Origin of the sequence: Kribbella sp. NPDC050470 (genome assembly GCF_044458365.1) — a bacterium.
Classification (GTDB): domain Bacteria; phylum Actinomycetota; class Actinomycetes; order Propionibacteriales; family Kribbellaceae; genus Kribbella.
Genome location: NZ_JBITHV010000008.1, coordinates 275384 through 331411, shown reverse-complemented (window position 1 = coordinate 331411; position 56028 = coordinate 275384). Strand labels below are relative to the sequence as shown.

Annotated in this window: 56 protein-coding genes and 2 pseudogenes (2 of these 58 only partly in view); 31 read left to right on the top strand and 27 right to left on the bottom strand. The window is 68.5% G+C overall.

Annotated elements, in window-relative coordinates; genetic code table 11:
• Positions 1 to 329, bottom strand: the 5' portion of a protein-coding gene (locus tag ACIBGM_RS25745; RefSeq protein WP_360523479.1) for a DNA/RNA non-specific endonuclease. The gene continues 313 nt to the left of window position 1, outside the view; only the first 329 of its 642 coding nucleotides appear in the window; the start codon lies at positions 327 to 329; its stop codon lies off the left edge, out of view.
• A 111-nt stretch (positions 330 to 440) separates the two neighbouring features.
• On the opposite strand from ACIBGM_RS25745, the gene ACIBGM_RS25740 reads away from it, so the two are divergent.
• Complete coding sequence (locus ACIBGM_RS25740; RefSeq protein WP_360523476.1) at positions 441 to 1460, top strand: GNAT family N-acetyltransferase; 1020 nt, start codon at positions 441 to 443, stop codon at positions 1458 to 1460.
• Between the two features lie 30 nt (positions 1461 to 1490).
• Here ACIBGM_RS25740 and ACIBGM_RS25735 read toward each other — a convergent pair whose 3' ends face one another.
• Positions 1491 to 2021, bottom strand: a complete 531-nt coding sequence (locus tag ACIBGM_RS25735) for a DUF6458 family protein (protein ID WP_360523473.1) — start codon at positions 2019 to 2021, stop codon at positions 1491 to 1493.
• Between the two features lie 131 nt (positions 2022 to 2152).
• Here ACIBGM_RS25735 and ACIBGM_RS25730 point away from each other — a divergent pair, with 131 nt between their 5' ends.
• Positions 2153 to 2773, top strand: a complete 621-nt coding sequence (locus tag ACIBGM_RS25730; protein ID WP_396386962.1) for a hypothetical protein — start codon at positions 2153 to 2155, stop codon at positions 2771 to 2773.
• Here ACIBGM_RS25730 and ACIBGM_RS25725 read toward each other — a convergent pair.
• On the bottom strand, positions 2739 to 3326 hold the full coding sequence (locus ACIBGM_RS25725; RefSeq protein WP_396386961.1) for a dihydrofolate reductase family protein: 588 nt from the start codon (positions 3324 to 3326) through the stop codon (positions 2739 to 2741). The genes ACIBGM_RS25730 and ACIBGM_RS25725 overlap by 35 nt on opposite strands.
• Before the next feature lie 160 nt (positions 3327 to 3486).
• On the opposite strand from ACIBGM_RS25725, the gene ACIBGM_RS25720 reads away from it, so the two are divergent.
• The gene (locus ACIBGM_RS25720; RefSeq protein WP_360523465.1) at positions 3487 to 4083 is read left to right on the top strand and encodes a class I SAM-dependent methyltransferase; all 597 of its coding nucleotides are present in this window, start codon (positions 3487 to 3489) and stop codon (positions 4081 to 4083) included.
• Here the strand turns inward: ACIBGM_RS25720 and ACIBGM_RS25715 are convergent.
• On the bottom strand, positions 4080 to 4742 hold the full coding sequence (locus tag ACIBGM_RS25715; protein WP_360523462.1) for an aminoglycoside phosphotransferase family protein: 663 nt from the start codon (positions 4740 to 4742) through the stop codon (positions 4080 to 4082). The genes ACIBGM_RS25720 and ACIBGM_RS25715 overlap by 4 nt on opposite strands.
• 139 nt (positions 4743 to 4881) lie before the next feature.
• On the opposite strand from ACIBGM_RS25715, the gene ACIBGM_RS25710 reads away from it, so the two are divergent.
• Positions 4882 to 6165, top strand: a complete 1284-nt coding sequence (locus ACIBGM_RS25710) for an MFS transporter (protein WP_360523460.1) — start codon at positions 4882 to 4884, stop codon at positions 6163 to 6165.
• Between the two features lie 47 nt (positions 6166 to 6212).
• The gene (locus tag ACIBGM_RS25705; RefSeq protein ID WP_360523457.1) at positions 6213 to 6809 is read left to right on the top strand and encodes an HAD-IA family hydrolase; all 597 of its coding nucleotides are present in this window, start codon (positions 6213 to 6215) and stop codon (positions 6807 to 6809) included.
• A gap of 286 nt (positions 6810 to 7095) precedes the next feature.
• Here ACIBGM_RS25705 and ACIBGM_RS25700 read toward each other — a convergent pair whose 3' ends face one another.
• Positions 7096 to 8292 (bottom strand): acetate/propionate family kinase, encoded by a 1197-nt coding sequence (locus ACIBGM_RS25700; protein WP_396386960.1) that lies wholly within the window; start codon positions 8290 to 8292, stop codon positions 7096 to 7098.
• A complete protein-coding gene (pta, locus tag ACIBGM_RS25695) occupies positions 8293 to 10371 on the bottom strand; it encodes a phosphate acetyltransferase (RefSeq protein WP_396386959.1) in 2079 nt (692 codons plus the stop codon).
• Between the two features lie 71 nt (positions 10372 to 10442).
• Between pta and ACIBGM_RS25690 the strand changes: the two genes are divergently transcribed.
• Positions 10443 to 11198, top strand: a complete 756-nt coding sequence (locus tag ACIBGM_RS25690) for a DUF4118 domain-containing protein (protein WP_360523447.1) — start codon at positions 10443 to 10445, stop codon at positions 11196 to 11198.
• A gap of 12 nt (positions 11199 to 11210) precedes the next feature.
• Here ACIBGM_RS25690 and ACIBGM_RS25685 read toward each other — a convergent pair whose 3' ends face one another.
• From ACIBGM_RS25685 to ACIBGM_RS25675, 3 genes are all read right to left on the bottom strand, one after another.
• Entirely contained in the window at positions 11211 to 11837 is a 627-nt protein-coding gene (locus ACIBGM_RS25685; protein ID WP_360523444.1) for an alpha/beta hydrolase, read from the bottom strand.
• Complete coding sequence (locus ACIBGM_RS25680) at positions 11834 to 12802, bottom strand: ring-cleaving dioxygenase (protein WP_360523441.1); 969 nt, start codon at positions 12800 to 12802, stop codon at positions 11834 to 11836. The genes ACIBGM_RS25685 and ACIBGM_RS25680 overlap by 4 nt, the downstream gene beginning before the upstream one ends.
• Positions 12803 to 12901: 99 nt before the next feature.
• A complete protein-coding gene (locus tag ACIBGM_RS25675) occupies positions 12902 to 14203 on the bottom strand; it encodes an amidohydrolase family protein (RefSeq protein WP_360523437.1) in 1302 nt (433 codons plus the stop codon).
• A gap of 113 nt (positions 14204 to 14316) precedes the next feature.
• Here ACIBGM_RS25675 and ACIBGM_RS25670 point away from each other — a divergent pair, with 113 nt between their 5' ends.
• A complete protein-coding gene (locus ACIBGM_RS25670; RefSeq protein ID WP_396386958.1) occupies positions 14317 to 15537 on the top strand; it encodes an MFS transporter in 1221 nt (406 codons plus the stop codon).
• 3 nt (positions 15538 to 15540) lie between these two features.
• Here ACIBGM_RS25670 and ACIBGM_RS25665 read toward each other — a convergent pair whose 3' ends face one another.
• From ACIBGM_RS25665 to ACIBGM_RS25645, 5 genes are all read right to left on the bottom strand, one after another.
• Positions 15541 to 15849 carry a hypothetical protein gene (locus ACIBGM_RS25665; protein WP_396386957.1) on the bottom strand — a complete coding sequence of 103 codons (309 nt, stop codon included), beginning with the start codon at positions 15847 to 15849 and terminating at the stop codon, positions 15541 to 15543.
• Positions 15850 to 15889: 40 nt separating this feature from the next.
• Positions 15890 to 16018, bottom strand: coding sequence for a hypothetical protein (locus ACIBGM_RS25660; RefSeq protein WP_396386956.1), 129 nt, complete (start codon positions 16016 to 16018; stop codon positions 15890 to 15892).
• 48 nt (positions 16019 to 16066) lie between these two features.
• A complete protein-coding gene (locus ACIBGM_RS25655; protein ID WP_396386955.1) occupies positions 16067 to 16930 on the bottom strand; it encodes a DUF1028 domain-containing protein in 864 nt (287 codons plus the stop codon).
• Between the two features lie 74 nt (positions 16931 to 17004).
• Positions 17005 to 18246, bottom strand: a complete 1242-nt coding sequence (locus ACIBGM_RS25650) for an MFS transporter (protein WP_360523425.1) — start codon at positions 18244 to 18246, stop codon at positions 17005 to 17007.
• On the bottom strand, positions 18243 to 18770 hold the full coding sequence (locus ACIBGM_RS25645) for a helix-turn-helix domain-containing protein (RefSeq protein WP_360523422.1): 528 nt from the start codon (positions 18768 to 18770) through the stop codon (positions 18243 to 18245). Before ACIBGM_RS25645 ends, ACIBGM_RS25650 begins: the two co-directional genes overlap by 4 nt.
• 213 nt (positions 18771 to 18983) lie before the next feature.
• Here ACIBGM_RS25645 and ACIBGM_RS25640 point away from each other — a divergent pair, with 213 nt between their 5' ends.
• The gene (locus ACIBGM_RS25640) at positions 18984 to 19604 is read left to right on the top strand and encodes a dihydrofolate reductase family protein (RefSeq protein ID WP_360523419.1); all 621 of its coding nucleotides are present in this window, start codon (positions 18984 to 18986) and stop codon (positions 19602 to 19604) included.
• Here the strand turns inward: ACIBGM_RS25640 and ACIBGM_RS25635 are convergent.
• Positions 19586 to 20476, bottom strand: a complete 891-nt coding sequence (locus ACIBGM_RS25635) for a LysR family transcriptional regulator (protein WP_360523416.1) — start codon at positions 20474 to 20476, stop codon at positions 19586 to 19588. The two genes, ACIBGM_RS25640 and ACIBGM_RS25635, sit on opposite strands and share 19 nt — an antisense overlap.
• 87 nt (positions 20477 to 20563) lie before the next feature.
• On the opposite strand from ACIBGM_RS25635, the gene rarD reads away from it, so the two are divergent.
• Positions 20564 to 21505: an EamA family transporter RarD gene (rarD, locus tag ACIBGM_RS25630; protein ID WP_396386954.1), complete on the top strand. Its 942-nt coding sequence runs from the start codon at positions 20564 to 20566 to the stop codon at positions 21503 to 21505.
• On the opposite strand, the gene ACIBGM_RS25625 is transcribed toward rarD, so the two are convergent.
• A complete protein-coding gene (locus tag ACIBGM_RS25625) occupies positions 21502 to 22392 on the bottom strand; it encodes a phosphotransferase family protein (protein ID WP_396386953.1) in 891 nt (296 codons plus the stop codon). The genes rarD and ACIBGM_RS25625 overlap by 4 nt on opposite strands.
• A gap of 219 nt (positions 22393 to 22611) precedes the next feature.
• Entirely contained in the window at positions 22612 to 23088 is a 477-nt protein-coding gene (locus ACIBGM_RS25620; protein ID WP_396386952.1) for a DUF6326 family protein, read from the bottom strand.
• Between the two features lie 339 nt (positions 23089 to 23427).
• Here ACIBGM_RS25620 and cutA point away from each other — a divergent pair, with 339 nt between their 5' ends.
• Complete coding sequence (gene cutA / locus ACIBGM_RS25615) at positions 23428 to 23679, top strand: divalent-cation tolerance protein CutA (RefSeq protein ID WP_396386951.1); 252 nt, start codon at positions 23428 to 23430, stop codon at positions 23677 to 23679.
• 201 nt (positions 23680 to 23880) lie between these two features.
• Here the strand turns inward: cutA and ACIBGM_RS25610 are convergent, their stop codons facing one another.
• Complete coding sequence (locus ACIBGM_RS25610; protein ID WP_396386950.1) at positions 23881 to 26274, bottom strand: immune inhibitor A domain-containing protein; 2394 nt, start codon at positions 26272 to 26274, stop codon at positions 23881 to 23883.
• Between the two features lie 163 nt (positions 26275 to 26437).
• Positions 26438 to 26788: a hypothetical protein gene (locus tag ACIBGM_RS25605; RefSeq protein ID WP_360539046.1), complete on the bottom strand. Its 351-nt coding sequence runs from the start codon at positions 26786 to 26788 to the stop codon at positions 26438 to 26440.
• Positions 26789 to 27018: 230 nt separating this feature from the next.
• Here ACIBGM_RS25605 and ACIBGM_RS25600 point away from each other — a divergent pair.
• Positions 27019 to 27408: pseudogene (locus ACIBGM_RS25600) on the top strand (peptidoglycan-binding protein); the annotation flags it as partial.
• Here the strand turns inward: ACIBGM_RS25600 and ACIBGM_RS25595 are convergent.
• Both ACIBGM_RS25595 and ACIBGM_RS25590 read right to left on the bottom strand, forming a co-directional pair.
• Entirely contained in the window at positions 27307 to 28116 is an 810-nt protein-coding gene (locus ACIBGM_RS25595; protein WP_396387070.1) for a sensor histidine kinase, read from the bottom strand. The pseudogene ACIBGM_RS25600 and the gene ACIBGM_RS25595 overlap by 102 nt on opposite strands.
• 755 nt (positions 28117 to 28871) lie before the next feature.
• On the bottom strand, positions 28872 to 29483 hold the full coding sequence (locus tag ACIBGM_RS25590) for a response regulator transcription factor (protein ID WP_360534470.1): 612 nt from the start codon (positions 29481 to 29483) through the stop codon (positions 28872 to 28874).
• Positions 29484 to 29714: 231 nt separating this feature from the next.
• On the opposite strand from ACIBGM_RS25590, the gene ACIBGM_RS25585 reads away from it, so the two are divergent.
• The 12 genes from ACIBGM_RS25585 to ACIBGM_RS25530 all read left to right on the top strand — a co-directional run bounded on the left by ACIBGM_RS25585 (position 29715) and on the right by ACIBGM_RS25530 (position 42632).
• A complete protein-coding gene (locus ACIBGM_RS25585) occupies positions 29715 to 29873 on the top strand; it encodes a hypothetical protein (RefSeq protein WP_360534468.1) in 159 nt (52 codons plus the stop codon).
• 86 nt (positions 29874 to 29959) lie between these two features.
• On the top strand, positions 29960 to 30700 hold the full coding sequence (locus ACIBGM_RS25580; protein WP_396386949.1) for an ABC transporter ATP-binding protein: 741 nt from the start codon (positions 29960 to 29962) through the stop codon (positions 30698 to 30700).
• Positions 30701 to 30709: 9 nt separating this feature from the next.
• Complete coding sequence (locus ACIBGM_RS25575; protein ID WP_396386948.1) at positions 30710 to 31471, top strand: ABC transporter permease; 762 nt, start codon at positions 30710 to 30712, stop codon at positions 31469 to 31471.
• Between the two features lie 15 nt (positions 31472 to 31486).
• Complete coding sequence (locus ACIBGM_RS25570; protein WP_360534462.1) at positions 31487 to 32275, top strand: MerR family transcriptional regulator; 789 nt, start codon at positions 31487 to 31489, stop codon at positions 32273 to 32275.
• Positions 32276 to 32376: 101 nt separating this feature from the next.
• Positions 32377 to 33279 carry an NADP-dependent oxidoreductase gene (locus ACIBGM_RS25565; protein ID WP_360534460.1) on the top strand — a complete coding sequence of 301 codons (903 nt, stop codon included), beginning with the start codon at positions 32377 to 32379 and terminating at the stop codon, positions 33277 to 33279.
• 37 nt (positions 33280 to 33316) lie between these two features.
• A complete protein-coding gene (gene ligA, locus ACIBGM_RS25560) occupies positions 33317 to 35314 on the top strand; it encodes an NAD-dependent DNA ligase LigA (protein ID WP_396386947.1) in 1998 nt (665 codons plus the stop codon).
• 16 nt (positions 35315 to 35330) lie between these two features.
• Positions 35331 to 37442: a hypothetical protein gene (locus ACIBGM_RS25555; protein WP_396386946.1), complete on the top strand. Its 2112-nt coding sequence runs from the start codon at positions 35331 to 35333 to the stop codon at positions 37440 to 37442.
• A gap of 50 nt (positions 37443 to 37492) precedes the next feature.
• Positions 37493 to 39088, top strand: a complete 1596-nt coding sequence (locus ACIBGM_RS25550; protein WP_396386945.1) for a DHA2 family efflux MFS transporter permease subunit — start codon at positions 37493 to 37495, stop codon at positions 39086 to 39088.
• Between the two features lie 97 nt (positions 39089 to 39185).
• Positions 39186 to 39644 (top strand): hypothetical protein, encoded by a 459-nt coding sequence (locus tag ACIBGM_RS25545; RefSeq protein WP_360534452.1) that lies wholly within the window; start codon positions 39186 to 39188, stop codon positions 39642 to 39644.
• A complete protein-coding gene (locus ACIBGM_RS25540; RefSeq protein WP_396386944.1) occupies positions 39641 to 40006 on the top strand; it encodes a YciI family protein in 366 nt (121 codons plus the stop codon). Before ACIBGM_RS25545 ends, ACIBGM_RS25540 begins: the two co-directional genes overlap by 4 nt.
• A 1-nt stretch (position 40007) precedes the next feature.
• Positions 40008 to 41225, top strand: coding sequence for an RNA polymerase sigma factor (locus ACIBGM_RS25535; protein ID WP_396386943.1), 1218 nt, complete (start codon positions 40008 to 40010; stop codon positions 41223 to 41225).
• Between the two features lie 57 nt (positions 41226 to 41282).
• The gene (locus tag ACIBGM_RS25530) at positions 41283 to 42632 is read left to right on the top strand and encodes a rhodanese-like domain-containing protein (RefSeq protein WP_396386942.1); all 1350 of its coding nucleotides are present in this window, start codon (positions 41283 to 41285) and stop codon (positions 42630 to 42632) included.
• Positions 42633 to 42698: 66 nt separating this feature from the next.
• Here ACIBGM_RS25530 and ACIBGM_RS25525 read toward each other — a convergent pair whose 3' ends face one another.
• On the bottom strand, positions 42699 to 42992 hold the full coding sequence (locus ACIBGM_RS25525; RefSeq protein ID WP_396386941.1) for a DUF1330 domain-containing protein: 294 nt from the start codon (positions 42990 to 42992) through the stop codon (positions 42699 to 42701).
• A 132-nt stretch (positions 42993 to 43124) separates the two neighbouring features.
• Positions 43125 to 44105 carry a quinolinate synthase NadA gene (nadA, locus tag ACIBGM_RS25520; protein WP_396386940.1) on the bottom strand — a complete coding sequence of 327 codons (981 nt, stop codon included), beginning with the start codon at positions 44103 to 44105 and terminating at the stop codon, positions 43125 to 43127.
• Positions 44106 to 44175: 70 nt separating this feature from the next.
• Between nadA and ACIBGM_RS25515 the strand changes: the two genes are divergently transcribed.
• Positions 44176 to 44880, top strand: coding sequence for an NrtR DNA-binding winged helix domain-containing protein (locus ACIBGM_RS25515; protein WP_396386939.1), 705 nt, complete (start codon positions 44176 to 44178; stop codon positions 44878 to 44880).
• Positions 44881 to 44886: 6 nt separating this feature from the next.
• Here the strand turns inward: ACIBGM_RS25515 and ACIBGM_RS25510 are convergent.
• Positions 44887 to 45304 (bottom strand): annotated as a pseudogene (locus ACIBGM_RS25510) (nicotinate-nucleotide diphosphorylase).
• 175 nt (positions 45305 to 45479) lie between these two features.
• Here ACIBGM_RS25510 and ACIBGM_RS25505 point away from each other — a divergent pair.
• From ACIBGM_RS25505 to ACIBGM_RS25495, 3 genes are read left to right on the top strand one after another with little or no spacing between them, the layout of a single operon-like run.
• Entirely contained in the window at positions 45480 to 45878 is a 399-nt protein-coding gene (locus ACIBGM_RS25505; protein WP_396386938.1) for a VOC family protein, read from the top strand.
• Positions 45879 to 45915: 37 nt separating this feature from the next.
• Complete coding sequence (locus ACIBGM_RS25500; protein WP_360534436.1) at positions 45916 to 46260, top strand: YciI family protein; 345 nt, start codon at positions 45916 to 45918, stop codon at positions 46258 to 46260.
• Between the two features lie 25 nt (positions 46261 to 46285).
• Positions 46286 to 47485, top strand: coding sequence for a sigma-70 family RNA polymerase sigma factor (locus ACIBGM_RS25495; RefSeq protein WP_360534434.1), 1200 nt, complete (start codon positions 46286 to 46288; stop codon positions 47483 to 47485).
• Between the two features lie 7 nt (positions 47486 to 47492).
• On the opposite strand, the gene ACIBGM_RS25490 is transcribed toward ACIBGM_RS25495, so the two are convergent.
• Entirely contained in the window at positions 47493 to 49166 is a 1674-nt protein-coding gene (locus ACIBGM_RS25490) for a sulfate permease (protein ID WP_360534432.1), read from the bottom strand.
• A 149-nt stretch (positions 49167 to 49315) separates the two neighbouring features.
• On the opposite strand from ACIBGM_RS25490, the gene ACIBGM_RS25485 reads away from it, so the two are divergent.
• Together ACIBGM_RS25485 and ACIBGM_RS25480 are read left to right on the top strand one after the other, a co-directional pair.
• Entirely contained in the window at positions 49316 to 49762 is a 447-nt protein-coding gene (locus ACIBGM_RS25485) for a pyridoxamine 5'-phosphate oxidase family protein (protein WP_360534430.1), read from the top strand.
• Between the two features lie 250 nt (positions 49763 to 50012).
• Complete coding sequence (locus ACIBGM_RS25480; RefSeq protein WP_396386936.1) at positions 50013 to 50579, top strand: hypothetical protein; 567 nt, start codon at positions 50013 to 50015, stop codon at positions 50577 to 50579.
• Here ACIBGM_RS25480 and ACIBGM_RS25475 read toward each other — a convergent pair.
• Positions 50545 to 51036: a hypothetical protein gene (locus ACIBGM_RS25475; RefSeq protein ID WP_396386935.1), complete on the bottom strand. Its 492-nt coding sequence runs from the start codon at positions 51034 to 51036 to the stop codon at positions 50545 to 50547. The two genes, ACIBGM_RS25480 and ACIBGM_RS25475, sit on opposite strands and share 35 nt — an antisense overlap.
• 116 nt (positions 51037 to 51152) lie before the next feature.
• On the opposite strand from ACIBGM_RS25475, the gene ACIBGM_RS25470 reads away from it, so the two are divergent.
• Positions 51153 to 54698 (top strand): PQQ-dependent sugar dehydrogenase, encoded by a 3546-nt coding sequence (locus ACIBGM_RS25470; RefSeq protein WP_396386934.1) that lies wholly within the window; start codon positions 51153 to 51155, stop codon positions 54696 to 54698.
• Positions 54699 to 54757: 59 nt separating this feature from the next.
• Here the strand turns inward: ACIBGM_RS25470 and ACIBGM_RS25465 are convergent, their stop codons facing one another.
• Positions 54758 to 55561: an SAM-dependent methyltransferase gene (locus ACIBGM_RS25465; RefSeq protein WP_396386933.1), complete on the bottom strand. Its 804-nt coding sequence runs from the start codon at positions 55559 to 55561 to the stop codon at positions 54758 to 54760.
• Positions 55562 to 55701: 140 nt separating this feature from the next.
• Between ACIBGM_RS25465 and ACIBGM_RS25460 the strand changes: the two genes are divergently transcribed.
• Positions 55702 to 56028, top strand: the 5' end (the start) of a protein-coding gene (locus ACIBGM_RS25460; RefSeq protein WP_360534420.1) for an alpha/beta hydrolase-fold protein. The gene runs 330 nt beyond the window's last position; the window shows 327 of its 657 coding nt (coding positions 1-327); it begins with the start codon at positions 55702 to 55704; its stop codon lies beyond the right edge, outside the window.

Genomic DNA, 56028 nt, shown 5'->3' with positions numbered 1-56028 from the left:
CGGTCGGGCTCACCGGCCGCACGTTGCGCGCTCAGGTTCCGCCGCTCGTCGTTCTCCTTCGAGGGCAACCAGCCGAGCCATCCCTCTGCGTGCGTGACGCGACCTGCTTTGTCGGTGGCGTAGAGGTATCTGTCGTCGACGACGTACACCGCCGAGGGCTCCGGCGCCATCAGCCGATCGTTCCACCGGTCCACGCGGCCCGACTGCTCTTTGTGCACGACAAGGCCGGCATACCGCTCCGGCACCTGGACGACATCTCCTGGCCCATACCCGACCGCGCGCACATCCGACTCATCAGCGGGCAACTCGACACGGTCCCGATCGGCCACGCCCGCAACCCTAAGGCCCGCAACTCCCCCACGCCACCGTGCTGTCCGACCTTGGTCGGTGGTCGGGCAATTCGATTGCAGGCCGGTTGTGCCCGCCGGAAAGATGCGGGGATGACCATCAGCGAGCTCTCGCCGGCCGACTCGGTGGCGATGGACCTGTGGTACGACCTGAGAGTCGTGGTCACCCGCTACGACCTGCCTGACTTCCCGATGCCGAGCCGATTGGAACACTCGGCGCGGTTCGAGCACCCGTCGCCGGGAGTCACCGAAGCGGCGTTGCTGGCCCGGGACGGCGATCGGGTGGTCGGGGCCGCGTCGTACCAACTGCCTCAGACGGAGAACCTGGGGATGGTCTATCTGGATTTGATCGTCCACCCGCAGCACCGGTGTCGCGGCATCGGGACCCGGCTGTTGGACGCGGTCTACGCGGTCGCCCGACGGCATGACCGGCGGCTGATCGAGATCCAGACGGTTCGGGAGTTGGCCGGCGGTGTCGCCCGCGACGAGGCCGGCTACCGGTATCTCACCCGCCGCGCTCACCGGCCGGGCGGAGCCAGCATCAGGTCGCGGTGCCGGCTCTCCGATCGTTCGGAGGGCGACGAGGCGATGCTCGCTGAAGCATGGACGCACGCGGACGGGTACTCGCTGGTGCAGTGGCGCGACGCGGTAGCCGACGAGATCGTCGAGGACATCGCCGCGCTGCAGAGCCGGCTGATGCTTGACGCTCCCTCCGGCGACCTGGCGGTCGAGCAGCAGAAGTACGACACCGCCCGGGTACGGCGCCAGGAGGCTTCCGAACTGGGCCGCGGCTACCGCTCCTACTCCACCGCAGCGCGACACGACGCGACCGGTCAGATCGTCGCCCGCACCAAGCTGTCGTTCGAGTCGGACGACGACACACACGCCCGCCAGCGGACCACCATTGTCGAACCAGCCCACCGAGGCCACCGCCTCGGCCTACTCATAAAGTCGGCCAACCACGCCTACACCCAAACCCACGAACCAGCCCTACGCGTAATCGACGCCTACAACTCCGAAAACAACACCCACATGCGAGCAGTCAACACCCTCCTCGGCTTCCACCCAGCCGACACCTGGTCAGTCTTCCAACTCCCGGTCCCGCCCGCCTGAGCTCCCCCGCTGCTCACGCCCGGCGTCGTGTCAACGGTTGCCGTGCCGACCGGGAAGATGCGGCACTTTGAGGCGCCCACGAAGCTGCTTACGCAAGGACTCACTGCGAGAGTGATCAGTCTCAGACACTCCGAGCGGCTCCGGGGCGGCCGCAGCCGGCGGCGCACTGCGGTACGGCGTAGGCGTGTGAAGATCACTCGCCGCCGGATCCAGGTCAATTCGCCGCTCGGTGCGCGAGGTGCGGTCGAGGCGGCGGTCGGTGGGTGGGGCGGTGGGGCGGGCGGCGTGGGGTGGGGTTTCGCGGGTGCTGGGGGTGGGGTGTTGTTCGGTCATGGTGTTCTGGACCGTGCGGTACTCCTCCTCCACGACCGGGTCGATCGCGTTGGTCTCGACCCGGGCGCGCCGGTTGGTGATGTAGTACGAGAGCCAGATCCCGGCGGCCCCGGCGAGCATGATGACCACGCCGACGACGTTCAGATCCACCGTCCCACTGTCGTCACGAATGCCAAACGCAAGGATCGCGCCCGCCGTCATCAAGAAGATCCCGGCCCCGATACTCATCACGCCTCCATCCCTAGCCTGCCGTCTCCCCCCAGTACCCCACTCCCACACCCCGAGTCGCCGTACCCCTCCACGACACCGGCGCGATCCGTCCCCTCCACGGCACCGGCGCGATCCGCGATTCTGGGGTGGTGAAGCCAGTCGAGTCTGGACCCCGGCGACAGTGGTACGTCGGGATGGCAGTCATCGGCTCGATCTGGGCGGCGTTCCTGCTCCCGCCGCAACTGGTCGCCTGGGACGGCATCGCCGCGCCCATCTGGGCACAGCGGCTCGCAGACACCACGCCGTACGACGCGATCCGCCACCTAGCGGCCGCCCTGTCGATCTCCGACGACTACACCCTGTTCGGCACGCTCGTGGCTCCGTCATTCTTGCTCATCGGTACGGCGCTCCTCCCCGCCGCAAGGATCGCAGGACGCTGGACAGTCACATTCGCGGTGCTGACGATGCTCGGCGCCCCAGTGACGGTCATCAGCTACGTCAGCCCTCACCTAGAGGCGCCCTGGCAATACCTCTGGGGAGCCGAGATCCCGCTGTTGCTGGCAATCTGCCTCTGCTCGATCCCGACAGGCGTCCTCGCCTACCGGCCGCACCGCCTCCCCGGTTGGTGGGCGACCCTGCTCGGGTCGACCACCGTGGTCTTCATTGCGAGCACCGCACTCTTCGAGTACTTCCCCCACGGCACCCTCGTTGGCTACGGCGCTGAAGTCGCCGTACTCACCCTTGGGTGTGGAGGGTTGGGCGGTAGATGAGTTCCTGGGTGTTGGTGTCGAGTACGCGGCTCTCGATCAGCTCGAGGTCGAAGTCGGCGGCGTTCTGGAAGACCGGGTCTACGCCGGTTCGACCGGTGATCACGGGGAAGATCGTCACCTGGATGCGGTCGACGAGGCCGGCGGCCATCAGGGCGCGGTTCAGGGACAGGCTGCCGTGAGAGCGCAGCGGCACGTCGGACTCCGCCTTGAGCCGGGCGACGACCTCGGCGGCGTCGCCGTTCGCGAGGGTCGCGTTCGCCCACTCGAGCGGGCCTTGCAGAGTGCTCGACACCACGGTGGTCGGCATGGTCATCATCCGGGTGTTCACCGGGTCGTCGACCTTGGCCTCCTCCACACTCGGGCCGAGCGCCGCCACGAACTGCCGGTACGTGTTGGCCCCGAGCACCATCCGCTGCTCCTCGCCGTACATCGCGAGCCGCCGTTCGAGGAACTCGGGGCCCGCCTTACCCCAGTAGCCGCCCCAGTCGCCGCCGTCGTACGACCCGAAGCCGTCGAGGGTGCAGAAGATGTCGAAGGTGTAGCTCGCAGTCATGATGCTCCTCGAGTCCGGTACGGCGACCTGTCACCCCTGCTACGAACGCCTCAGCCCCGATCCGACAACCCCGCCCGGATCTCGTCGGCAGCAAGGCTGCCCGCGGTGAGAGTATGTCGTGCCGACGGGCGGCGACGATCGAAACTGCGAGGGGTTGCTTGTGGCTGTGGACGAGGTCCGGGACGCGTACGGACGACGGGCGGATGAGTACGCCGACCTGTTCGCCTCGACAGAGGCGATCGACGAACGGGACCGCAAGCTGGTGTCTCAGTGGGCCGGCGAGCTCACCGGCCGCATCATCGACGCGGGCTGCGGGCCTGGTCAGTGGACCAACTTTCTGCGCGGCCAGGGCTGTGACATCGAGGGTGTGGATCTCGTGCCTGAGTTCGTGGCGATCGCCCGATCGCGGTTCCCCGGCGTCTCGTACCGGATCGGTGAGCTCGACGACCTCGGCGTACCCGATCGTTCAGTGGCCGGGATCCTGTCGTGGTACTCGATCATCCACACCGCTCCGGACGACGTGCCGCGCATTCTCGCCGAGTTCGCACGGTGCCTGCGCGAAGGCGGCGGTCTGGTCCTCGGCATGTTCGAAGGCCCGCGGGTCGAGCCGTTCGACCATGCGGTGACGACCGCCTACTACTGGTCGATCGAGGCCATGTCCCAGCGACTCGTCGAAGCAGGCTTCCAGGTCGAGGCGACGGACAGCCGCATGGGCGAGAAGCGCCAGCAGGCCACGCTCATCGCGCGACGCAACTAGTCGATTCCCAGTACGTCGAATCGTTCGGCCAGATCGTCGACCCAGTCCGGCGCTGTCCGGTGGTCAGCGTGCACCAACACACTCGGACCCGGCGTCGCCAGTACGTCGTCCGCCCAGTCGCACCACCGTAGGACCGCAGGACGCTGATCCGGCCGAGTCCATCTCACGAACTGCTCGCGCAGTACGTCGGTCGTGGCCGGTTGCAACGCCGCAGGCGGAACCTCGCCGATCGCGGGTTCGACGCGCTTCCGGGTCGCCGGGTGGTGCAACTCCCCCAGGAAGCGGGCGAGTTGCCGACCCACGTCGTCCCGGTCGAGCGAGTCCACAACATCGAACAACGCCTCACCCGGCACCGGCCGGGTCACCAAGAGCAGCGGATCGGTGCTGCTCGCAACCACTTCCGGCAGGACCGGAACGGCCGGCCCGCGCGCCAACGCCGCCAGTACGGCGATCTCGTGCGCCACCCGCAGCGCGGCCGGACGAGACCACGCGAACTTCGCGACGAACCGGTCCCCGACGATCGCGCTGCCCGCCCACCACAGGGGATCGCTCTCGCCGGCTGACTCGCGAACCGCGATCCGGTAGTCGCCGAGCGCGGGCGCGACCTCCCTCAGCGCCTCGGCGACCGCGGCGGGCGAACCGTCGTCCAACCACCTCACTGCCGCCGACGCTACCCCACATCTTCTTGGGCCAGGTTGTCGGATCACTGCGGCCGTGTTCGTGGAAGGGGTGAGCGACCGCCCACCCGAGGGCAGTCCACCGACCCCGAACGGAACTGTCGACATGAAACAGTCAGAGATGAAGAGGCTCTTCCGGGCCAGGCAGCTGCTGACCGTGTTGTCGGCGCAGTCCACGTCCACCTATGCCAACCAGGTGATCGCGCTCGTCGTACCGTGGCTCGTCCTGACCCGCACGGGCAGTGCCGCGAGCGCCGGCACCATCGCGTTCATCATGGGAATCGCCGCGCTGGCCGGGACCTTGGCCGGCGGGCTGGTGACCGACAGGATCGGCGGCCGCCGGGTCTCCATCCTTGCCGACAGCCTGAGCCTGATCACCGCGCTCAGCCTGGCGCTGGTGCTGTGGCTCGACGCCTTCTCGCTCTGGCTCGTCGCGATCACCCAGGTGCTCGGGGTGTTCTTCGACGGGCCGGGACACATCGGCAAGATCAGCACGGTCCCGGCAGCGGCCGAGGAGGAAGGCGTGCCGATGACCCGGGCGATGGGCCTGACGCAGACGCTCCAGGGAGTGGCGACATTCGTGGGTCCGATCACTGCGGGTCTGCTGATCGCGGCGTTCGGCGAAGCGAACACGCTGCTGGTCACCACCGTCCTGTTCCTCATGAGCATCGTGCTCGTGTCCCGGCTGCGGAAGCAGGTCATCTCCCACGAGCAGCCGATGACACCGCGTCAGACGTACCGCGACCTGCGCGAGGCGGTGCAGTTCCTCGTCAAAGAACCCTTCCTCGGCAAGATGCAGCTGGTCGGGCCGCTGATGGGCGCCGTCATCGTGCCGATCTCGGCCCTGATCTTCCCGGCGTGGTTCATCTTCGCCCAGCAGGACTCCCGGGCGCTCGGCATCTTCCTGGGCGCCGGCGCAATCGGCGGTATGGTCGGCGGCGTCACGTTCGCCGCCCTGGCGCAGAAGCTGCCGCAACGGACGTGGCTGGTCGGCGCGACCGGCCTGTACGCCTCGGCCCTGCTCGGCCTGTACTTCCTGCAGCCCGGATCGATCCCGGCGATCGGCGTCAGCTTCCTGGCCGGATCGATGCTCAGCGTGATGTTCGCCGTACCGTACACCGCCTTCTACAGCCGCACGCCGCAGAACCTGCTGGGACGGGTGGGCAGCCTAGGAGCCGCCTACGGCTCCCTGGTCGGCGCCCTCGCCTCACTCGGCTTCGGCCGCCTCATGCACGCCGTCTCCGCTCCCCACGCCCTGATCGTCTCCGCGCTGATCATGGGCGCCATCGCGTTCGCCCTCGCCTCCCTGCCCTTCATGCGCCTCCTCGACCACCCGACCAAGCCGACGAGCAGCCCAGCAGACTCAACTGACTGGCGACCGATGGAGGATTTGGAGAGGGTGTAGCGGTGTCGGAGTACCAGCAGGCGGTCGGCAAGTCCAGGATTCGTCACGTGCTGCTCGACGCCGACGGTGTCCTGCAGGATCTGCCCGGGGGCTGGTACGCGGCCATGGAGCCGTACCTCGGCGACAGGGCCCGCGAGTTCCTCCACGAGACGTGGAAGGACGAACTCCCGATGCTCGCCGGCAGCGGCGACTACCTGCCGGTCCTCGCGGCGACCCTACGAAGCTACGGCGTGGTCGTCCCGGTAGCCGAGGTGTACGCCGCCGTCTGGAAGAACATCGTCGTCGTCGAAGAATCGATAGCCCTGGTGCGAACCCTCAGGAGCAACGGGTACGGCGTCCACCTCGGTACGAACCAGGAGCGGTACCGCGGCACTCACATGCGAACAGTCCTCGGGTACGACGACCTGTTCGACGTGAGCTGTTACTCCTACGACCTCGGCGTCGCGAAGCCCGACCCAGCCTTCTTCACCCAAGCCGCCCACCGCATCGGCGCAGCCCCGGAATCAATCCTCTTCATCGACGACACCGACCGAAACGTCACGGCTGCCCGCACAACCGGAATGCCCGCCGAGCAATGGTCCCTACCCCAGGGCCACGACCTCCTCCGCACCCTCTTCGCAACGCACGGCATCACCACCACGTAACGCCATCCACGCCGAGCCATGCCGGTCTCCACACCGCCGACCGCGAGCCAACACACCAACCACGCCATCCCGCCAGCCCGGTGTACCCCACAGGCGGAGGACAGCACGCACCCGGTGGGCGGGCCCGGAACGATCACCAAACCCGGTCCACGTTCCGCTTACACCACCACGCCCGCCCAGGACCACGGGGCTGTCGACGGCGGGCGACAGCACGCAACCATGGGCGGGCGGGAGCCACCGGCGGAGCACGCGACGCGGGAGCGCGCGGGCCGGCGGCGTGGGGAAGCTACCGGGGGCCGATGACGGACAAGGATTGGCGGGCTATTTCCCATTCCTCGTTGGTGGGGATGACTAGGACTGCGACGGGACTGTCGTCGGGCGACACGAAGCGAGCGTCCGAGGAATCCTCCGCGTTGCGGGCAGGGTCGACGTGGATGCCTAGGGAGGACAGGTTTTCCAGAGAGGCGGCGCGTACGGCGGCCGAGTGCTGTCCAACCCCCGCCGTGAAGACGATCGCGTCGACCCGACCGAGTACGGCGTAGTACGCCCCGACGTACTTCTTGATCCGGTAGCAGTAAACGTCAAACGCCAACTGAGCAAGCGAATCCCCAGCCTCCCGCCGCCGTGACAACTCGCGGAAGTCGTTCTCGCCGCTCAGCCCCTTCAGCCCGGACTCGGAGTTCAACGCCCGATCGATCTCGTCCACCGACCACCCGAGCTCCCGCGCCAAGTGCCCGAGGATCGCCGGATCCACATCCCCCGACCGAGTCCCCATCACCAGCCCCTCCAGCGGCGTCAGCCCCATGGACGTGTCCACAGACTCCCCACCCCGGACGGCGGTGGCCGAGCACCCGTTCCCCAAATGCAGCACGATCACGTTCACCTCAGCCGGCTCACGCCCCAACAACCGAGCCGCCTGCTCCGCCACGAACGAGTGCGAAGTCCCATGAAATCCATACCGCCGAATCCCATGCTCCTCCGCCCACGAATGCGGCACCGCATAGGTGTACGCGTACGGCGGCAACGTCTGATGAAACGCAGTATCGAAAACCGCCACATGCGGCACCTCCCCCAGCAACCGCCGCGCCACTGAGATCCCCTCGAGATTCGCCGGATTGTGCAACGGCGCCAACGGCACCAAATCCTTCACCTCGGCAATCAGCTCATCATCGATCAACGCAGGCGAACCGAACCGAGACCCACCATGTACGACGCGATGCCCGACGGCAGCGAGATCCGACGAGTCCAGCGAAGGTCCGTACGACGAGAACGCCTCGACAACCCACTGCAACGCCTCCTCGTGCGACCCGATCGTCTCATCGCCACGCGATTCCCCATCAGGCCCGCGATGAGTCTGACTCCCGCCCGCCTCCCCGATCCGCTCGACGATGCCACCCGCCAGGCTCTCCCCCGACCTCCCGTCGACGAGGCTGTACTTCAGCGACGACGACCCCGCGTTGATCACCAGCACGTGGTCGCTCATCTACTTGCCGCCCTGCTGTGCCTGGATCGCCGTGATCGCGACCGTGTTGACGATGTCCCGAACCGTCGCCCCACGCGACAGGTCGTTGACCGGCTTCCGCAGACCTTGCAGGACGGGTCCGACCGCGACCGCGTTCGCCGAGCGCTGCACCGCCTTGTACGTGTTGTTGCCGGTGTTCAGATCGGGGAACACGAACACGGTGGCCTTTCCGGCGACGGGCGAGTCCGGCAGCTTGGTCCGGGCGACGGCGGCGTCAATGGCTGCGTCGTACTGGATCGGCCCCTCGACGAGCAGACCGGGCGCGCGTTCGCGGACGATGGTGGTTGCCTTCGACACCTTCTCGACGTCCGTCCCGGTGCCGGAGGTGCCGGTCGAGTACGACAGCATCGCGACCCGCGGCTCGATGCCGAAGGCCGCCGCGGTCGCCGCCGACGAGGTCGCGATGTCGGCGAGCTGCTCGGCGGTCGGATCCGGGATGATCGCGCAGTCGCCGTACACGAGCACCTGGTTCTGCAGGCACATGAAGAACACCGACGAGACGGCGGAGACGTCTGGCACGGTCTTGACGACCTCGAGCGCCGGCCGGATCGTGTGCGCGGTGGTGTGTACGGCGCCTGACACCATCCCGTCGGCCAGGCCGAGCTGGACCATCATCGTGCCGAAGTACGACACGTCCTTGACCAGCTCGCGGGCCCGCTCGAGGTCGATGCCCCGGTGTTGCCGGAGCCGGTGGTACTCCGCGGCGAACTCTTCCGCCAGCGGATCGTCCTCTGGGCTGACGACCCGAGCTGAGGCGACGTCCACACCGAGCGCGGCGGCCTTCGCACTGATCGCGATCGGGTCGCCGAGCAGCGTCAGGTCCGCGACCCCGCGACGCAGGAGTACGTCGGCAGCGCGCAGGATCCGCTCCTCCTCGCCCTCCGGCAGGACGATGTGTTTGCGGTCGGCAACTGCCCGGTCGAGCAACTGGTGCTCGAACATCAGCGGAGTCACCGCGCTGGTGCGCGCCACCGCAAGGTGATCCAGGAGCGCTTGACCGTCGACGTACTGCCCGAACAGCGCGAGCGCCACGTCCACCTTCCGCGGCGAGTCCTTGGTCAACCGGCCGCGTACGGCGGTGAGCGCGGCCGACGTCGCCTGGGTGCCGAGACTGGTCTCGAGGATCGGCAAGGTGACGCCGAGCCCGCCGATCAGGCGCTGGACCTGGTCGGGCAGCTCGAAGCCGCCGTTCAGGACGATGGCCGAGATCTGCGGGAAGTTCCGGGAAGCGTGCGCCATCAGGACCCCGAGCACGACCTCCGGACGGTCGCCGGCGGTCACCACCGCGGCGCCCTCGGCCAGCCGGTCCAGGACGTTCGGCATGGTCATCGCGGCGACCACCAGCCCGGTGACCTCGCGGGACAGCAGTTGCGGATCACCGCTGAGCAGGCGGCCGTCGATCGGAGCCAGGAGGTCCGCGACCGAGGGCTGGTTCAGCACCGGCTCCTCCGGGATCGCGAACGCCGGGGCGCCGGCACCGGCCAGCGCGTCGACCACGGGATTCAGCAGCTCCTTGCCGACCCGGTTCGCGATCACCGCGAACAGCGAGCCGTGGTTCGCGTGCAGCTCGGCCACCGCGATGTCGGCGATGGTCCGCACCTCGCGCGGAGTGCGTTCGTACCCATTCAGAACCAGCAGCACCGGTACGCCGAGGTTCGCCGCGATCTTCGCGTTGTACGAGAACTCGGTCGGCGTCCCCACGTCGGTGTAGTCGCTGCCGACCACGACGACCGCGTCGGCGCGCTCGGCGACCGCGTGGAAACGCCGCACGATCGTGTCCAGCGCGGCATCCGGGTCCGCGTGCACCTCGTCGTACGTGACGCCCACGCTGTCGTCGTACGGCACGGTGACGGCATCGTGAGAGGTGAGGAGGTCGAGCACGTAGTCGCGACCGCCGTGCCCGGCGGTGTCCGCGCGGACGATCGGCCGGAACACGGCCACCCGCCCGACCCGCCGCGAGAACTGCTCGAGCACCCCGAGCGCCACCGTGGACTTGCCGGTGAACCCCTCGACCGAAGCGACGTACACGCTGCTGCCCATACCGGCACCCTAACCACCCGCCGCTCCGACCCGGCCCACCCGGATGGTCCGCGACCCGCCATCATTGGGGGATGCGAGTCCACCTCCCCCCGCGCGCGCACGCCGCCGTGGTCGCGGGAGCGGCAGCGGTTCCCGCGCTGGTCTGCGCGGCGACGGTGCCGTTCCGGGCCCGAATCGAGAACACCAACGCGGCCCTGGTGCTCGTCCTGGTCGTCATCGCCGCCGCGGCGACCGGCATCCGGCGCGCGGGGATCATCGCCGCCCTGTCCGGCACGGTGTGCTGGGCCTTCTTCCTCGCGCAGCCGTACCAGCAGTTCACCATGACCGACGGGGCGGACATCGCCACCGCCGCGCTGCTCTCCGTCGTCGGCATCGCGGCGGCGGAGATCCTCTGGAGCCGGCGGCGGCAGGTCCGCGCCGACCAGCAGCAGGTGTACCTCGACGGCATTCTCCGTACGGCGGGCATCGTCGCGGCCGGCAGCTCACACACCGAGGGCGTCATCGTGCACGTCGCCGACCAGCTCGTGGACCTGCTCGGCGTGGACGACTGCTACTTCGACAGCGACACCCGAGACGAGGCCCCGGCCGCCCTCGTCCGTGACGGCTCCGTCGTACGGCGAGGTCGCGAGCTCGAGGTCGAACGCTTCGGCCTGCCCACCGACTGCGAGATCGAGCTCCGGGTCCACCACGACGGCATCACCCGCGGCCGCTTCGTCCTGGTCGCGTCCACCCGGCTGGCCCGCCCGTCACTCGCCCAGCGCCAGGTCGCAGTAGCCCTGGCCGACCAGGTCGGCGCCGCCCTCGCCACCCACCACCGCCCAACCTGACCGGGTGCCGCTTCAGTCCATCGCGTCGATGAAGGACTTGATGTGGGGCAACTGGTCGGCTGCAATGGTGTGCCCGCCGGAGAAGTGGTGGAGGTGGACGTCGGCGGAGTGGTGGCGGAGTTGTTCGGTGAGACGGCGGGTTTGGGCTTCGGTGGCCATCGGGTCGTGGTCGCCGTTCACGATGAGGACGGGTTTGCCGGCCAGCGAGTCGTCCCGCGGTTCGTCGGCGGCGAACGGGACCATCGCGGCGAGCAGGACGGCGCCGGCCAGCGACTCGGGGTGGCGCAGCAGCAGGGCGGAGGCCATGTTGGCGCCGTTGGAGAAGCCGACCGCCAGCCAGGAGCCGGCCGGGACGTCGTACTTCTGCTCGGCGGCGGTCAGGAAACCGGCCAACTCGTCGGCGCGCCGGCGGAGGTCGTCCTCGTCGAAGACGCCCTCCCGGATCCGGCGGAAGAACCGGTACATACCTTGCTCCGACACCGTGCCCCGAGGTGACAGCACCGGGGCGTCGGGTGCCAGGTGCTGGCGCAGTACGAGCAGGTCGTGCTCGTCGCCACCGGTCCCGTGCAGCAGCAGAAGCGGCGGCGTGGACGTGCCCGGTTGCCAGACGTGTGGGCGCCGGAGCAGGTCCTCACTCATCCGTCGACCGGCCGCGGGGCGGGCGGCACGCGCAGCGGCGGCAGCGAGGCCTGGATCTGCTCCCGGTTCGGCTCCAGCCAGGGCGGCAGCTTCAGGTGCTGGCCGAGCTCGAGCAGCGGCTCGTCGACCGTGAAGCCCGGCTGGTCGGTGGCGATCTCGAGCAGGACTCCGCCCGGCTCCCGGAAGTAGATCGACGTGAAGTAGCGCCGGTCGAGGATCTCGGTCACCTGCACACCGGCCTCGATCAGCTCCAGGCGCCACTTCGCCTGGGTCTCACCGTCCGGCGCCCGGAAGGCGATGTGGTGCACGGTCCCGGCCGCCTGGAGTCCGCGCGACACATTCTTGGGCTTGACGTCGACCGCCGTACCCTGAGCGCCGCCCGACATCACGAACCGTGACCCGTCGGCGGTGTCCTGGCCGTGGCTCATGCCCAGCATGCCCGCGAGCATCTCGGCCGTCGGGTCGAGTAGCTTCTCCGTCATCGTGACCGAGAACAGGCCACGGATGGCGCTGTCGAACGGGATCGAGGCGACACCGTCCCACCCCGACCGGCTGTCACCCTCGGACGCGACCAACTCGATCACCAGACCATCGGGATCACGCAGCCGCAGCACCTCCTCGTCGGCGCGCGCAACCGGCTCGTCCGCATCGACATCGAGCGCCCGCAGCCGCTTCTGCCACCACCCGAGCGACTCCGGCGGGACACTGAACGCGGTCGCCGTCGTAAGCCCGGTGCCTTGCCGGCCGTACGGCGCTCCCGGCCACGGGAAAAACGTCAACAGAGTCGATGGCCGGCCCGAGGAGTCGCCGTAGTAGAGGTGATACGTGTCCGGGGCGTCGAAGTTGACCGTCCGCTTCACCAGCCGCAACCCCAGCACGTTGGTGTAGAAATCCACGTTCCGCTGCGGATCCTCCGCAATCGCCGTCACATGGTGCAGCCCGTGCGGCGCGACCGACTCGACCATCGCTCGACCCCTCCCCATTGCGAACGCCCAACCCTTCGACAGTACGACCGGATCTCTGCCGCGACCACGCCCGAACAGCACGAATCTGAATCCCCGGGATCAGCACAGAGCGGAGTCGGCGCAGTACTCCGCGCGACCGCCGACGACGGTCGCGAGGACCTTGATGTTCGGTAGCGAATCCACCGAGGCGGTCGTCGGGTTGTCCGCGAGGATCACGAGGTCGGCGTACTTGCCGGGAGCCAGGCTGCCCTTCACGTCCTCCTCGAAGGTGCCGTAGGCGGCGTCGATGGTGAACAGTCGCAGTGCCTGATCGACGGTGAGGCGCTGCGCGAGCTGCCAGTCCTCCGGTGGACGGCCTTGGTAGCTCTGCCGGGTCATCGCCTGGTGGATCGCCTCGAGCGGTGATCCGTGCGGCATCTGGTTGCCTACTGCAAGCACCAGCCACGGGATGTCCGTGCTGCCGATGGTGCGGACCTCGCTCTCCACCAGATCCCGCCAGCGCGCGATCCAGCGGGTCTCGCCGCGAGCCACCAGCTCGGGGAAGCCCGCCTCCGTCGCCAGGTCCCCCGGGATCCCGGGTTGGATGGAGGCAATCACTCCCAGCTCAGCCATCCTGGTGAGTTGATCGTCCCGGAGCTGGATCACGTGCTCAGCACGGTGGCGTGCGTCCGGGACCGGCTGCGCAGCCTGTGCCCCCGCGACCGCCGTCAAGTACTGGTCGACCGCCTGCGCACTGATCACGTGCGCGGTCACCTGCCAGCCGAGCCGGTGCGCCGACAGGACGTACTCGTCCAGCTCGGTCTGGTCCCAGTGGAACCGCGTACCCCAGTCGTGGTCGAGGAACAGCTTGATGCCGCCCAGCCGCAGGTGCGGGCTGTACGCGTGCCGGGGCTCGAACCCGCGGAACCACTGCCCGAACTTCTCGTCCTCGAAGTTGACCGGCAGGTAGGCGTTGACCCGCAACCGGAGTTGGCCGGCCGCGTCGAGGGCACGCAGGTCGGCCAGTCGCTGATAGTTGACGAACTGCTCGTTGATGCTGGTCCAGCCCCGGCTGAGGGCCGCGTCGATCGCCAGGTCGGCGTTGTACCCGATCATGCTTCCGTCGCCGATCCAGTGCGCGTGCGAGTCGATGAACCCCGGCAGCACCGTCCGCCCGCCGAGATCCACGACGCGCGTCGGGCGATCCCGCAACGCCAGCACCTCGTCGTCGCTGCCGACCGCCAGGATCCGTCCGTTGCGCACCGCAACCGCCTCGGCGCGCGGCCGCCCGTCGTCCATCGTGAGCACGATCCCGTTGCGGTAGATCACTTCAGGCGCAGCAGGACTCGTCGCGGCGAGCGGCAGCAGCAAAAGCGCCCCGCACCCGACGACAACCCCGCCAAGGCGCCAAGACAACCGCACGCCTCATCGTCGCACCGCGAGGCCTTAGACGCGATCACCCACGACGGCCGGCGCCGGGATAGGGAGTACTCCCGATGTGCGAGCCCTACCTCAGAGGAGCAGATTACGCCGTCATGGGAGATGTCGACGACAGCAGTCCGACGAGTACGGTCGAACCGCGATTTCGGGACGCGTTGCGCACCCTGCCCGGGCAGGTGTGGATCGTCAGTCTCGGCGTCATGGTGAACCGGGTCGGCAACTTCCTGCCGGTGTTCATCGTGCTCTATCTGATCGGGCGCGGGTACTCCGCCAGTGCCGCGGGGTTCGTGCTGGGTGTGTCCGGCCTGGCCAACGTACTCGGCAACACCGTCGGCGGCTACCTCACCGACCGGATCGGGCGCCGCTGGACGATCGTGGTGTCCGCGCTACCCACCTCGGCGCTGACGGCGGTCGTGCCGTTCCTCGGCAGGTACGCGCTCATCGTCGCGGTGGTCGGACTGATCGGTGTGACGTCGCAGGTGTACCGACCGGCCGCGGCCGCCGTACTGCTCGATTCCGTGTCGACGCCTCAGCAACGGCTCGCCGCGTTCGCGGTGTTCCGGTTCGCGATGAACGTCGGCGCTGCGCTGGGCGGCGTGGTCGGGGGTGTGCTGGCGAGTACGTCGTACACGGAGCTCTTCCTGGGCAACGCTGTCGCGTGTCTGCTGTTCGGCGTGGTCATGGCTGTGCTGCTGCGGGATAGGCCCCAGCAAGGGCCCGCTCAGGACGAGTCATCGGCGGAGGCGGAGCAGGCGGTCGGATACCGGCAGGCGCTCGCCGACCGCACGCTGGTGAGGTTCCTGGTGATGACGCTGGTCGCGGAGTTCGTCTACATCCAGACCACCGTCGGCCTGCCCTTGCACGTCAGCGACGTCGGCCTGACGGCGCGCGACTTCGGCCTGCTGATCGGGCTCAACGGTCTCGTGGTGCTGGCGCTGGAGCTGCCGACCGCCGCCGTGGTCTCCCGATATCGGCTCCCGTACGTCCTTGCCATCGGCAACGTACTCATCGGGGCCGGCCTCGCGCTGACCGGCGTGGCGACCGACCTGATCCTGCTCGCGGCGACGGTCCTGATCTGGACGCTCGGCGAGATGATGACCAGCTCCGTCGCCAACGCCTACCTGGGCAGCCTCACTCCCCCACGCATGACCGGCCGCTACCAGGGCCTCTACTTCGCCGCCTACACCACCGGCACCGGCACCGGCCCCCTCATCGGCGGCGCCCTCTACGCCCTGGCCCCCTGGACCCTCTGGACCCTGACCGCCACCGCCGGCCTCCTCGCCGCCTACCTGTGCCTCCCCCGCCGCGTCCGCTGACCCTCAGGCGTCCAGGTCCCGGTGCCGCCGCCTGTCGTGCATCGCCCGTACGGCGTCCCACCGAAGCTCATGCATCACGAAGGAGACCAGCTCCACCATCCCCGGTTTGACAGGACTGAGCAGAGAGATGAGTGCGGCTTCGAACCTCGGCCGTTGGTCCGGGTTGTCTCGCAGTACCTGCAGCGCCCGCTCGAGCCCCGGCTCAAGCGGCTCGACTCCAGCGGCCTCGGTGGCCGTCTCCTGAACGTCGTGCGGACGGGTCTGGTACCTGTCGAGATCCGCCAGCTCCGCTATCCGCTGCGTTGGAAACACCTGCAGATTGGCGGGCAGCACCTGCACCCAGCCGGCCCGGTCACCAGGCGGTGGGGACTGGCTCGCCGAGCAGCGCCCTCCGAAGCACGTCATACGCGTCGGGCAACGGCAGAACCCGGCTGTAGACCTGCCACCGGATGTGCTCGTCGCTCAGGTCGGCTCCAGGCATGCCCGCAAGGTGAGCCAGCAACCCCAGATCGTCAGACTGCATCGCGCATCAGGAGGCCCCGCCGGAGTTGCGCTCGTCTGCCTGGCGGCGGAGTTGGTCCAGCACGACTGGGTCGAGCTTGCCGGCCACGAGCCGCTCCTCGAAGTTCTCGGTGCTTGCCCAGGTGTCGAGTGCCTCGACTACGCCGTTCCCGCCGGCGGTCGAGTAACCGAGGGTTTCCAGGCGGGCGGCTACCTCAGCGGCCAGGTCGCCTTCCAGCGGCAGCAAGGTCTCCGGCGCCGGCTTGCCGAAGTACAACTCATGGAGGTCCAGCAGGCGGCCAAGCTCGTCGACTGGCGCTCGATGGTCGTCGACGCGCAGATCGATGGCGATGTCGAGCACCCCGCCGTACGCGGCGCCCTCCCGCCACACCCGAAGCGCCGCACTCTGCCGACCACGCCGATCCCCACCAGCCTGGTCCCCGGCCGCCAGCGCCGCCACCAGCCGCCGCTCAAACGCCTCACCAGCACTTGCCTTCCAGGCATCAGCCATGGCCGCCACCACGTGCGGTCCGGCCAAGATGTTGCCCTGAACCGCGAATCCGTCCCCGGCTCGCCCGCCGGCCCAGTCCAGGCACGACCCGCCGGTGAACGTCGCACCGCGCCCGTGAGTGTCGACCATCCCGACCTGGCGGTGCTCGCGCTCGTCGTCCACGTCCGTCAACTGCGCGACCGCCTGCTCAGCGGAAACACCACCGGCGAGCAACTCGAGACCGTCCGGCCCGTACGACAGGTTCGCCATCGCCTGCGTAGCAACCGCCCCAGCGCCGGCCCGCCCCCAAGGCACCACCGCGCCGACCGCCAGAAACTTCGACGCAACCGCGATCCCCCAAGAGCTGGACTCCGCATCGAACGCCACCACAGAAAAGGTCATCCCACGCTCCAGTCGCCGGTCCTGTCCAAGCAGCGCACAGCAGTGTAGGCGTCTTCAATCGCCACCCGGAGTGCTCACTGCTGAGGAGCGGTGACTGTCGTGACTGTGGTCGCCCGCGGCAGGTCGCGGACTGAGCGCGAAGCGAGTGTCGCTATGGCGATGGCGATGTAGGCCAAGCCGGCGATCACCATGACCCGCTGGATGCCGAAAGCCAGACCGAGCGGACCGAACAGTAACTGGCCGATCGGGATCGCGATGAACGAGCCGAGCATGTCGTAGGAGTAGACGCGGGACAGCATCTCGTCAGGCACGTGCTCCTGCATGGCCAGGTCCCAGCCGAGCCCGAAGACCTGGCTGCCGAGGCCGGCCAGGAACGCGGCAGCCATCCCCGCCACCAGCACGGGCTCGAAGCCGAGCACGACCATTGGGAGCCCGGCGAGCGCCATCGCGAGCATTCCCCACCGGAGCGGCCGGCGTAGCGAGAGCCGGATCAGGATCAGCGAGCACACCAGGAAGCCGACCGCCTGGGCCGAGCGGATCAGGCCCCACCCAGCCTCGCCGATGTCGGTCTGGGTCGCGAGCACCGGGCCGAGGGTGTTGAACGCCCCGCTGGCGATTGCATTGAGCAACGAGAACGCGGCGACGACCACCCAGAGCCACGTGGTGCTGCGGAGGTAGGTCCAGCCCGCGCGAAGGTCGGCGACAGCGCCCTGGCTGTGCTGTCCGCCGTCCGGGCGCGGGATGCGCACTCGAGTCAGGGCCAACGTCGCAAGCAGGTACGTCGCTCCGTCCACGGCCAGCGCCCAGCCCGGACCAACGACGGCCACGAGCACGCCGCTGGCCGCCGGGCCGAGGACCATCAGTGCGTTCTCGGGTACCGCGAGTACGAGGTTCGCCGCCTTTAGTTGGTCACGTGGGACCAGTTGCGGGAGCACGCCCGCCAGGGCCGGCATGCCCGCTGCGCTGGCGGTGCCGTTGATCGCGGCCAGCGCCGCCAGGTGCCACACCTCGGCGGTGCCGCTGATCACCAGCACGGCCGACGCCAGCTGGCTGAGGCCCGACAGGACATTGGCCGCTTGGATCACGAGGGTTCGGCCGAACCGGTCGGCCAGCACGCCACCGGCCAGGAGGAACACGACCATCGGAATGCTGTAGGCGGCCAGGACCGTCCCGAGGGCGGACGCCGAGTCGCTGACCTCGAGTACGGCGAAGGCGAGCGCGACGCCGGCCATCGTCGTACCGGCTCGGTCGATCAGCCGGGACATCCAGTAGTAGCGGAAGTTCGGCTCGCGGAGCGGCGCGAGTGCTTCGCTCATGACCGCTCCTTCTTGGTCATCTCGAACGTCCAGGACGTGGCGCTGACATGGACGGTGCCCGGCGTCCGCGGCGGCTTGTTGTTGTCGTGCATCAAGGCAGACGCCTCCCCCAGGAGCTCGCGCACGCGCTCCCACACCTCGGGCTCCACCCAGCCGTCGAGATCACTGAGGTGACTCGGTCCACTCCGCTTACGCTGCATCATCCGCCGCTCAAGCTCGCGGCCAAGCGCCCGCACCTCGGCGATCCGGCTCTCCGTCGTCGCGGGTGAACGCCGCCGGCTGCGGTCCTCGTGCGGATACCGGTACCGCTTCGCGACCCCGCCCCGGATCCGCTCCTCCCCCGCCTCCACAACCGTCCCCGACTCGAGCAGGATCCGCAGGTGGTACGACGCATTCGCATGCGTCAACCCAAGCTCCCGGGCCACCTCCGCAGCACTCATCGCCGACCCGGTCAGCAACGAGAGCATCCGCAACCGCACCGGATGGGCCACCGCCCGCAGCTCCCGCACATCGTCACCGGTCACCGCACCTCCACCCCCAAACAAGTCTTTGGCAGTAACCCTGCCCGACGACCGCATCAACCGTCAAACAGTTATTGGGCAGTCCGAGGGTTGCCGGGAACATATCAAGGATCTCGATGAGTTCTGTCAGGGATTGGCATTGGACGTCATACGGCGGCACGGGCCAGGGTGGAGCATGACAGCAAGATCAGCGCGAGACCGCCCAGGGAGTGGAGCATGACGACAGGCAAGGGCAAGGTGCTCTCCGGCATCACCATCTCGATCGACGGGTACTCGGCCGGCCTCAACCAGACCGAGGAGCGCCCGTTCGGCGACGACGGCGGCGACGGCTGGGGCGACAAGCTGCACGCCTGGTACTCCGAGACCCGCGACGAGAACCAGGCCGAGATCGACGAGATGCTGAACGCCAAGGCGTTCATCATGGGCCGCAACATGTTCGGCCCGGTGCGCGGCGAGTGGGACCGGGACTGGAACGGCTGGTGGGGCGACGAGCCGCCGTACCACGCCCCTGTCTTCGTGCTCACCCACCACGCCCGCGATCCGCAGCCGATGGACGGCGGTACGACGTACCACTTCGTCACCGACGGAATCGAGTCGGCGCTGGCTCAGGCACGCGAGGCGGCTGGGGACGGCAACGTCGCGATCATGGGCGGTGCGACCACGATCAACCAGTACCTCGCGGCCGGCCTGCTCGACGAACTGCAGCTGCACATCGCGCCGCTCACGCTCGGCGCCGGCACCCGGCTGTTCGAGGGTGTTCCGCAACTGAAACTCGAGCAGGTGAAGGCACGCGGCGCGAGTCTCGTGACGCACGTGACCTATCGCGTGCTGAGCTGAGCCCGCGGTTGTCGGCCGGCCTCCAGGAGGGCTTCGATCAGCGCGGTCGTGGCCGGCGGGTCCGGCGGCTCGCCGTACGTGACGGCGCAGATCTGCCGGCGGAAGTGGGTCAGCTCAGTGCTGTGGATGTCGGGCCGGTGATGCGCTTCGAGCGCGAAGCCAGGGATCGTCGTCACCCCGACGCCGGCGGCGACCAGAGACTGCACGACGATGATGTCGTCGCTGAGTGATGCGAAGCGTGGGGAGAAACCTTCCGACTGGCACACGTTGACCACTTCCTCCTGGCACCGCTCGCACCCGCCGATCCAGGGTGAGTCGCGATGGTTCGCGATGCTGTCGCCGGGTTGCAGGCTCAGGAGATAGATCGAGTCGTCGCAGACGTGCAGGAGGCGGAATCCGTCGGCCTCGACCGGCGCCTGCGCGTACCGGAAGATCAGCGCGACGTCGATCTCGCCGTGCCGCAGCATCTGCAGCGCCTCGACCGGGTGACGCTCGACCAGGCTGAGCTCGATCCCGGGATACGCCTCAGTCACCATCGGCACCGCCTTCGGCACGAGCGTGCTCAGCACGGAAGCGTTGGCGGCCAGGCGAACCCGGCCGGTCTGCAGCCCGACTTGGGCCGCCAACTCGTTGGTTGCCGCATCGACGCGGCCGATGATCTCGGCGGCCCGGTTGGCGAGCAGATGCCCTTCCGGCGTCAACCGGATCCCCCGACCGACGCGCTGCACGAGCTTGACGCCGGTGGCCGATTCCAGGCGGGACAGGTGATGGCTGATCGACGGCTGCGAGTAGTGCAGCTCGCGTGCCGCTTCGGTCACCGACCCGTGCCGCGCCACCGCGGCCAGAACGTTCAGATGGACCAGATTCAGCATAGATCAAAGATATCAATGCGATTTTCGAAATTTGGCATTAGACGTCATCAATCCACCGATCCATGCTGATCGTGAAGGAGGCCCAAGATGTCAGCACACACCTCAGTACAAGCGCCCGACAGTCAGGCGACCCTCAACAAGGGCCTGATCTTCGGCGCATCCGCCTACGGCATCTGGGGCCTGTTCCCCTTGTACTGGCGTCTTCTCGACAGCGTCGGCGCGGTCGAGGCGCTCGCCCACCGGTTCGTGTGGGCGCTCGGGATCTGCGCGCTGCTGCTGTGGGTCCGTCCCCGGGCCGGCTGGTGGCGCGACCTTCGGCAGCGCCCGGCAGCCCTACGACTGCTCGCCGCGGCCGCGGTGATCATCGCCTTCAACTGGTACATGTACATCTGGGGCGTCCAGAACGAGCGAGTTGTCGAGACCTCACTCGGCTACTTCATCAGCCCACTCGTCACAGTCATGCTCGGCGTCCTGCTCTTCCGGGAGCGCCTCCGGCGAACGCAGTGGTTCGCGATCTACCTGGCCGTGGCGGCGGTGGCCTGGCTGACGATCGACTACGGCCGCGTGCCATGGGTCGCGATCGGGCTCGCAGTCAGCTTCGCGACGTACGGCGTACTGAAGAAGAAGGCAGCCACCGGAGCCGTCGAAAGCCTGGCCGTCGAGGCAACGATCATCCTCCCCTTCACCCTCGGCTACCTGATCTGGCTCGACCTGGCCGGCCGCGCCGCGTTCATCCACGCCGGCTGGACGACAACGCTCCTGCTCATCGCCGCCGGCCCGGCCACCGCCATCCCCCTCCTCTTCTTCGCCGGCGCCGCCACCCGAATCCCCCTCACCTACCTGGGCCTCCTCCAGTACCTGACCCCCACCATCCAGTTCCTCCTGGGCGTCTACCTGTACGCCGAACCCATGCCCCCCGCCCGCCTCCTCGGCTTCGCCCTCATCTGGACCGCCCTTGCAATCTTCTCCGGCGGCACCCTCCACCACCTCCACAAACTCCGCACCCCCACCCCACAACCTTGTCCTTAGCCCAGCGTGTTCATCAGGGTGGTGACGTAGGCGTCCAGGCGTTGCTCCACGGCTCGGGTTGTCAGGTCTGTTCTGCCTGCCTCTCGCCAGGGCTGCGACACCTGCTGCACTTCTTCTGAGGACGCCAGGGCGTCCCGCACGAGCCAGTACAGTCGCTCGCTTGCGGTCGCGGCCAGGACACCGCCGGCCTGTTCGTATGCCTCCGCGAACCGCAGACCCCAACCCGGGCCGTGCAGCAGCGCGAGATTTACAGAGCAGTGCGCGACATCGAGATCCGCCGGGCCCCAGGAAGTCGATGCCCAGTCGACGACGCCGGTGATCCGGGCGTCTGCCGGTCCGTTGAACAGCACGTTGCCGGGCTGGAAGTCCCGGTGCAAAAAGCGCCCTTCGTACGGCGGTGCCGGCCGGCGGATAGTGTCGATCGCCGCCGCCCATGCATCCTCGTCGGCGCCTTCCGGAGTCACGACGGTGTCGGCCGTCGTCAGCGCCACGTACTTCCCAGGCCGCTCGACGGGACGCAACGCATGGATCGCCACGAGCTGACGGGCGAGCATAGGGACACGCGTCTCCAGCCCGTCGTCGTCGAGCACTGTCTGGCCCGCCAGATGTGTCATCAACAGCGACGGATACTCACAATGCGCGCCGGTCGCATCAACCGCAACCAGACCTGGAGCCTGCACCCCGGTCCCTGCGAGCATCGTCAGCGCCCCAGCCTCCCGGTTCAACCACTCCTCGGCGCCTTCCACGTCAACAAAGCTCCGCAGCACCAACTCACGGGTCCCGCCGTCCCGGGAGCCAATCGTCAACCTCCGCATCTCAGCACTGATCCCCCCATGCAGCGCCTCGACCTTGACGACCCCCTCCCCAACCCCCAGTTGCCGCCCCACCCACTCCAACGTCAACGGCCGTACAGCCCCCAGATCACCACGATTGATCACCGTGCCACCCCACCACCCGGACGCCCGCACCCGCGACTGATTTGTCGCGCCGGCCGGTGAAAGTGACGGGACCCCGAGGATCGGTCCACGTGCTGTGAGAGCCGATCAGTGGTACAGCTCGCAGGATAGAGGCAGATGGCTCCGGACAGGACGGGGACTGCTGTGGGTTCACGCCTGTGGCTGGGCGCGAACGGTTTCACGGTCCGGGCTGGTCGCCGACGGTGCGGTGCGGGGCCAGGTCCAGGCGTACCGCACGATGAGGGCGAGAAGGATCACTTCCAGTGCGATGCCAAGGCCGTAGAAGTACAGCCAGGACTCGCCCACGGCGTTGAATGCCGTGACGGGGACGTAGAGCGAGGCGACGATGAGGTTCGTGATGCGGTTCGCCCGGGCGGGCAGCGTCATCGACAGCACGACCATGAGGATCGGGATGGCCACGAGGGTCAGCGCCGTGGTCGAAAAGGTCTGGGAGAGGTCGAACTCGAAGACCTTGCCGTCGAGAATGTCTTCGATGACGCCGGGCGTGAAGAAGTTGAGAATGTCCACGTAGACGTACAGGAACATGAAGCTTGTCCACGCTGCGGCGAGCTTGGCTCTCACCGGGATCGGCTGGTCTTCCAGTGTGGTGGGTTGGGGTGTTCTCATCATGGGCTCCGTTGTTGTGGCGAGGATCGGTAGGTCCACGATCGCTGAGCCCGGCAGCGGGCGCCTCGGCCCGGAGGCTGGAGTTCGCCTGGCCGATAGCATGGTCTGGCTCTCGTTCTTTCGGCGGTACGCCGAGGCGCGCCGACCCCTAGGCTGGAGCCGTGGTCACTGTCTGGCGCTCCATCTGGCATGAGCCGCGGCCTGCTGACGCCCCACCCATCGGTCGGCTCGACTGGCTGCTGGTGGGCGTGTTCGCGGCCGCCGCCTTGGTCGAGGGCATCGCTCGGCCGGGCTTGGCTTCCAACTCGCGACGACGCCGTGAGGCTGGCCGGAGCGGCTGTGCGAGCCGGTCTCGCGGCTGGGGCCCAAGTCGTCGGTCCGGTCGTGTCGGTGTTCTGGCATGCGGGCGAATACGGCGAAGGCGACGAGTCGCAGGTCCTGTTCGAGACCACAGAGGCCCGCTACTCCGAACTCGAGGAACTCCTCCTCGCCCAGCATCCGTGGGACAACCCCGAGATCGCCGCAACTCCGATCGTGACCGGATCGGTCGGATACCTGGCCTGGCTCGAAAGCTCCACGGCGAAGGAGTAGTCAAGGCCCGCAGGCCCATCTGCGCCACAGCAAGGTGTCAACACTGGCCCCCGACCACTGTGTAGTCGAAAGCGAGCGACGGCACGAGGCCCTATGGGTGGACGGGAGCCGCCGGTGCAGGACGCGACGAAGGAGCGCGCGGACCGGGGGCGTGGGAACGACTTGCCGGGCCGGAAGTGGTCCGGCCCGGCAAGTCGAGGGTCACCGTTTGGTGACGCGGACCTTGATGGACGTCCCGTTGCGTTCGAGGACCTTGATGTTGACTCCGTTGTTCGGGACCTTGACGCCGGCGGTGGGTTGTTCGGCGTACCAGTAGGTCTTGCTGTCGTTGAAGGTGGCGACGCCGTTCTGGCCGCGGATGTAGCTGGGCTGGCCGTTGATGTGCAGGGTGAACGAGTCCGCCTTCTCCAGGCCGAACGGCGCGTCGTAGCCGCCGATCCGCGGGCGCCAGAGCTGGCCGTCGATGCGGTTGATCGGGACGGGGTGCGAGTCGACCGGGAGCACCAGGCCTTCACCGAAGTGTTCGCTGGTGTTGTTGTCGCCCTGCGAGGTGTCCCAGTACCAGATCAGCAGCCCGTCCTGGTACGGGAAATGCTCGACCCAGTCCGGCCGGGTGTTGAGGAAGCCGAAGTTGTACGGGCCGGTCCTCAGATACCTGTCGTGCGACACGTAGTTGATGTGCGAAGCAAGGTAGAAGTTGTCGTGCAGCCCCGTCACGGACGCACCGATCGAGCTGAAGCCGGCCAGCGTCCAGCCCTCCGGCGGCGTCTCGGCGCCGGACGTGAAGACGGTCGCCCCACCGGACGTGACCTGGATCGAGTCGGCGAAGAAGCCCTTGCCCTTGACCGCACCGTCGGTCTGGTACCGGAACCGCAGCCCGACCGTCTTGTTCTGGTACGGCGTGAGGTCGAACGTCGCCGGCACGTAGGCCCCGTTCGTGGTCCCGTCGATCCCGTTGCCCTCGGCAGCCTTCGTGATGGTGCCGGCGATCGGCTTGTAGCCGGTGCCGTCGTCCACCTCGACGAACGCGTAGTCGCAGGGATCGGGCCCGCAGTCCTCGATGTCCCACTTCGCCTGGAACGTCAGCGAGGCCGCCCCGGCCCCGAGCGTGACCTGGCGCGACATCGTGTTGTTGAGGTCGTCACCGCTGCCGCTCCACCACTGCCGGGCCCCGGCCGCCGGAGCGCCGTACTCGGTGGTCACCGACTTCTTGGGCAGTACGACGACCAGACCCTGCGGCTTCGCCGAGTTGTACTCGTGCGGCCCCAGCACCAGCGTCCGGTTCTGCCCGGCCAGGACGATCTCGTAGTCGAGCCAACCCAGCTGCAGCTTGGACCAGGCGTCCAGGTCGGCCGACCTGGTACCGATGCCCTGGTCGTTGCGTGCGCTGACCCGGCTCTGAGCCATCAACGACCACCAGTTGACGCTGTTCTCGCCGCCGCCGGAGGTGTCGTAGTGGTCAGGCAGGCCGAGGTCGTGTCCGTACTCGTGCGTGAAGACGCTGACGCCGCCGTTCTCCGGCTGGATCGTGTAGTCGCCGACCCAGACGCCGGTGTCGCCGGCCTGGGTGCCGCCGAGCGGGTTGCCCGTCGGGCCGCCGCCGCCGATCGGCGTGGTCTGCACGTACCAGCGGTGCGACCAGATCGCGTCCTCGCCCTGGTGCGGATCGCCGTCGGCCTGGTCGCCGCCGGCGTGCACGATCTGGAAGTGGTCGAGGTAGCCGTCCGGCTCGTCGAAGTTCCCGTCACCGTCGAAGTCGTAGCGGTCCCACCGGTCGAACGTCTTCAGCTCGGCCGTGATCTCCGCCGTCGTCCGGCCTGCTGCCTTCTGGTCGGCGACCCACTGGTTGACCGCGTCCTGGATCAGGTTCCACGTGTTGCTGCACACGATCGACGCACACGGGAACCCGTTACTGCGCCCGTACCGCGCCTCGTTGTACCGCACCTTCACCCAGTCGGTGACCTTGCCGTTGATGCTGTAGCGGCCCGACGACTGCTTTTCGTAGTACTGCCGTACGGTCTCCACCCCGGCGATGCGGCCGTTGCCGAAGTACAGGTCCTGGTAGTACGCACGGTTGTAGTCCGACCGCCACACCGTCGAGTTGTCGACCGTCCGGTCGGGCTCGGGGATCGCGTTGTGCAGTGGTCCTTCGAAGGTGGCCGGGCCGGGCGTGGCCGGATCGGTGTCCTGGTCCGGGTAGTCGGGGTGCCGCTCGTTGCCGAACTCGGCCAGTACGACGAAGATCCGGTCGGTCTTCTCGCGCGCCAGCTCGACGTACTGGTCGACCCTGGTGACGGTCCGCCGGCCTCGACTGTCGGTCTTGCGGACCGACTTCTTGCCCAGCTTCATCACGGTGCTGGCACCGCGCTTCTCCGCCTTCGCCTGACCGCTCAGCAGCAGGCTCCAGGCCTCCTCACGCAACTCCTGGCGCTTCTCCTCCTGCGGGTGCGGAAGCGCGTCGGACGTGGTTGCCTTGGCCCCCTGACTCGCTGGGGTCGTGTCCACCGGTGGTGCCGCGACGCTCGTCGAGCCGGTGCTCGCGCCGAATGTCGCTACGAGGGCCAGACCGACTAGTCCGGCTGCTGATCTGCGCACGATCCCTCCCTGAATCGCGACGACCCAGGTCGGGTGCCTGGGCGGTAAACCCCCGAGCGCTGACAGCGTCACGTTACGACGAAGTCACCGATCGCTGAAGAGTTCGTACGCCGCCACCCGAAAGAAGCCGGAATCCGCTTGCCGACGGCAACACTCGAGGCGGCTACCAGCGCCACCAGCTGGAGCGCCGGTGCCCGACCCGCTTCTCGCCGTTCAGGCGCGGCAGCGTCAACAGGCAGTCCAGACCCACCGCGTCGTCGACCTGGCTGCAGAGCCGAGGCCCGGCTTCGTGATGGTCGACGAGCACCTCCGGCCCCCGGCTGCCGTCGGGTTGCCGCACGTAGGCACGCGCATCGGTACGTCGAAGCCACCGGATCAAGTCGCCGACCGAGGACTCCTCGCTGACGCTCGAACCGCCGTCGAACCGCACCGCGACGATGTTCTCCAGCTCGTCTCCTCCGGCCATCCGGATCGCGCTGATGTACAGCGTCGTGTAGCTAGCCAAGCTGACCATTGCGTCCAGCCTCCTGGCTGCATCCTGCTGCATGTTCCACCACCAACGGAAGATCCGTCGACTGCGCGTCACCGGCCGACTACGGCGCGCCTACGTCCACCGATCGGGGGACGGCGGGTTCCCCCGGGCGATCGGTCGGACGGCGGATCCTGGCGGCGGCCGGAGCGGCGGATTGTTGCTTTCACAAGGTTACGGAACAGCCGGACCGAAGACGAAAGGAACACACCGAAATGACCACCACCGCACCCCAGCCCCAGCCCCAGATCCGGACCCAGACCCAGCCCACGCCGCAGGCCAAGACCAAGACCTGGCTCGTCGCCACCGTCGCCGCCACCTGCGTCGCGATGGTGGGGATCGTCGCCGCCGCAGTACTCGGGACGGGAGGCCCAGCCCATGCGAGCGCCGCCCCGGTCGCGGTCCACGCGGGCACCACGCAGTACCACTCGAAGACAGTGGATCGAGGGACGATACCCGCGAAGGCCCCGGACCACCGGCAGACACCGACATCGCCGTCAGCCTCAGTGAAGCTGCTGCAGCAACAGCTCGGGCAGCTCAACTACTACAACGGGCCGATCACGGGCTACGAGGACACCGACACCGTCAACGCCATCAAGTACCTGCAGCACGATGCCGGCTTGCCGCAGACCGGCCAGCTCGACCAGGCGACCCGCGACGCGCTGAGCTCCATGCTGGTGCACGGCAACAACCAAATGGCCAACTGAGCCACCAACCCTACGGCGTGGGGGGGGGGGGGGGGGGGGGGCCCCCCCCCGGGGGGGGGGCCCCCCCCCCCCCCCCCCCCCCCCCCCCCCCGGGGCCGCCGCGCCCCCCCCCCCCCCCCCCCCCCCCCCCCCCCCCCCGGGGCCGCCCCCCCCCCCCCCCCCCCCCACGCCGTTTTGCGCCAACGGAACCTCCACCTCGGCGACCGTCCCGTGCGGTACGGCGTCCCGCAGCCGCATCCACCCGCCGGCCGCCTCCACCCGGATCCGCCGCGACGCCAGACCGAGATGCCCGTTCCGCAGCCGCGCGTCGAGATCCACTCCCCCGAGCCCCCGGCCGTCGTCGATGACACTCAACCGGGCAACACCACCGCTTCGAGCCAGCTGTACGACGACCTTCCCAGCCTCGGCATGCTTCACGACGTTCGTCAGCAGCTCGCGAACGGTCACCAGCAGCAACTCATCCGCGGCGGTGCGTGTCGACTCGTCCCAGTCGTGCGTCACCACCTCGATCGAGAGCCGGCCGCGTGAGCGGGTGGAGTCGGCGACGTCCTTCAGCACCGGCAGCAGCCCGGCCGACTCCAGCGCCACCGGATGCAGCTGGGTCATCGTGGTCCGCAGCAGCCGGGTGGTCTCCGCCAGGGCGAACTCGACCCGCTCGAGACACTCCGTGTCACCCGCGACCGCCGGCTCGACCTCCTGCCGGGCAGCGAGCACGTACTGGAGAGCTCCGTCGTGGAGCGCCTCGGCCAGGTTCCGTTGTTCGCGCTGCTCGATCTGAACCATCTCCTCCAGCAGATGGTTCCGGTCCTGCAGCAGCCGGGCGATCGTCACGACCCGGGACCGCTGCAGCGCTGTCAACAGCACACAGCCCAGCCCGACGACAGCGAGCAGGCTGGCGCGCAGTACGACGTACGAGATCGGCTCCTCGTCGATCGGCCGGATCAGCAGGCCCGAGACGATGTAGGCAGCGACGGCCGGCGCTGTGGCCAGAGCGCAGACCACCGGGCTGAGCTGGGTCGCGGCCAGGAGCGGGACCACGAAGAGCCCGTCCAGCAAGGTGTACGCCGTCCAGGTGGTGGCCGCGGACGTGTCCGCGACCAGCGTCAGCCCGGTCAGCGTGATCACGTCGACCGCGAGCGCCAGCCACGTGTACGGCACCAGGCCTGCACCGCGTCGCTGGACCGCTGCGGTCGCCACACTCCAGAGCACGTACGAGATGACGATCACCCAGCACAGCAGGCGGTGCTCCGCTGGTGGCTGGGTCACCAAGACGGCTACCAGGAACGCAGCGAGCAGCAGCCTCAGCAGTGCCTGGATCCGGACTCCCCGATCCGGTTGTCCGGCGATCTGGTCCGACACGGTCATTCGAGCAGGCCCCGTCGCATGCCTTCAGCCACCGCGGCTGCCCGGTCGGAGACCCCGAGCTTCTCGTAGAGGCGTTGGGTGTGCGTCTTGACCGTACTGGCGCCCAGGTACAGCTCGGCCGCCAGCTCAGGGATCGACAGTCCGCGCGCGAAGCCGGCCAGCACCTGCTGCTCGCGCTCGCTGAGGACAGGTCCGGCTGAGGCCGCGCGGAGCCTGATCTGGTCGGCCAGCCCGGCAGCCAGCTCCGGCGGGACCACGGTCTGCCCCTGGCCCACCCGCCGTACCGCATCGACTATCTCCGCTCGCCGGGACTCCTTGGACAGGTAGCCCTGCGCGCCCTCCTCCAAGGCCCGGAAGACGATCGCGCTGTCGGTGACGGCCGACAGGATCAGCGCCCGGGTCGGCAACCCCTCACGGACCATGGCATGCACCACCTCGAGCCCGGTCAGGTCAGGCATCTGGTAGTCGAGAACGGCCACGTCCGGACGCTGCGCGGCGATCACCTCGAGCCCTTCCCGCCCGGTCTCGGCCTCGCCGACCACCTCGAGGTAGCCCGACTCGCGCAGTCCGCGGATCAACCCGTCCCGGAAGAACGGGTGATCGTCCACCACCACCACCCGCGCCGACTCTCGCGCCCCCGTACTACGCCCGCTCGCCGTCATGTCCGCCCCCGCCCCCAGCATGCCGCCGCCGTCCCGCACTGGTCCAGAGCAGTCCCGTTCCCCCAATCGGAGGACCCCGACCTCAACCGCCACAGGGCCCGATCAGCCGACGAGCGCAGCGCACCCCCGGGCGAACCTTGATCCAAGCCAAGAAGGCACCAAACCAAAGGAGTCGAAATGAACCACAAAGCAACCCTCCTGGAGACAGGCAGCGACAACCGCACCACCCGCACCCCCTGGCCCCGCCAAACCATCACCACCACCGAGCGCCACCCCCAAACCCCCGAGAAGCCCGCCAACCACCGCCCCACCAAAGTCATCTGGCCGGCCGTCTGAACTCATCCGCACGCCCGGGTTGACCTTGACGTTGCGTCAACCCTTCACGCTGGTGGCTGGAACGGGCGAATTGGAGGAGACAGGTGATGATTCGGGTGCAGGGGCTGGAGAAGGCCTATGGGGACGTGGAGGTGTTGCGGGGGGTGGATTTCGCGGTGGAGCGGGGCAGTATCTTCGCTCTGCTGGGGTCCAACGGGTCGGGTAAGACGACGACCATACGGATCCTCGCGACGCTGCTGAAGGCCGACGCGGGGACGGTCAGCGTGAACGGCTTAGACGTCGCGACGCAAGCATCGTCCGTCCGGGAGTCGTTCAGCCTCACCGGGCAGTTCGCCGCCGTCGACGAGATCCTGAGCGGGCGGGAGAACCTCGTGCTGGTCGCCAGGCTGCGGCACCTCGAGAACCCGGGCGCGATCGCGGACGAACTCCTGGAGCGCTTCTCGCTGACCGAGGCCGGCGGACGCCGGGTGTCCACCTACTCGGGCGGGATGCGGCGCCGGCTGGACATCGCGATGAGCCTGATCGGGAGCCCGCCGGTGATCTTCCTCGACGAGCCGACGACCGGTCTCGACCCCGAGGCGCGCACCGAGGTGTGGGACACCGTGAAGGGCCTCGCCGGGCGCGGCACGACGGTACTGCTCACGACGCAGCACCTCGAGGAGGCCGAGCAGCTCGCCGACCGAATCGCGATCCTCCACCGCGGCCGGATCATCGTCAACGGCACCCTCGCCGAGCTCAAGCAGCTCCTCCCACCCGCCAAGGTCGAGTACGTCGAGAAGCAGCCCACCCTCGAAGACGTCTTCTTCGCGGTCGTCGGCAAGGACTGAGGAGCAGCCATGGCCACGCACTTCTTCAGCGACACCGCCGTACTCACCGGACGAACCCTGCGCCACGTCACCCGCAGCGTCGACACCATCCTCACCACCGCGATCATGCCGATCGCCATGATGCTGATGTTCGTCTTCGTGTTCGGCGGCGCGATCAACACCGGTCCGATCAAGTACGTCAACTACATGCTGCCCGGCATCCTGCTCATCACGATCGCGTCGGGCATCGCCTACACGGCCTTCCGGCTGTTCATGGACATGCAACGTGGGATCTTCGAGCGGTTCCAGTCCATGCCGATCGCCCGGCCGGGCCTCCTGTGGGCGCACGTGCTGACCTCTTTGTTCGCCAACGGGATCTCGCTCGTGATCGTCGTGGGCGTCGCTCTACTCCTGGGCTTCCGCTCGGGCGCCGAAGTGCCGGCGTGGCTCGCGGTCGCCGGCCTGCTGCTCCTGTTCACCCTCGCGCTGACCTGGCTGGCCGTCATCCCCGGTCTCACCGCGAAGACCATGGAAGGAGCGAGCGCGTTCTCCTACCCGCTCCTCTTCCTGCCCTTTCTCAGCTCGGCCTTCGTGCCGACCGGCACCATGCCCGGCCCCGTCCGCTGGTTCGCCGAAAACCAGCCGGTGACATCGATCGTCAACACGATCCGTGCCCTGCTCACCCAGCAGCCGGTCGGCGACGACGTCTGGGCCGCCCTCGCCTGGTGCGTCGGCATCCTCGCCGTGGCCTACGGCTTCGCGATGGTCACCTATCGCCACAAGATCGCCTGAGGCAGGCTGAGACTCATGCTCACCATCAGCCAGCTTGCGTCGTACGCGGGAGTGACGGTGCGGGCGGTACGCCACTACCACCAGATCGGGCTGCTGCCAGAACCCGAGCGCGACCAGTCCGGGTACCGGACCTACGACTCTGCCGCGGTCGTGCGACTGATCCGGATCCACACCCTGGCCGATGCCGGCGTGCCGCTGGCCCGGGTGCAGGAGCTCCTCGATGCCGGCCCGGAGGAGTTCGCCGCTGGTGTCCAGGAGATCGACAAGCAACTGCGTGCGGAGGTACGGCGGCTCCAGGGCAACCGGAAGCGGATCGCCAGGCTCGCAGCCGGCGAACATCTGGCGCTTCCGGAGAGCGTCGTGGGCTACCTCGACCGGCTCCGTGGTCTCGGCGTCGAAGAGTGGTACATCGAGCTCGAGCGGGACGCCTGGATCCTGGTCGCCGCCCAGATGCCCCACCTGGTCGACGCCGTGATCGAGATGAAGCACGCGTCGCTGGAAGACCCCGACATGGTGAAGCTCTACAGCCTTCTGCGCGGCGCACTCGACTGGCCGGCCGACGATCCGCGCATCGTCGAGATGGCCGACATCATGGAACGCCTGATGATTCGCGCTGTAGAGGCCGGTGAAGCGGGGGCCGACGTCTTCGACGACCAGTTCGTGGCCCTGATGGACGCGACCATGACCGAGTCCGCACCGGGCGCCGAGCAGCTGCTGGCGATCCTGGAGGAGCGCGGCTGGAAAGGCTGGACCCGCATCGAGCAAGTGCCGGCCGAGCGCCTCACAACCCCGACGGATCATTAGCCGACTCCGCCAAAAGACGACGGTACGGCGCAGAAGCGGCCCAGCGAGAAGGTGTCGAAATGGCCCATGGACGTCGGGGTTTCGGTACGTAGTGTCGGGGCATGCGTGCTATTACTGCGCGGGACCCCGAGGCTGGTGTCGACGGGCTGTCCCTGAGCGAACTTCCTTACCCTCACGCCGCCGAGAACGACGTCGTCGTGCAGGTTCATGCGGCCGGTTTCACCCGCGGTGAGCTGGACTGGCCGGGGACCTGGACCGACCGCGCCGGCCGCGACCGCACCCCGAGCGTGCCCGGCCACGAGCTGTCCGGCGTAGTCGTCGAGCTCGGCTACGGCACCACCGGTCTCACGGTTGGTCAGCGGGTCTTCGGGCTGGCCGACTGGTCCCGCAACGGCTCACTCGCCGAGTACGCCGCCGTCGAGGCGCGCAATCTGGCCCCGCTGCCAGCCGGCGTCGACCACGTCACCGCGGCCGCGCTCCCGATCTCCGGCCTGACGGCTTGGCAGGCCCTGTTCGACCACGCCCAGCTGAAGGCAGGGCAGACCGTCCTCATTCACGGAGCGGGTGGTGCTGTCGGCTCCGTCGCCGTACAGCTGGCCAGCGAGGCAGGCGCCCACATCATCGGCACCGGCCGAGCCGCCGACCAGAAGCTGGCGTCCGAGCTAGGCGCCCACACGTTCCTCGACCTGGACAACGAACGCCTGGAGGACGCCGGTCCGGTCGACGTCGTGTTCGACGTGATCGGCGGCGAGATCCGTGATCGCTCCACCGCGCTGCTGCGCCCCGGCGGCACCCTCGTCACCATCGCGGACCCACCGACCATCCACCCACAGGACGGCCGGGCCGTGTTCTTCGTCGTCGAGCCCAACCGCGAGCAGCTGGCCCAGCTCGCCACCCGCCTCCACGACGGCCGGCTCCGGCCGCTCGTCACCACCGTCCGCCCGCTGGCCGATGCCCCCGCCGCATTCAGCACCCGCGGACGGACCATCATCACGCTGACCTGAGGCACTTTGTCGGGGCCGGCCGGTAATGTCCTGGCTCGTGGACGATGGGGAGCGCATTCAGGAACTTGCCGATCAGATCGTCGTACTGCGCGACGCCTACTACCGCGGTTCGCCGACGGTGGCCGACGCGGAGTACGACGCGATCGAGGACGAGCTGCGGACGCTGATCGAGGCCAACCCGGAGCTGGCGCCCGACCCGAACCCGCTGGAACAGGTCGGCGCGCCCGCGGTGCTGCACGCCCCCGTCCGGCACTCCCGGCCGATGCTGTCCCTGGAGAAGGCGACCCGCCCCGAGCAGGTCGAGGCCTTCTTCACCCGCTTCCCCGGCCAGTCGGTGGTCGTTATGCCGAAGCTAGACGGCCTGTCACTGGCCTTGGTCTACGAGAAGGGCAAGCTCGCCCGGGCAGTCACCCGCGGCGACGGCACGACCGGCGATGACGTGACCCCGCTCGTCCGTGCCCTCACCGACGGCGTCCCGGACCGACTGGACACGAAGGACCGCACCGAGGTCCGCGGCGAGGCGGTCATGTTGCGCTCCACCTTTGCTGCCTACAACGCGGCCCACGCCGACAAGCCGCTGATCAACCCGAGAAACGCCGCCGCGGGCACGCTGCGCGCCAAGGATCCGGCCACGGTCGCCGAGCGGCGTCTGCAGTTCTTCGCCTTCGACCTGCTCAGCGACTCGAACGACGCCGACACCGATCTCGAGCGCGCCCTGCAGGAGATGGGATTCACCGTCGCCGACATGCGGCACTGCGACGACGCCGCAGCCGCGCAGGCGGTGATCACCACGATCGAGCAGCAACGCAACGACCTCGACTACGACCTGGACGGCGCCGTACTGCGGCTTGCCGATCGCGACGCCTTCGCCGCCGCCGGCACGCGGTCCAGCTCGCCACGTGGCGCCCTGGCGTACAAGTTCGCCGCCGAGGAGAAGACCACCGTGCTGGCCGACGTGGTCTGGGACGTCGGCAAGACCGGCAAGATCGCGCCGGTCGCCTGGCTGGAGCCCGTCTTCGTCGGCGGTACGACGGTCACCCGCGCGACGCTGGCCAACCAGGAAGTGATCCGCGCCCGCGACATCAAGATCGGCGACACGGTGCTGGTCCGGCGGGCCGGTGACGTGATCCCGTTCGTCGCCGGCGTGCTCGACGCGTCCAAGCGCACCGGAGCCGAGCGGGACATCGTGCCGCCCAGCGTCTGCCCGTCGTGCGAGCAGCCGCTGACCGAGCAAGGCAACAGCCGCGAGCTGTTCTGCACCAATGTGGCCTGCCCCGCGCAGACCGTCCGGCGACTGATCCACTGGGCCTCCCGCGCCGCGGCCGACATCGACGCGATCGGTGGGGTCTGGATCGAGCGGCTGGCCGAGGCCGGGATCCTGGAGCACCCGTCGGACTTCTACCAGCTGACCGCTGAGCGGCTGCTGGAGTTCGACCGGATCGGCGAGGTCTCGGCCGCCCGCATGATCGAGTCGATCGACGCGAGCCGCCAGGTCGGCCTGCGCCGGGCGCTGATCGGCCTCGCCATCCCGATGGCTTCCGAAGGCACCGCGGCCAGACTGTGCCGGGCCGGATTCGCCTCCCTGGAAGCGGTCGCCGACGCGGGCGTCGACGGCGTGGTCGCAGTCGACGACATCGGCCCGAAGGTGGCCGCCTCCCTGATCGAGCACCTCACCCGCCTGCGCCCCGAGCTCGAGCGGCTCCGCGCGGCCGGCGTCTCGCTCGACGTCCGCGAGGAAGACCTCCCACCGGTCGTCGCGGCCGGTGCACCGCTGGCGGGCAAGACAGTTGTCGTCACCGGCTCGATCAGCGACCCGCGTTCTGGCGAGAAGGTCACCCGCCCGGCCTTCCAGCGCCTCTGCGAACGGGCCGGCGCAACCATCGCGTCGTCGGTCTCGGCCAGCACCGATTTCCTCATCACCGGCGCCGACGTCGGCGCCAGCAAACTCACCAAGGCCGAGAAGCTCGGCGTGACCGTCGTCGACCAGTCCGAGATCTGGCAACAACTGCAAGCCGCTGACCTACTCCCCCGCTGACCCCCGGGAAGGGCACATGACAAACGGCAAGCATCGCGAGGCGACCGGCTTCCAGGAGCAGGCGCCGTACGACGAATCCATCGACCTGCGGACCGATTTCGTGATGGTCTACGGGCTCAACGACACCACACCGGAGCGCATCGCCCGGTGGCGTGAAGCCGGTTACCGCGTCCACCTGATGACCGGCATCTCCTGGGGCACCTACCAGGACTACCTTGATGGCCGGTGGGACGGCTCGGACCACTGGGCCGATGCGCAGACCGCGGGTGACGGGTCGCCGATCCTGCACGGTCATAGCACCGACATCCCGTACATGGTCCCGACCTTCAGCTTCACCGAGTACCTGGTGCAGAAGCTCCGCCCGATCATCGAGCTCGGCGTCGAGGGCATCCACCTCGAAGAGCCGGAGTTCTGGGCCCGGGCCGGCTACTCGGAATCCTTCAAGCGGGAATGGCACGCCTTCTTCGGCGAGCCGTGGCAGCCCCCGCACAGCACCCCCGAAGCGCACTTCCGCGCCGGGCAGCTCAAGCAGCACCTGCTGTCCCGCAGCCTCGACCGGGTCACCTCCGTGCTGCGCGACGAAGCCCTCCAGCAGGGTCGCGAGGTGCGGTTCTACGTCCCGACGCACAGCCTCCTGAACTACACCCAGTGGCAGATCATCAGCCCCGAGTCCCGCCTGCGGACGCTGCCCTCGATCGACGGCGCCATCGCGCAGGTGTGGACCGGCACCTCCCGCACACCCAACGTGTACGCCGGGAAGGTCGCCGAGCGCACGTTCGAGACGGCCTACCTGGAGTACGGCATCGCCCAGGACCTGACCCGCGGCACCGACAGGCGCATGTGGTTCCTGCACGACCCGATCGAGGACCACCCGGACCGCACCTGGGAGGACTACCTGGCCAACTACCAGCGCACCCTCGTCGCCTCGCTGTTGCACCCGGGCGTCTCGCGGTACGAGGTGGCGCCGTGGCCGAACCGGATCTTCAACCGCCCCTACCTGCGCGAGGGCTCGTCCGAACGGGAATCGATTCCGCAGGACACCGCCACCAGCTACCTGATCGCGATGAACAGCCTGCGCGACCTGGACCAGCCGGAGGTGCGCTGGGCTCACGAAGGACCGCGGATCGGGATCGCGCTGTCGGACACCGCCATGTTCCAGCGCTGGTCCCCCGGTGGCGAGAGCGGCCACTACGACGGCCTGCAGGACGCGTTGGCCGTGGAAGGCCGCGAGCAGCTGCACTTCTCCGACTTCTACGGGCTGGCGCTGCCGCCACTGTGCGATGGGCAGCGGGTCTGTCCGGTCCAGCTCGAGAACGTGATCGACACTCCCGATGCGCTGGACGATGTCGACGTACTCGTCCTGAGCTATGAGTTCCAGAAGCCGCTGGCGCCGGGCATCCACTACGCGCTGGCCGGGTGGGTCAGCCGTGGCGGCAGCCTGCTGTACGTCGGCGACGGCGCGGACCCGTACCACGAGATCCGCTCCTGGTGGACCGACCGCTACGACACCTGCGCCGACCACCTGGCCGAGGCGCTCGGCGCGGACCGCGACCACGACGGCGTGCAGCCGATCGGGCAGGGCCGGGTCCGGTTCCTCCCGTCCCGGCCGGCCGACTTCACCGAGTCACCGGCGCGCGCCGACGAGCTGGTCGGGGCGATCCGCGAGCTGGCCGAAGCGGGCGGCCACACGTGGAAGTCGACCAACTGGTTGTCGGTGCAGCGCGGTCCGTACCTCGTCGGCGCCGCCCTCGAGGAGGCCGGCGGCTCACACATCGTCGAGGGCACCTACCTCGACCTGCTCGACCCACAGCTGGCCGTCGTCCGCCGGCGGGAGCTAGGCCCGGGCGACCTGACCTGGCTGCGCGACCTGACGTACGACGAGGAGCCGCTCCTCGCTTCTGCCGGCCGAGTCGTGGACTGGGAACACGATCAGACCGCGATCCGCTTCAGCTCCGAGGCCCCGCGCGGCGTCCAGGTCACCACCGCACTCCGCCTCCCGGTCAAGCCGACGGCGGTCCGGGCCGACGGGGATGATCTCGCAGACCTGCGATACGACCCCGACCTCAACGTCCTCTGGCTACGACACCCCGGCGCCCCCACCGGGACCCGCATCGAGATCGACTTCTGAGCCGCGGCGTACTCTCGGGAGAGACGCGACAGTGCTCAGGGGGGCCGACAGTGAGCCAGCCAGCCAGGCAGTCCGAGTATCCCGACCACATCGATGCCGCGGTCCTGAAGATCGCCGGTGTCGTCGTACTGGGCGCGGTGATGTCGATCCTCGACATCACCGTGGTCAACGTCGCCCTGCCGACCTTCCAGGACGAGTTCGGCACGCCCGACAACCCGGTGTCCTACTCGCACGTCGCCTGGACGGTCACGGCGTACACGCTCGCGCTCGCGACCGTGATCCCGCTGACCGGGTGGGCGGCGGACCGGTTCGGCACCAAGCGGCTCTACATGACCGCGATCCTGTTGTTCACCGCCGGCTCCGCCCTGTGTGCCACCGCGTCGAGCATCAACATGCTGATCGGCTTCCGCGTCCTGCAGGGACTGGGCGGCGGCATGCTGATGCCGCTCGGCATGACCATCATGACCCGGGCCGCGGGGCCGCACCGGATGGGGCGGCTGATGGCCATCCTCGGGGTGCCGATGCTGCTCGGGCCGATCCTGGGCCCGATCCTGGGCGGCTGGCTGATCGAGGTGGCGAGCTGGCACTGGATCTTCCTGATCAACGTGCCGCTCGGCGTGATCGCGGTGATCTACGCCTGGTTCGCGCTGGCCAAGGACAGCCCGGAGCCGTCGGAGTCGCTCGACGCCGTCGGCGTGGCGCTGATGTCCCCCGGTCTGGCCCTGTTCCTCTTCGGCGTCTCGTCGCTGCCCGCCGAGAACGGTGACTTCGGCGCGCCCCGGGTCTGGGTCTCGATGCTCGCGGGCGTGCTGCTGATGGCGGCGTTCGTCTGGCACTCCTTCCGGCCGGAGCATCCACTGCTGGATCTGCGGCTGTTCCGCAACCGCAACCTCACCATCTCGATCATCACGATGTTCCTGTTCGCGGCAGCGTTCTTCGGCGGGCTGCTCCTGGTGCCGACGTATTTCCAGCAGATCCGCGGCGAGTCCACGCTGGATGCCGGCCTCCTGGTGGCGCCGCAGGGCCTCGGCGCGATGGTGACCATGCCGATCGCCGGGCGGCTGGTGGACAAGGTGCCGGTGGGCCGGATCGTGCCCTTCGGGCTGCTGCTGATCGTCGCGGGCATGTTCGGCCTGACCCAGGTCACCGCGACCACGCCGTACCCGCCCCTGATCGCGATGCTGGTCGTGATGGGTTTCGGGATGGGCGCCACGATGATGCCGTTGTTCACCTCGGCGCTGAAGACGCTGGCCGGACCTCAGGTCGCGCGCGGCTCGACCCTGCTCAACATCACCCAGCAGATCGCTTCGTCCTGTGGGGTCGCGACGATGTCGGTCATCCTCACCAACCAGCTCAACGACTCGCCGGTCATCCCCGGGACGCAGGTTCCGGGCGCGAGCGCGGGACTCACCGAGACCCAGGCCGCCATCTTGTCGAACACCCAGCCGGAGAGCATCGCCCCGCTCGACATCGACCCGGCCGCCATCGCCCGCGGACTGGAGGACGCCGCGGCGGCGTTCGCGCACACCTTCTGGGTCGCCTGGGTGCTCGTGGCACTGACCCTGATACCGGCGTTGATGCTCCCCCGCCGACGCGAGAAGTCCCACCTCCTCGACAAGGAGGCACCACCGGCGGTGGCCGACTGACGGCAGGTGCCGTGAAATTCCTTGGCGAAAGCTGTCGAAGACCGGGCCGTGGCTTCGAGGTAGCGGCATCAGAGCAACCTCGAAAGGATGGTCCGAGATGACCGAGTACGAGTTCCCACCCGTTCCGCAGCCCAGCGACGCCCTGCGCCGGCTCGACCGGCTGGTCGGTGAGTGGAACGTGTCCGGCGGCACCGTCGGCACGGTGAGCTACGAGTGGATGGAAGGCGGCTACTTCCTGCTCCAGCGCGTCCTGATGCACCAGCAGGGGCACGAGATCAACGGCCTGGAGGTGATCGGGCACGAGCGGCCGTTCGGCGCCGCGCCGGGCGACGACCTGAAGTCCAGGTTCTACGACAGCGAGGGGAACACTCTCGACTACGTGTACGAGCTCGAGGGCGACACCCTGACCATCTGGGGTGGCGAGAAGGGATCGCCGGCGTACTTCCGCGGGACCTTCAGCGACGGCGACACGCGGATGGACGGAGCGTGGGTCTACCCCGGTGGCGGCGGCTACGAGTCCACCATGACGAGAAGCGACGGAGGGGACGGCAAGTGAAGTACATCCTGCTGGCCTACACGAACAAGGCCGACTGGGAGACCGTGGACACCAGCAGTCCGGAGTTCATCGCGATGTGCCAGTTCTACGAGGACCTGGGCCGGGAGCTGACCGAGTCCGGCGAGTTCGTCGCCACCGAGGGCCTGGCCGACCCGTCCCTGACGGTCACCGTCCGCAAGAGCGACAAGGGCGCGGTGGCGGTCGACGGCCCGTACGCCGAGTTCAAGGAAGTCCTGGTCAGTTACGCCATCGTGGACACCGCGACCCACGACCGGGCGGTGGAGATCGCCGCCCGGATCGTCGATGCGGTCGGCGACACCGTCGAGATCCGCCCGATCCCGGACGGACCAGACGGGCGCTGACGTGACCGCCCGGATCGAGGACCTGCTGCGCGAGCTCGCGCCGCAGGTCCTCGGTGCCCTGGTACGGCGATACGGCCACTTCGACACCGCCGAGGACGCAGTCCAGGAAGCGCTGCTGGTCGCGGCCACCAGTTGGCCGGCCGACGGCATCCCGGACGATCCACGGCCGTGGCTGATCCGGGTCGCGTCCCGCAAGATGATCGACCAGCTACGCCAGGACCAGGCCAGGCGGGAGCGCGAGGCGATCGACGCGACCCGGCACCTACCGCCGCCCGAGGGCACACCAGCGGCGGACCAGGACGACTCGCTCGTCCTGCTGTTCCTCTGCTGCCACCCGGCGCTCAGCCGCGAGTCCCAGGTCGCCCTGACACTCCGGGCCGTCGGCGGTCTGACGACCGAGGAGATCGCCCGGGCCTACCTGTTGCCGCTGCCAACGATGGGGCAGCGGATCAGCCGGGCCAAGCAACGGGTGAAGGCCGCCGGATCCACCTTCCGGCTGCCGTCGGCGGACGATCGGGCCGACCGCCTGGACGCCGTACTGCAGGTTCTGTACCTGATCTTCAACGAGGGCTACACCGCCACCGCGGGGCCGGAGCCGGACCGGGTGGAGCTCTCCGCCGAGGCGATCCGGCTGACCAGGATGCTGCATCGGCTGCTGCCCGCTGACGGGGAGGTCGTGGGGCTGCTCGCGCTGATGCTGCTGACCGATGCCCGGCGGCCGGCCCGCACCGGCGACGACGGCATGCTGATCCCGATGCACGAGCAGGACCGGCGTCGGTGGAACCCCGAACTGATTGCTGAGGGCACCAATCTGCTCACGGCCGCGATGGCACACGGAAAGCCTGGACCGTACCAGTTGCAGGCCGCGATCGCCGCCGTACATGACGAAGCGCCCGATGCCGCGAGCACCGACTGGAAGCAGATCCTCGGCCTCTACACGCTGCTGGAGCGGCTGACCGACAACCCGATGGTCACCCTCAACCGCGCCGTCGCGGCCGGTATGGTGCACGGCCCCGACGCCGGCCTCCGCCTCCTCGACACCCTGGCCGACGACCCCCGGTTCACCCAGCACCACCGCCTGACCGCAGTCCGCGCCCATCTCCTGGAGTCCGCCGGCAACCCGACCGCCGCCGCAACCCACTACCGCCTGGCCGCCGACCAAACCCCAAGCCCCCTGGAACGGCGATACCTACTAACCCGCGCCAACCGCCTCACGTGACCCTTCAGACTGCGACTGGAAGGTCAGCCAGGCGCTTTGCGGTGGAATAGTGTAAGAGTGGCAGTTGAGGTCGACAAGATGGTCGTTCCGGTCGTCGACGACGGCTTGGGCAACTCGGCGTACCTGGTCGAGTTGGGTGACCGACGGGCCCTCGCGGTCGACGCGTCGCTCGACCTGCGGGCACTGCGTGCCGAGGCGGAACGGCGAGACCTCACGGTGGTGTTCGCCGCCGACACTCATCTCCACGCCGACTTCCTGTCCGGCGCCGTACAACTCGGCGAGACCGACGGCGCCCGCGTGCTGGCATCCGCGGCCGGGAGGCGGTTGTTCGACCACACCGGCTTGAGCGACGGCGACGAGGTCGACCTGGGCGGCTTGACGTTGCGGACCCTGGCGACGCCCGGTCACACCGGTGAGCACCTGGCCTTCGAGTTGCTCGACGGCTCGACCCTCCTCGGCGTCTTCACCGGCGGATCGCTGATCGTCGGCGGTGCTGCCCGCACCGACCTTGCCGGCAGCGACCAGACCGAAGCACTCAGCCGGGCGCAGTACCGATCGCTGCGGAGGCTTGCCGGACTACCCGACTCGACCCCGGTGTTTCCGACGCACGGCGCCGGATCCTTCTGCTCCGCGCCCGGGAACGCTGAACGGACCTCCACTATCGGACGCGAGAAGGCCACCAACCCGCTCATGGCCGCGCCCGACGAAGACGCGTTCGTCCGGCAGCTCCTCGGCGGACTGGGCAGCTTCCCGCCGTACTTCCTGCGCCTCCCCGAAGAGAATCGCCGGGGCTCGGGCCTGGCAGCCGACCCGGCAGTCCCCGGGCTGGACGCGTCGAAGGTCGCCAAACTCGCCCAGCTCGGCGCCGTCGTAATCGACGTACGACCGGTCCGGGAGTTCGCTGCTGGACACATCCCGGGCGCGCTGTCCATCCATCTCCGGGCGCAGTTCGTCTCCTGGCTCGGTTGGCTGCTCGACCCGGCGACGCCGTACGTGATCGTCCGCCGCCCGGACCAGGACCTGGCCGAGGTCGTCTGGCAGGCGGTCAAGATCGGATACGACGTCCCGCTCGGCGAGCTCGCCGGCGGCATGGCGGCCTGGGACGGGCCCACCCTCCAGACACCGCTGCTCACCGCGAGCGAGATCGGCGATCATCGCGTGCTCGACGTACGTCAGGACAGCGAGTTCCACAACGGCCACGTCCCCGGCGCCGTCCACGTCGAGCTCGGCGATCTGCCGGATCACGTCGCCGACCTTCCCACCGAGCCCATCGTGGTGATGTGCGGCCACGGGGAACGCGCGATGACGGCCGCGAGCATCCTGCGCCGGCACGGCCACGCCGCCGTCCGGGTTCTCGAAGGCGGCGTGGACGACTGGACGGCTGCCACCGGCAAATCACTGGCATGACCTTCTCTGCACTAAGGCAAACGAGCTGTTGCGCCTAGGTGAGCGGTGCAGCGATGGGGGGCTCGGTCAGTCGGTGCCTTCGACGATGCGGAAGTCGCGCTCGACGCCGTCGGCGAGGGCGACCAGCGCATCCTGGTAGGCCGCACTCTCGCGCGCCGCGACGGCCTGCTCGAAGCTGTCGAACTCGACCAGGACGGTGCGTTCGGCGATCCCGGCGTCGTGGGCGACGACCCGACCGCCACGGATGAGGGTCCGCCCGCCAAAGGCCTGGACGGCCGGACGGGTCAACTTGTTGTAAGCAGCCAGCTTCTCAGGGTCCGAAATGGTGCGGTAGACGCTGACCCAGTAGCCCTTGGGCATGGAACCTCCAGTGTTGGGATGAGTGCATCTGACTTACGGGTTGGTTTCGGACGAGCGTCGGCGGGCGAGAGCGAGGCTTGTCAGCGTCGTGATCGCCACCGCTGCCGATGACGACGACGTCGGCGGATCTTCTCACCGAGCGCCACCGGGTCTGCCGATGGCAACCATCCGCTCGACCGACCGCCGGGCACGTTCGGCCACGTCGAGAGGCACCTGGACCTCGTCGCGGCCCTCGCGGAGGCACCGCAGCAGCAGCTCGGGCGTGATCATCTTCATGAAGCGGCACGAGGCCTTCGGGTTCACCGGCCGGAAAGTCGTGTGCTGGTTGACCTTGCGCAACTGATGGAGCATGCCGATCTCCGTCGCGATCAGCGCCGTCTTCGCCGTCATGTCGCGGGCGGCGCCGAGCATCCCGGAGGTGGAGAGGATCCGGGTCCGGTCCGCGGGCAGGTCACCGACGCCGGCGAGCCAGATCGCCGAGGACGCGCAGCCGCACTCCGGATGCACCAGAACCTCCGCCGCCGGATCGGCCTCGACCTGAGCCCGCAGATCGGCCGCACTGATCCCGGCGTGGACGTGGCATTCACCCATCCAGACGTGGATGTTGTCGCGCCCGGTCTGCCGTCGCACGTGGTTGCCGAGGAACTGGTCGGGCAGGAACAGGATCGGCTGGTCCGGCGGGATCGACTCCACGACGGCCACAGCGTTCGACGACGTGCAGCACACGTCGGCTTCCGCCTTGACCGCGGCGCTGGTGTTGACATAGGCAACCACCGCGGCCCCGGGATGCTCGGCCTTCCAGCTCCGCAGCTGATCGGCGTCGATCGTGTCGGCCAGCGAACATCCGGCCTGGGCCGTGGGGATCAGCACGGTCTTGTCCGGACTGAGCAGCTTCGCGGTCTCGGCCATGAAGTGCACGCCGCAGAAGACGATCGTCGATGCATCGGTGGTGGCAGCGATCCGCGACAGTTCGAGCGAGTCGCCGACGTGATCGGCCACATCCTGGATCGCGGGGTCCTGATAGTTGTGGGCGAGGACGACCGCGTCCCGCTCGCGAGCCAGGCGTCGCACCTCTTCCGGCCAGGTCGTCGTACTGCTCTGGGCAACGGACATTGCCTGTTCCCTTCCTTCAGCCAGTTTTCGCCTGATAGGCGATAACTGGTGCGACGGTACCATCGACGACATGCCCGTGACCAAGAAAAGTGATCCGGTCAACATCCCCAGCTATCCGCACGAGGTGCTGGCCGTGGTGCTGTCCGTCCGTGACGGCAACCTGTGCGTTCTGCTGTGGCGGCGCGGACAGAGCCCGTTCCGGTATCGCTGGGCGTTGCCCGGGGGTGGCGTGCAGCCCACGGAACGGCTCCGGGTCGCGATCACCGGTCATCTCGCGGCGAAGGTCGATGTCCGTGAGGTCGCCCATCTGGAGCAGTTGGCCACCCACAGTGCGATCGATCGCGATCCGCGGACGCGGGTCCTCGCGACCGCGTACCTCGGGCTGGTTCCGTCCGACGTGCGGCCGAATCTGCCGGCCGACACGGCCTGGCACCGGGTGGACGAGTTGCCGCGTACGGCGTTCGACCACCACTACTTCATCGACGCCGCCGTTGGGCGGCTGCGGGCGAAGCTGTCCTACACGAACATCGGGTTCGCTCTGGCTCCGGCTGAGTTCACCATCGCCGAGCTGCGCGACCTGTTCAGCGCCGCCCTGGGCTATGAGCTCAGCGCGACCAATCTGACCCGGGTTCTGACCCGGCGACAGGTGATCGGCCCGACCGAGCGGACTGCCCGGCCCGGACAGTCCGGCGGGCGCCCCGCCACGGTCTACAAGTTCGTGGCCCGCGAGTTGACGGTGACCGACCCGTTCGCCGTGCTGCGCCCACCCCGATGATCCGGCTCACGGCCGCACAGCATTCTCCAGATGCTCGAACGGGCTGATCAGCAGGCTGGTGTCGAGCGCCGGCGCCGAGTGCGTCAGTGCGCCGACGGACACGGCATCGACGCCGCTGGCGGCGATGTCGGCGACCGTCTTGAGACTTATGGTGCCCGAGGCCTCGAGCCGGCAGCCAGACCCGGATGCGTCACGCTGCTCGACCACTGACCTCATGACGTCGTTGGACATGTTGTCCAGCATGATCCAGCAGCACCATGGCCTTAAGGTCGAGTCTGTGGTTGGTTCCGCCGCCGCACGTCACCGCATACTTGTCGACAGCCCGGAGACCTGGCGCTGTCTTGCGGGTATCGAGGAGTTTGACGTCGTGGTTGCCGATGGCGGTCACGAACGCGGAGGTCAGCGTGGCGACGGGACGCTCCATTGTGTGGTCACGTCGTCATCTGCGTGATCCTCGGACAGTGCGGTGCGGACGGCGGCCCGGATGGTGTCGATCGCCAGGTGCGGTCAACGCTCACCTGCAGAGCTCGCGGGTGTCGTATTTGGCTTGTCGGCGATCGTCTGTTTCTTGAGAGGATCACATCGAGAAAGGACAAGCCATGTCAGTGACCGTGAACGCGCTCGACATTGCGGTGACCGATCTGACCGTCGCGATCGAGTTCTACCGGCGGCTCGGGCTGGAGTTCGTCCGGGACGAGCATTGGCCGAACGACCACGCGGGGTGCGACCTGCCGAACGGTCTGCACCTGATGCTGGATTCCGACGACCTGCGCGGGAAGACCACCTCCGGCTGGACGCCACCGGCCACCGGCCGGATCTTCCTGACGTTCGAGCAGGAGTCCCCGGCCGCGGTCGACGCCAAGTACGCCGAACTCGTCGCCGCCGGCGTCACCGTGCTGCAGGAGCCGTACGACGCGCCGTGGGGAATGCGCTACGCGACCGTGGCCGACCCGTCCGGGAACGGCGTCGACCTGTTCGCAAGCCACCCCGCCGACTGACCCGCGACCGGCCAGACTGATCACAGGAGGTGGTGCAATGAAGTACGTGCTGATGTTCGTCGACACCCCGGAGTTCGCCCAGGAGCTCGAGGCGATGAGCCCGGCCGAGTCCGAGCAGGCGTATCAGAAGGTCTACCAGTGGCTCGCCGATCACGGGCCGAAGATCACCAACCGCGGCGCGAAGCTGCAGGGCGCGGAGTCGGCCACCACGGTCCGGCTCGACGGCGCCGAACCGGTGACCACGGACGGCCCGTTCATGGAGGGCAAGGAGGTCATCTCCGGCTTCCTCGAGCTCGACGTCGCCGACCTCGACGAGGCCCTGCGCATCGTGAAGACGTGGCCCGGCTGCCCGATCGTCGAGATCCGCCCAGTGGAGTCATGACGGTGCTGATCCGCCGGGAGACCCCGTGACCGAGGATCCCGCTGACGAGCTGGCCCGCGTCGTCCGTGAGCACGCGGGCCGGCTCGCCGCCTCGCTCATGTCGCTGCTCGGCGACTTCTCGGCCGCCGAGGACCTGGTCCAGGACGCGGTCGAGACCGCGCTGCGCCGTTGGCCGGAGGAGGGAATCCCGGACCGCCCGGACGCCTGGCTGTTCACGGTCGCCAGGCGGCGCGGGCTCGACGTACTCCGGCGTCAGGAGAACTACCGCACCAAGCTCAGCCACCTGCAGTGGCCGGTGCGTCCGGAACCCGACGACCGGCTCCGGCTCATCTTCACCTGCTGCCACCCGGCGCTGTCGCGGGAAGCGCAGATCGCACTCACCCTCCGCGTCGTCTGCGGCCTGACCACCGCCCAGATCGCCGCCGCGTTCCTCGTCGGTGAGACGACGGTCGCCCAGCGCATCACCCGCGCCAAACGCAAGATCGCCGACGCCGGGATCCCCTACCGCATCCCCCGCGACGACGAGTTGCCCGAGCGACTGGGCGAAGTACTCACTGTCATCTACCTGCTCTTCAACGAGGGGTACCTGTCCAGCACCGGCGACCGCGCACACTCCCGCGACCTGGTCGACGATGCCGAGTGGCTCACCGCGCTGCTGGCCGGCCTGCTCCCCGACGAACCCGAAGTCACCGGACTCCTGACGCTCATCCGGCTGCACCGCGCCCGTGTCGCCGCAAGGTTCACCGCCGACGGACAACTCGTCCTCCTCCAGGACCAGGACCGGGGCTTGTGGAACCACGCGGCCATCGCCGACGCAACGTCCTTGCTGACTCGTACGGCGCGCCGCCACCACTCCCCCGGTCCGTACCAACTCCAGGCCGCCATCGCCGCCTGCCACTGCGAAGCGCCGACCTGGGACGACACCGACTGGAAGCAGATCCTCGTCCTGTACGACGTCCTGCTCCGCTACCAGCCAACCCCTGTCACTCGCCTGCACCGCACCGTCGCGGTCAGGTACGTCCACGGCCCGCAGGCCGCCCTCACCGAACTGGACGACCTCGGCGCTGCACTCGGCAACTACCCGCTCTACCACGCGATCCGCGGCGAACTACTCCGCGCCGACGACAGAACCACGGAAGCCCACGAGGCCGACCGCCAGGCCCTCGAGCTCACCACGAACCCGGCCCAACTCCACCTGCTCCACTCCCGGCTGACCGACCTGTGAGGCTCGATCAGTCGGTGCGCTCGGTCTGGGCGTGGAAGGCTTCGACCGCGGTGGGGAGGGTGTAGAAGATGCGGTCCGGACCGAGGCGATCGATGAAGCCGGCAGCCTCCAGGTCGTTGCGGAGGTCCTGCTTGACTCGGGCCATCGCGAGGACGATGCCGCGCTCGGCGAGGTCCTCGCGGATCGAGTCGAGGGCGTCGATCGCGGTGATATCGATCTCGACGTTCGCCTCGGCGTTCAGCAGCAGCCAGCGGACCGGGGTCTCGGCGTCGTCGACGGCGGCCAGGGCACGGCGGCGGAAGTCGTCGGCGTTGGCGAAGAACAGCGGCGAGTCGTAGCGATAGACGACCAGCCCGGGGACGGGACGCGCGTCGGGATAGTCGTCGACGTCGTGCATGCCGGCGATCCCCGGCACGTAGCCCAGGATCCCGTCGTGCGGCCGCGCGACCCGGCGCAGCAGGTCGAGGACGGACAAGGCGACGGCGACGAGTACGCCGTACAGGACGTCCAGGGCGATCACGCCGACAGTCGTTGCCACGGCCAACAACAACTCGCTGTGCCGGAAGCCGGCGATCCGGCGGAACTCGGCGAGGTCGATCAGCCGCAGGGCGGCGAAGACCACGAGCGCGCCGAGCGCGGCGTTGGGGAACGTCGACAGCAGCGGGCCGGCGAACAGCAGGGTCGCGACGATCGCCGCCGCCGCGACCAGCGAGTACACCTGGCTCTTCGCGCCGGATGCCTGGGCAACCGCCGTACGGCTGCCGCTGCTGCTGATCGGGAACCCGCGGAACAGCCCGGCGGAGACGTTGGCGAGGCCGAGCACGAGGAACTCGCGATCAGGGTCGATGCGCTCATGCCCCTTGGCGGCGAAGGCTCGCCCGGTCAGCACAGTGTCGGTGTAGCCGACGAGCGCGATGCCCAACGCAGGCAACGCCAGCAGGGCGAGGTCGTGCGCGGTGACTCCAGGGAGGTCCGGTACCGGCAGCCCGCTCGGAATGTCACCGACCACCGACACTCCCTTGTCCTCCAGACCACCCGCCCAGGTGACCAGTGCGGCCAGCGCCACCACGAGGAGGGGACCAGGGAGCCGAGGGGCCCAGCGTGCCAGCGCCAGGAGCAGTGCCAATGCGGTCAGCGACAGCACCGTCGGCGCCAATTGCCACTCACTGAACAGGCGGATGGCCGACACCACCTTCGCGGCCGGCGAGTCACCACTCACCGGAGCGCCGGTCAGCCGTCCGAGCTGACTGGTGATCATGATCACTGCGATGCCGGTCATATACCCGACGAGGACCGGCTTCGACAGCAGGTCGGCAAGGAACCCCAACCGAGCCAGCCAGCCGATCACACAGATCGCACCGACAAGCAGAGCCAGTACGGCGGCCAGCGCCGCGTAGCGATCCGGATCACCTGCGGCCAACGGGGCAATCGCTGTGGCGGTCAGCAGCGCCGTCGTCGACTCTGGACCGAGCGACAACAGGCGCGAAGTGCCGAGCAGGAAGTACAACACCAGGGGTCCCAGCGCGACCCACAGCCCGGTCACCGCCGGCAGCCCGGCCAGCTGCGCGTACGCCATCACCTGAGGCACGAAGTACGCCGCCACCGTGACACCGGCGATGACATCGAACCGCAGCCACGCCAGCCGGTACTGCCGGAGCAACGTGACTCCGGGAGCACTCAACGACCACCGGCCCACCTCGCACCTCCCCGTCGTACGGTCGTCTGCTCATTGTGGCTGACCGAGTCCGGGACCTTCGGCCCTACTGGCGCAGCCGCTCCCGGTGGATGGTGGGTGGATGGACCGCACGGTCCATCCGCCCGGAGGAGACCATGACCACCCAACACCTGTTCGACCGCTCCCGCCTCGAGATCCTGAGTACGGCGGAGTGCCTGCGGCTGCTGCGGTCCGTGCCGCTCGGACGGCTGGTGTACACGGACGGCGGTCTCCCGGCGGTCCGCCTGGTCAACTTCGTCCTCGACGACGACACGATCGTGTTCAGCACCGGCCCCGGTGACAAGCTCCGGGCCGCCGAGCGCGGTGACGTGGTCGCCTTCGAGGCCGACGACGTCGACGCCGAACGTCATCTCGGCTGGACCGTCACCGCCGTCGGCCATCTCTCCGTGGTCACTCCGGACGAGATCGCAGCCGTGCGGCGGGCGCTGCCGCTGCACTCCTGGCTGCCGATGGACGACCCACACCTGGTCCGCCTGGGCATCGAGTCCGTCCACGGCCGCCGCCTGGTGCCGTGGGGTCAACGCCCGCGCAGCGGCGCGTAGCCCGGTCCCTCGGCCTGAGAGCAGTGGGAGGAGCCATCCGTTCAACCTGCGCTGTGCCGCCGAGTCGCTCGGCTACGGCACCTGGCTCGGACTCGCGCCGTACCCGGAGGAACCCGACCTGCTGGCCAGGATCGTCGTCAAGCCGACCGGCCAGCCCGACGACAGCCTGCGCGCTCTCGCCGAGCAGATCCCGAACCGGCACACAGACCGTCGCCCGTCCAACGCCGATCCCCTGTCGCAGCGTACCCGCGTGGCGCTCGTGAAGGCCGCGTACGCCGAAGGCGCAGACCTCGCCTGGCTCGACGAACCGGAGGTCCGCACGGTGCTCGACCTCGTCCGCGACACCGACCTGCGCGAGATCCACGACTGGCGGCGCCGCGCCGAACGCGCCCGCTGGGTCGGCGGCGACCGTACTGCCGACGGTGTCCCCAGCGAGGCGCTCGGACCACGCTCCACCTCGTACCCGGCCGCCGTTCGCGACCTGGGGACCCGGCCCACCGACCGGATGCGTCAGGAGACGACCTTCGAGAGTCATCCGGATCTCGCCGTACTGTCCACCGAGCAGGACGAACCGGCCGACCAGGTCGCCGCGGGACTCGCACTCGAACGCGTGCTGCTCACCGCGACCCGGGACGGCGTCAACGCCTCGTTCCTCAATCAACCGCTGGAGTACGACGACCTGCGCCGCGAGGTGCAACGCCTCACCGGGCAAACCGGGCACGCGCACATGATCATCCGCTTCGGTCGCGGAAGGACCGCCAAGGGCACCGCACGCCGCCCCGTCACCGACTTCCTCCGGATGAGAGAGCAGTCGTGAGCAGAACGCCCTCATCCGGATAGGGATCGACGTACAAGAGCCCGTCTCCCCTCGTCTCGAGCGCGGCGGCGTACTCGCGGTCGACCTTGTCCAACTGCACGAAGACGACCCCGGAGTCCGGATGAGGACCGACTGACGCCACATGCGTCGGCAGGCCAAGGTCGTACTGCCTGCGCATCAGCCCGAGAACCCACTGCAGCGTCCACTCGCTCTCGGTCTCCGTCGGCCTCCACCGCCTGAACCGAAGCCGCTCCGGAAACCTCACCAGCGACGGAATCTCCGTCCGCGCCCGGACCATCTCGTCGTACTCCGGGACGCTGACGACCAGCACGACTTCACCACCACCGTGCTCGACCGTCTCGGACAATCGCGCCCCGGCCTGCGGATTCCGCTCGACCCATTCCCTGACGACCTGCAGATCCGGCGACGCCGTCGCCGGCAGTTCACGATGCACCATGGCGGCCACTCCCCTCCCCTCCAGGCAAGCACACTGACGCGCGGCGGCTTGCCACGGGGCGGGTACGACGGCACACTCTCAGGAATTGGATCGAGCCGGGGGGGCATGATCCGCGGATGGGGGGCGGGGTAATGGTGCATGCGTGGAGTCGGTTCGGCAGGCCGGTGGGGGTCCTGCTGGCGGCAGCGATGGCGGTGTTCGGTCTGGTCGCGATGCCGAGCCCAGCTGAGGCGGCGACGCCCGCTCACGTCCAGAGTCGGGCCAAGCAGGTCAACGGCGCGCTCAACAGCCTGGCGTTCTCGAGCGCCAACACCGGCGGCAATCTGGTCGTCGTCTACCTGGTGTGGAACAACACGTCGACCGCGACCGTGACCGACTCCCGGGGCAACGTCTACGCGCCCGCAGCGCCGGTCCAGCGCTGGAACGGGAACACGCTCAGTTCCCAGGTGTTCTACGCCAAGAACGTCGCCGCTGGCACGAACACCGTCAGCGCGAGGTTGAGCAGCTCGACCTGGTCGGGCCTGTACATCCATGAGTACACGGGAATGGACAAGACGAGTCCGCTGGACGTCAGCTCGGCGGCGGTCGGGACCGGTAGCGCGATGAACAGCGGGACCGCGACGACCACCAACGCCCACGACCTGATCTTCGGAGCCGGCGCGTCCGCCGACACCGTCACAGCCGTGGGTACGGGATTCACCAACAGGCGAAGCGAGTTCGGCAACCGCACCGAAGACAAGCTTGTGACCACGACAGGTGCACACCAGGCCACCGCCACCCAGAACGGGTCGTCGTGGGTGATGCACATGGTCGCCTTCAAGGCTGACGTGGGCGCCATCGACACCACTCCGCCGACGGTCGCCGTGACCGCGCCGGCGAACAACGCGAGCGTCAGCGACATCGTCGCGGTCTCCGCCAACGCGTCCGACAACACCGGCGTCACCGGTGTCCAGTTCTTCGTCGACGGCGCGGCCAAGGGTCCCGAGGACACGACAGCGCCGTACGCGTTGAGCTGGGACAGTCGCACGGTCGGCAACGGCGCGCACACCTTGTCGGCACGCGCCCGCGACGAGGCCGGAAACACTACGACGTCGACAGTGATCAACGTCAACGTCGCGAACACGAACCACTTCCAGAACGAGATCCTGGCGACCGGGTTCGACCTGCCGACCACCTTCGAGTTCCTGCCGGACGGCCGGATGCTGGTCGGTGAGCTGCAGGGCAAGATCAAGGTGCTGCCGCCGCCGTACACCCAACCGAGCTCGACGCTGTTCCTGCAGATCGCGAACATCGGCTCGGCCGGCGTGCAGCAAGGCCTGTACGACATCGCGCTGGACCCGGGATTCGCGACGAACCGCTACTACTACGTCTTCTACACCCTCGGTACGCCGAACCACGACCGCGTCTCCCGGTTCACCGCGAACGCAACCCTCACCGGCACCGTGCCGGGCAGTGAGTTCGTGCTCTACGAGGACCCGCAGGACGCCGACGCCGAGCACCACGGCGGCGCGCTGAACTTCGCCAACGACGGGAAGCTGCTCTTCACGACCGGCGAGCACTTCATCCCCGAACTGGCGCAACTGCTGACGAACCCGCGCGGCAAGGTGCACCGAATCAACACCGACGGTACGGCGCCGACCGACAACCCGTTCTACGACGGGTCCGGCCCGAACATCGACACCATCTGGGCGCGCGGCCTGCGCAACCCGTTCCGGGCCTACTACGACCCGCCGACCGACCGCCTGTTCATCGGTGATGTCGGCGGCAACGATCCGGCGACGGCCGAGGAAGAAGTCAACCTGGCGACCCGCGGCGCGGACTTCGGCTGGCCCAACAGCGAGGGGCCGTGCTCGGCGCCGTGCACGAGCCCGCTGATCTACTGGCCGCACGCGGGCCGCGACGCCTCCGTGACCGGCGGCTTCGTCTACCGCGGGACCGCCTTCCCGGCGGCGTACCGCGGCGCGTACTTCTACGCCGACTACGCCCAGAACTGGATCCGCGGCGTCACGCTGGACGACAACGGAGCCGTCACGGGCAGCTTCAACTTCGAGCCCGCGGACGGCTCGGTCGACGGCCCGTACGGCGACATCGTCTATCTGGCCCAAGGACCGGACGGCGCCCTGTACTACGCCGACCTGGGCTACTCCGACGACAGTGGAACCTTCGGCGTCAGCAAGATCCGCCGCATCAAGTACGTCGAGTCCAACCAGGCGCCGGTCGTGAACGCCGTCGCGACGCCGGCCGCCGGCCCGACCCCGCTCGAGGTCACGTTCTCGAGCGCCGGCTCGTCCGATCCCGAGGGCCAGCCGCTCAGCTACGCCTGGACCTTCGGCGACGGCTCCACGTCCACCGAACCGAACCCGGTCCACACCTACACCACGGCCGGTGCGTACCAGGCCCGGCTGACGGTCTCCGACGGCGTGAACAGCACCATCTCCACGCCGATCGCGATCAACGTCGGCAGCCTCCCGGTGGCGACGATCCTGGCGCCCACCAACGGCGCCCAGTTCCAGGCCGGCGACGTCATCACCTACTCCGGTGACGGCACCGATCCCGACGACGGCTCGCTACCGGCCAGTGCATTCACCTGGAACATCGACTTCCTGCACGACGGTCACGTCCATCCCGGCACGCCGATCACCGGGGTCAAGAGCGGCAGCTTCACGATCCCCACCGAAGGCCACGACTACACCGGCAACACGCGCTACCGGATCACGCTGACGGTCCGCGACTCGACCGGCCTGAGCTCGACCAAGTCCGTCACGATCCTTCCGCAGAAGGTGAACCTGACCTTCGACAGCGTGCCGACCGGCCGGACCCTGTACTTCGACGGTATCGCGAAGACGACGCCGTTCGTCGCCGATACCCTGGTCGGTTTCCACCACACGATCGAGGCTCGCAACCAGGTCGCGGGCAACACGTCGTACACCTTCGCGTCATGGTCCGACGGTGGCGGGCAACAGCACACCATCACGGTGCCGGCGACGCCGCAGAGCTACACAGCGACGTTCACCTCGACGCCCCTGCCCAGCGGCCTGGTCGGCGCTTGGGGCTTCAACGAAGGCACCGGGACGAACGTGGGCGACTCGTCCGGCAGCGGGAACCACGGCACGCTGTCCGGCGCCACCTGGTCAGCAGCCGGCAAGTACGGCGCCGCCCTGTCGTTCAACGGATCGACGGGCAACGTGACCGTGCCGCACTCGGCCTCGCTCAACCTCAACTCCAGCTTCACCTTCGAAGCCTGGGTCAACCCGACCGCGCTGACCGCCTACCAGACCGTCCTGATCAAGGAGCTGACCGGCGGCTGCGGTTACTGGTTGCAGACCACCGGCACCACGATCGCCAGTGGCTTCAACAACAACGGCTGTCGCGAGCACGCGAGCAGCGCTCCGCCGATCCCGCTCAACCAGTGGTCGCACCTGGCCGCCGTCTTCGACGACGCCGCGAACACGTACACCCTCTACCTCAACGGTACGGCGGTCCTGACCGAGAGCGAGACCACGGCACCGGTGCCGAACACGCAAGCGCTCGTGTTCGGCCAGTCCGCCTGCACGAGCTGCGCCAACGAACGCTGGCGAGGCCTGCTCGACGACATCCGCATCTACAACCGGCCGCTCACTCCCGCCGAGATCCAGACGGACATGACTACAGGCATCTCGTAGGACCGCGGCTCGCTCCCGTTGCGCCGGGTGGCGCAGCGGGAGCGTGTTGCAGCCTCGGACTACGGCTTCTTGGCGACAGCGCCGTACGCGGAGATCGGTTGCGCGTCGGCCAGCTCGCGGTCGTCTTCGTGGGCCCACCACTGGGTGATCGACACGAAGCCGGGCTCGATCATCTCCAGGCCGTCGAACACCGCGCGGATCTCGTCCTGCGGCCGCGGCACGTAGGGCACGCCGCCGGTCTTGGCGTAGTTCTCGCACAACGTCACGTACGCCTGGCTGTCGGTCGTGCCGTCCCACATCGTGAGGTAGCTGCCCGACGGGACGGCGTCCATCACCGTGGAGATGATGCGGCGCAGGTCGTCGTACGTCTTGGCGTGGCCGAGCACGCCCATGAACATGACGCCGATCGGCTGGTTGAAGTTCAGCACGTTCTTGGCGTCGGCGATGATCTGCTCGGGCTCGTGGTAGTCGCACTCGACGTACGTGGTCACGCCCTCGGGCGTGGTGTTGGTCAGCAACGCGCGGGCGTGCGCGAGCACCATCGGGTCGTTGTCGACGTAGACGATCTTCGCGTCGCCGGACACGCTCTGGGCGACCTCGTGCGTGTTCTGCATCGTCGGCAGGCCCGTTCCGATGTCGAGGAACTGCCGGATACCGGCCTCGGAGGCCAGGTGGCGCACGGAACGCACCAGGAACTGCCGCGACTGCACAGCCATGGTGGTGATCTCCGGATCGACCTCCGCTCCGGCGTCGCCCGCGAGGCGGTCCACCTCGAAGTGGTCCTTGCCCCCCATCCAGTAGTTCCAGATCCGCGCCGAGTGCGGAATGTCCGTCCTGATCAGGGGACTGATGGCGTCAGGCATAGGCGAGAACTCCTCGGTCATGAAAGGCTGCGGAAGCCGGTACGCATCACACAAAGTGCCTGCAAAGTTCGCAGACTGTGACACTACAAGATTCTCGGCATGCTGTGTCGGAAATGCCAGTGACGAGGAGGCGACGGACGATGTCATCCAGCGCGGGCGAGCTGGTCACCGAGACGTTCGAGTACGACGGCGGCCGGCAGGTCACGGCGTACGTCCCATCCGGAACGCCCGAGGCGGTCGTGTTCGCCGGCGACGGGCAGCTGATCTCGCAGTGGGGCGAGTTCCTCAACGAGGCGGACGAGGTACCGCCGACGATGCTCGTGGCTGCGCACCGCCTGGACGACGAGCTGCAGCGGATCCACGAGTACTCACCGGGCTTCGACGCGGAGCGGTTCGCGGCGCACGAGAAGTTCTTCGTCGAGGACGTCCGCGAGTGGACGCGGACGCGCTTCGACGTCGCGCTGCCG

Coding starts and splice junctions, on each gene's coding strand:
- ACIBGM_RS25740 (WP_360523476.1), top strand. CDS start 441: ATGACCATCAGCGAGCTCTCGCCGGCCGACTCGGTGGCGATGGACCTG.
- ACIBGM_RS25735 (WP_360523473.1), bottom strand. CDS start 2,021: ATGAGTATCGGGGCCGGGATCTTCTTGATGACGGCGGGCGCGATCCTT.
- ACIBGM_RS25725 (WP_396386961.1), bottom strand. CDS start 3,326: ATGACTGCGAGCTACACCTTCGACATCTTCTGCACCCTCGACGGCTTC.
- ACIBGM_RS25710 (WP_360523460.1), top strand. CDS start 4,882: ATGAAGAGGCTCTTCCGGGCCAGGCAGCTGCTGACCGTGTTGTCGGCG.
- ACIBGM_RS25700 (WP_396386960.1), bottom strand. CDS start 8,292: ATGAGCGACCACGTGCTGGTGATCAACGCGGGGTCGTCGTCGCTGAAG.
- pta (WP_396386959.1), bottom strand. CDS start 10,371: ATGGGCAGCAGCGTGTACGTCGCTTCGGTCGAGGGGTTCACCGGCAAG.
- ACIBGM_RS25690 (WP_360523447.1), top strand. CDS start 10,443: ATGCGAGTCCACCTCCCCCCGCGCGCGCACGCCGCCGTGGTCGCGGGA.
- ACIBGM_RS25685 (WP_360523444.1), bottom strand. CDS start 11,837: ATGAGTGAGGACCTGCTCCGGCGCCCACACGTCTGGCAACCGGGCACG.
- ACIBGM_RS25680 (WP_360523441.1), bottom strand. CDS start 12,802: ATGGTCGAGTCGGTCGCGCCGCACGGGCTGCACCATGTGACGGCGATT.
- ACIBGM_RS25670 (WP_396386958.1), top strand. CDS start 14,317: ATGGGAGATGTCGACGACAGCAGTCCGACGAGTACGGTCGAACCGCGA.
- ACIBGM_RS25660 (WP_396386956.1), bottom strand. CDS start 16,018: ATGCCTGGAGCCGACCTGAGCGACGAGCACATCCGGTGGCAGGTCTAC.
- ACIBGM_RS25655 (WP_396386955.1), bottom strand. CDS start 16,930: ATGACCTTTTCTGTGGTGGCGTTCGATGCGGAGTCCAGCTCTTGGGGG.
- ACIBGM_RS25650 (WP_360523425.1), bottom strand. CDS start 18,246: ATGAGCGAAGCACTCGCGCCGCTCCGCGAGCCGAACTTCCGCTACTAC.
- ACIBGM_RS25640 (WP_360523419.1), top strand. CDS start 18,984: ATGACGACAGGCAAGGGCAAGGTGCTCTCCGGCATCACCATCTCGATC.
- ACIBGM_RS25635 (WP_360523416.1), bottom strand. CDS start 20,476: ATGCTGAATCTGGTCCATCTGAACGTTCTGGCCGCGGTGGCGCGGCAC.
- rarD (WP_396386954.1), top strand. CDS start 20,564: ATGTCAGCACACACCTCAGTACAAGCGCCCGACAGTCAGGCGACCCTC.
- ACIBGM_RS25620 (WP_396386952.1), bottom strand. CDS start 23,088: ATGAGAACACCCCAACCCACCACACTGGAAGACCAGCCGATCCCGGTG.
- ACIBGM_RS25605 (WP_360539046.1), bottom strand. CDS start 26,788: ATGGTCAGCTTGGCTAGCTACACGACGCTGTACATCAGCGCGATCCGG.
- ACIBGM_RS25595 (WP_396387070.1), bottom strand. CDS start 28,116: ATGACCCAGCTGCATCCGGTGGCGCTGGAGTCGGCCGGGCTGCTGCCG.
- ACIBGM_RS25585 (WP_360534468.1), top strand. CDS start 29,715: ATGAACCACAAAGCAACCCTCCTGGAGACAGGCAGCGACAACCGCACC.
- ACIBGM_RS25580 (WP_396386949.1), top strand. CDS start 29,960: ATGATTCGGGTGCAGGGGCTGGAGAAGGCCTATGGGGACGTGGAGGTG.
- ACIBGM_RS25575 (WP_396386948.1), top strand. CDS start 30,710: ATGGCCACGCACTTCTTCAGCGACACCGCCGTACTCACCGGACGAACC.
- ACIBGM_RS25570 (WP_360534462.1), top strand. CDS start 31,487: ATGCTCACCATCAGCCAGCTTGCGTCGTACGCGGGAGTGACGGTGCGG.
- ACIBGM_RS25565 (WP_360534460.1), top strand. CDS start 32,377: ATGCGTGCTATTACTGCGCGGGACCCCGAGGCTGGTGTCGACGGGCTG.
- ACIBGM_RS25555 (WP_396386946.1), top strand. CDS start 35,331: ATGACAAACGGCAAGCATCGCGAGGCGACCGGCTTCCAGGAGCAGGCG.
- ACIBGM_RS25545 (WP_360534452.1), top strand. CDS start 39,186: ATGACCGAGTACGAGTTCCCACCCGTTCCGCAGCCCAGCGACGCCCTG.
- ACIBGM_RS25525 (WP_396386941.1), bottom strand. CDS start 42,992: ATGCCCAAGGGCTACTGGGTCAGCGTCTACCGCACCATTTCGGACCCT.
- nadA (WP_396386940.1), bottom strand. CDS start 44,105: ATGTCCGTTGCCCAGAGCAGTACGACGACCTGGCCGGAAGAGGTGCGA.
- ACIBGM_RS25515 (WP_396386939.1), top strand. CDS start 44,176: ATGCCCGTGACCAAGAAAAGTGATCCGGTCAACATCCCCAGCTATCCG.
- ACIBGM_RS25505 (WP_396386938.1), top strand. CDS start 45,480: ATGTCAGTGACCGTGAACGCGCTCGACATTGCGGTGACCGATCTGACC.
- ACIBGM_RS25500 (WP_360534436.1), top strand. CDS start 45,916: ATGAAGTACGTGCTGATGTTCGTCGACACCCCGGAGTTCGCCCAGGAG.
- ACIBGM_RS25485 (WP_360534430.1), top strand. CDS start 49,316: ATGACCACCCAACACCTGTTCGACCGCTCCCGCCTCGAGATCCTGAGT.
- ACIBGM_RS25475 (WP_396386935.1), bottom strand. CDS start 51,036: ATGGTGCATCGTGAACTGCCGGCGACGGCGTCGCCGGATCTGCAGGTC.
- ACIBGM_RS25470 (WP_396386934.1), top strand. CDS start 51,153: ATGGGGGGCGGGGTAATGGTGCATGCGTGGAGTCGGTTCGGCAGGCCG.
- ACIBGM_RS25465 (WP_396386933.1), bottom strand. CDS start 55,561: ATGCCTGACGCCATCAGTCCCCTGATCAGGACGGACATTCCGCACTCG.